This is a genomic window from Corynebacterium sp. LK2510 (assembly GCF_040946405.1).
Lineage (GTDB): Bacteria > Actinomycetota > Actinomycetes > Mycobacteriales > Mycobacteriaceae > Corynebacterium.
The window spans coordinates 1-57,671 of sequence record NZ_JAYWLR010000013.1 but is presented as its reverse complement, the minus strand read 5'-3'; the positions used below and the strand labels follow the sequence as shown (position 1 = coordinate 57,671).

General features: G+C 65.2%; 52 protein-coding genes and 1 tRNA gene. 40 read left to right on the top strand and 13 right to left on the bottom strand.

Going from position 1 to position 57,671, the window contains the following annotated elements; translation table 11 throughout:
• Positions 1–19: 19 nt before the first annotated feature.
• Genes VVR41_RS07980 through VVR41_RS07970 form a run of 3 tightly spaced genes read left to right on the top strand, consistent with a single transcriptional unit; the run spans position 20 to position 4,658 of the window.
• Positions 20–883: a PhzF family phenazine biosynthesis protein gene (locus tag VVR41_RS07980; RefSeq protein ID WP_368524303.1), complete on the top strand. Its 864-nt coding sequence runs from the start codon at positions 20–22 to the stop codon at positions 881–883.
• A gap of 43 nt (positions 884–926) precedes the next feature.
• Entirely contained in the window at positions 927–1,880 is a 954-nt protein-coding gene (locus VVR41_RS07975; protein ID WP_368524302.1) for a pyridoxal-phosphate dependent enzyme, read from the top strand.
• Positions 1,881–4,658 carry an FAD/NAD(P)-binding protein gene (locus VVR41_RS07970; protein ID WP_368524301.1) on the top strand — a complete coding sequence of 926 codons (2,778 nt, stop codon included), beginning with the start codon at positions 1,881–1,883 and terminating at the stop codon, positions 4,656–4,658.
• 40 nt (positions 4,659–4,698) lie between these two features.
• Here the strand turns inward: VVR41_RS07970 and VVR41_RS07965 are convergent, their stop codons facing one another.
• Positions 4,699–5,412 (bottom strand): IclR family transcriptional regulator, encoded by a 714-nt coding sequence (locus VVR41_RS07965; protein WP_368524300.1) that lies wholly within the window; start codon positions 5,410–5,412, stop codon positions 4,699–4,701.
• A 28-nt stretch (positions 5,413–5,440) separates the two neighbouring features.
• Here VVR41_RS07965 and leuC point away from each other — a divergent pair, with 28 nt between their 5' ends.
• Positions 5,441–6,862, top strand: coding sequence for a 3-isopropylmalate dehydratase large subunit (gene leuC, locus VVR41_RS07960; protein WP_368524299.1), 1,422 nt, complete (start codon positions 5,441–5,443; stop codon positions 6,860–6,862).
• Positions 6,863–6,902: 40 nt separating this feature from the next.
• Positions 6,903–7,490, top strand: coding sequence for a 3-isopropylmalate dehydratase small subunit (gene leuD / locus VVR41_RS07955; protein WP_368524298.1), 588 nt, complete (start codon positions 6,903–6,905; stop codon positions 7,488–7,490).
• 55 nt (positions 7,491–7,545) lie between these two features.
• On the opposite strand, the gene VVR41_RS07950 is transcribed toward leuD, so the two are convergent.
• Complete coding sequence (locus VVR41_RS07950; protein ID WP_368524318.1) at positions 7,546–8,511, bottom strand: NUDIX domain-containing protein; 966 nt, start codon at positions 8,509–8,511, stop codon at positions 7,546–7,548.
• Positions 8,512–8,722: 211 nt separating this feature from the next.
• Here VVR41_RS07950 and VVR41_RS07945 point away from each other — a divergent pair, with 211 nt between their 5' ends.
• Entirely contained in the window at positions 8,723–9,721 is a 999-nt protein-coding gene (locus VVR41_RS07945; RefSeq protein ID WP_321101375.1) for an NAD(P)H-dependent glycerol-3-phosphate dehydrogenase, read from the top strand.
• A gap of 18 nt (positions 9,722–9,739) precedes the next feature.
• Entirely contained in the window at positions 9,740–10,804 is a 1,065-nt protein-coding gene (locus VVR41_RS07940; protein WP_409338296.1) for a D-alanine--D-alanine ligase family protein, read from the top strand.
• Here VVR41_RS07940 and VVR41_RS07935 read toward each other — a convergent pair.
• Entirely contained in the window at positions 10,773–11,732 is a 960-nt protein-coding gene (locus VVR41_RS07935) for a DUF3515 domain-containing protein (RefSeq protein WP_409338295.1), read from the bottom strand. The genes VVR41_RS07940 and VVR41_RS07935 overlap by 32 nt on opposite strands.
• A 34-nt stretch (positions 11,733–11,766) precedes the next feature.
• Here VVR41_RS07935 and VVR41_RS07930 point away from each other — a divergent pair, with 34 nt between their 5' ends.
• Genes VVR41_RS07930 through VVR41_RS07900 form a run of 7 tightly spaced genes read left to right on the top strand, consistent with a single transcriptional unit; the run spans position 11,767 to position 18,860 of the window.
• Positions 11,767–12,729: a thiamine-phosphate kinase gene (locus tag VVR41_RS07930; RefSeq protein WP_368524296.1), complete on the top strand. Its 963-nt coding sequence runs from the start codon at positions 11,767–11,769 to the stop codon at positions 12,727–12,729.
• Positions 12,729–13,373, top strand: a complete 645-nt coding sequence (locus VVR41_RS07925) for a uracil-DNA glycosylase (RefSeq protein WP_368524295.1) — start codon at positions 12,729–12,731, stop codon at positions 13,371–13,373. Before VVR41_RS07930 ends, VVR41_RS07925 begins: the two co-directional genes overlap by 1 nt.
• 11 nt (positions 13,374–13,384) lie before the next feature.
• On the top strand, positions 13,385–14,950 hold the full coding sequence (locus VVR41_RS07920; protein ID WP_368524294.1) for a DAK2 domain-containing protein: 1,566 nt from the start codon (positions 13,385–13,387) through the stop codon (positions 14,948–14,950).
• Between the two features lie 4 nt (positions 14,951–14,954).
• A complete protein-coding gene (locus tag VVR41_RS07915) occupies positions 14,955–17,048 on the top strand; it encodes an ATP-dependent DNA helicase RecG (RefSeq protein ID WP_368524293.1) in 2,094 nt (697 codons plus the stop codon).
• Between the two features lie 10 nt (positions 17,049–17,058).
• A complete protein-coding gene (locus VVR41_RS07910; RefSeq protein ID WP_368524292.1) occupies positions 17,059–17,634 on the top strand; it encodes an RsmD family RNA methyltransferase in 576 nt (191 codons plus the stop codon).
• Positions 17,635–17,637: 3 nt separating this feature from the next.
• Positions 17,638–18,114, top strand: a complete 477-nt coding sequence (coaD, locus tag VVR41_RS07905; protein ID WP_321101362.1) for a pantetheine-phosphate adenylyltransferase — start codon at positions 17,638–17,640, stop codon at positions 18,112–18,114.
• The gene (locus tag VVR41_RS07900) at positions 18,111–18,860 is read left to right on the top strand and encodes a TSUP family transporter (RefSeq protein WP_368524291.1); all 750 of its coding nucleotides are present in this window, start codon (positions 18,111–18,113) and stop codon (positions 18,858–18,860) included. Before coaD ends, VVR41_RS07900 begins: the two co-directional genes overlap by 4 nt.
• 8 nt (positions 18,861–18,868) lie before the next feature.
• Here VVR41_RS07900 and VVR41_RS07895 read toward each other — a convergent pair whose 3' ends face one another.
• From VVR41_RS07895 to VVR41_RS07880, 4 genes are read right to left on the bottom strand one after another with little or no spacing between them, the layout of a single operon-like run.
• Positions 18,869–19,633: an amino acid ABC transporter ATP-binding protein gene (locus VVR41_RS07895; RefSeq protein ID WP_368524290.1), complete on the bottom strand. Its 765-nt coding sequence runs from the start codon at positions 19,631–19,633 to the stop codon at positions 18,869–18,871.
• Positions 19,634–19,636: 3 nt separating this feature from the next.
• Positions 19,637–20,590 (bottom strand): amino acid ABC transporter permease, encoded by a 954-nt coding sequence (locus VVR41_RS07890; RefSeq protein ID WP_368524289.1) that lies wholly within the window; start codon positions 20,588–20,590, stop codon positions 19,637–19,639.
• Positions 20,591–20,595: 5 nt separating this feature from the next.
• On the bottom strand, positions 20,596–21,510 hold the full coding sequence (locus tag VVR41_RS07885; RefSeq protein ID WP_368524288.1) for an ABC transporter substrate-binding protein: 915 nt from the start codon (positions 21,508–21,510) through the stop codon (positions 20,596–20,598).
• Between the two features lies 1 nt (position 21,511).
• Positions 21,512–21,829, bottom strand: coding sequence for a hypothetical protein (locus tag VVR41_RS07880; RefSeq protein ID WP_368524287.1), 318 nt, complete (start codon positions 21,827–21,829; stop codon positions 21,512–21,514).
• Between the two features lie 107 nt (positions 21,830–21,936).
• On the opposite strand from VVR41_RS07880, the gene VVR41_RS07875 reads away from it, so the two are divergent.
• Positions 21,937–22,010: transfer RNA gene (locus VVR41_RS07875), tRNA-Leu, on the top strand.
• A 364-nt stretch (positions 22,011–22,374) separates the two neighbouring features.
• Here VVR41_RS07875 and VVR41_RS07870 read toward each other — a convergent pair.
• The gene (locus VVR41_RS07870; protein ID WP_368524286.1) at positions 22,375–23,217 is read right to left on the bottom strand and encodes an SGNH/GDSL hydrolase family protein; all 843 of its coding nucleotides are present in this window, start codon (positions 23,215–23,217) and stop codon (positions 22,375–22,377) included.
• A 171-nt stretch (positions 23,218–23,388) separates the two neighbouring features.
• Positions 23,389–24,048 carry a PAQR family membrane homeostasis protein TrhA gene (gene trhA, locus VVR41_RS07865; protein WP_368524316.1) on the bottom strand — a complete coding sequence of 220 codons (660 nt, stop codon included), beginning with the start codon at positions 24,046–24,048 and terminating at the stop codon, positions 23,389–23,391.
• Between the two features lie 182 nt (positions 24,049–24,230).
• Between trhA and polA the strand changes: the two genes are divergently transcribed.
• Positions 24,231–26,870, top strand: a complete 2,640-nt coding sequence (polA, locus tag VVR41_RS07860) for a DNA polymerase I (RefSeq protein WP_368524285.1) — start codon at positions 24,231–24,233, stop codon at positions 26,868–26,870.
• 49 nt (positions 26,871–26,919) lie between these two features.
• Positions 26,920–27,465, top strand: coding sequence for a hypothetical protein (locus tag VVR41_RS07855; RefSeq protein WP_368524284.1), 546 nt, complete (start codon positions 26,920–26,922; stop codon positions 27,463–27,465).
• Here the strand turns inward: VVR41_RS07855 and VVR41_RS07850 are convergent.
• Positions 27,462–28,214, bottom strand: a complete 753-nt coding sequence (locus VVR41_RS07850; protein WP_368524283.1) for a class I SAM-dependent methyltransferase — start codon at positions 28,212–28,214, stop codon at positions 27,462–27,464. The genes VVR41_RS07855 and VVR41_RS07850 overlap by 4 nt on opposite strands.
• Before the next feature lie 226 nt (positions 28,215–28,440).
• Here VVR41_RS07850 and rpsA point away from each other — a divergent pair, with 226 nt between their 5' ends.
• The 6 genes from rpsA (at position 28,441) to VVR41_RS07820 (ending at position 34,135) form a co-directional block, all read left to right on the top strand.
• Positions 28,441–29,901 carry a 30S ribosomal protein S1 gene (gene rpsA, locus VVR41_RS07845; RefSeq protein WP_368524282.1) on the top strand — a complete coding sequence of 487 codons (1,461 nt, stop codon included), beginning with the start codon at positions 28,441–28,443 and terminating at the stop codon, positions 29,899–29,901.
• 94 nt (positions 29,902–29,995) lie between these two features.
• Entirely contained in the window at positions 29,996–30,604 is a 609-nt protein-coding gene (coaE, locus tag VVR41_RS07840; RefSeq protein WP_368524281.1) for a dephospho-CoA kinase, read from the top strand.
• Positions 30,605–30,650: 46 nt separating this feature from the next.
• The gene (locus tag VVR41_RS07835; protein ID WP_368524280.1) at positions 30,651–31,004 is read left to right on the top strand and encodes a DUF4259 domain-containing protein; all 354 of its coding nucleotides are present in this window, start codon (positions 30,651–30,653) and stop codon (positions 31,002–31,004) included.
• Positions 31,005–31,027: 23 nt separating this feature from the next.
• Positions 31,028–33,127 (top strand): excinuclease ABC subunit UvrB, encoded by a 2,100-nt coding sequence (gene uvrB, locus VVR41_RS07830; RefSeq protein WP_368524279.1) that lies wholly within the window; start codon positions 31,028–31,030, stop codon positions 33,125–33,127.
• Between the two features lie 19 nt (positions 33,128–33,146).
• Entirely contained in the window at positions 33,147–33,608 is a 462-nt protein-coding gene (locus tag VVR41_RS07825) for a universal stress protein (protein WP_321102048.1), read from the top strand.
• Positions 33,609–33,691: 83 nt separating this feature from the next.
• A complete protein-coding gene (locus VVR41_RS07820) occupies positions 33,692–34,135 on the top strand; it encodes a universal stress protein (RefSeq protein WP_321102050.1) in 444 nt (147 codons plus the stop codon).
• 5 nt (positions 34,136–34,140) lie between these two features.
• On the opposite strand, the gene VVR41_RS07815 is transcribed toward VVR41_RS07820, so the two are convergent.
• From VVR41_RS07815 to VVR41_RS07805, 3 genes are all read right to left on the bottom strand, one after another.
• Entirely contained in the window at positions 34,141–36,381 is a 2,241-nt protein-coding gene (locus VVR41_RS07815) for a HelD family protein (protein ID WP_409338294.1), read from the bottom strand.
• A 141-nt stretch (positions 36,382–36,522) separates the two neighbouring features.
• The gene (locus VVR41_RS07810; RefSeq protein WP_368524278.1) at positions 36,523–37,464 is read right to left on the bottom strand and encodes a DoxX family protein; all 942 of its coding nucleotides are present in this window, start codon (positions 37,462–37,464) and stop codon (positions 36,523–36,525) included.
• A 97-nt stretch (positions 37,465–37,561) separates the two neighbouring features.
• Positions 37,562–38,164 carry an MBL fold metallo-hydrolase gene (locus tag VVR41_RS07805; protein ID WP_368524277.1) on the bottom strand — a complete coding sequence of 201 codons (603 nt, stop codon included), beginning with the start codon at positions 38,162–38,164 and terminating at the stop codon, positions 37,562–37,564.
• A gap of 103 nt (positions 38,165–38,267) precedes the next feature.
• On the opposite strand from VVR41_RS07805, the gene uvrA reads away from it, so the two are divergent.
• From uvrA to tyrS, 17 genes are all read left to right on the top strand, one after another.
• Entirely contained in the window at positions 38,268–41,123 is a 2,856-nt protein-coding gene (uvrA, locus tag VVR41_RS07800) for an excinuclease ABC subunit UvrA (protein WP_368524276.1), read from the top strand.
• A gap of 315 nt (positions 41,124–41,438) precedes the next feature.
• Positions 41,439–41,960: a translation initiation factor IF-3 gene (infC, locus tag VVR41_RS07795; protein ID WP_321101886.1), complete on the top strand. Its 522-nt coding sequence runs from the start codon at positions 41,439–41,441 to the stop codon at positions 41,958–41,960.
• Between the two features lie 54 nt (positions 41,961–42,014).
• Positions 42,015–42,209: a 50S ribosomal protein L35 gene (rpmI, locus tag VVR41_RS07790; protein WP_321101883.1), complete on the top strand. Its 195-nt coding sequence runs from the start codon at positions 42,015–42,017 to the stop codon at positions 42,207–42,209.
• Positions 42,210–42,259: 50 nt separating this feature from the next.
• Positions 42,260–42,646 carry a 50S ribosomal protein L20 gene (rplT, locus tag VVR41_RS07785; protein ID WP_321101881.1) on the top strand — a complete coding sequence of 129 codons (387 nt, stop codon included), beginning with the start codon at positions 42,260–42,262 and terminating at the stop codon, positions 42,644–42,646.
• A 119-nt stretch (positions 42,647–42,765) separates the two neighbouring features.
• Positions 42,766–43,575: a TrmH family RNA methyltransferase gene (locus tag VVR41_RS07780; RefSeq protein ID WP_368524275.1), complete on the top strand. Its 810-nt coding sequence runs from the start codon at positions 42,766–42,768 to the stop codon at positions 43,573–43,575.
• 65 nt (positions 43,576–43,640) lie between these two features.
• Complete coding sequence (pheS, locus tag VVR41_RS07775; protein WP_368524274.1) at positions 43,641–44,687, top strand: phenylalanine--tRNA ligase subunit alpha; 1,047 nt, start codon at positions 43,641–43,643, stop codon at positions 44,685–44,687.
• 13 nt (positions 44,688–44,700) lie between these two features.
• Positions 44,701–47,208, top strand: a complete 2,508-nt coding sequence (pheT, locus tag VVR41_RS07770; RefSeq protein ID WP_368524273.1) for a phenylalanine--tRNA ligase subunit beta — start codon at positions 44,701–44,703, stop codon at positions 47,206–47,208.
• Between the two features lie 36 nt (positions 47,209–47,244).
• Positions 47,245–48,288: an N-acetyl-gamma-glutamyl-phosphate reductase gene (gene argC, locus VVR41_RS07765; RefSeq protein WP_368524272.1), complete on the top strand. Its 1,044-nt coding sequence runs from the start codon at positions 47,245–47,247 to the stop codon at positions 48,286–48,288.
• A gap of 94 nt (positions 48,289–48,382) precedes the next feature.
• On the top strand, positions 48,383–49,546 hold the full coding sequence (argJ, locus tag VVR41_RS07760) for a bifunctional glutamate N-acetyltransferase/amino-acid acetyltransferase ArgJ (RefSeq protein ID WP_368524271.1): 1,164 nt from the start codon (positions 48,383–48,385) through the stop codon (positions 49,544–49,546).
• A 78-nt stretch (positions 49,547–49,624) separates the two neighbouring features.
• Positions 49,625–50,572: an acetylglutamate kinase gene (gene argB / locus VVR41_RS07755; RefSeq protein ID WP_368524270.1), complete on the top strand. Its 948-nt coding sequence runs from the start codon at positions 49,625–49,627 to the stop codon at positions 50,570–50,572.
• Positions 50,569–51,771, top strand: a complete 1,203-nt coding sequence (locus VVR41_RS07750; RefSeq protein WP_368524269.1) for an acetylornithine transaminase — start codon at positions 50,569–50,571, stop codon at positions 51,769–51,771. The genes argB and VVR41_RS07750 overlap by 4 nt, the downstream gene beginning before the upstream one ends.
• Positions 51,768–52,718, top strand: coding sequence for an ornithine carbamoyltransferase (gene argF / locus VVR41_RS07745; protein WP_368524268.1), 951 nt, complete (start codon positions 51,768–51,770; stop codon positions 52,716–52,718). The genes VVR41_RS07750 and argF overlap by 4 nt, the downstream gene beginning before the upstream one ends.
• Positions 52,715–53,242, top strand: a complete 528-nt coding sequence (locus tag VVR41_RS07740; RefSeq protein WP_368524267.1) for an arginine repressor — start codon at positions 52,715–52,717, stop codon at positions 53,240–53,242. Before argF ends, VVR41_RS07740 begins: the two co-directional genes overlap by 4 nt.
• A 97-nt stretch (positions 53,243–53,339) precedes the next feature.
• Entirely contained in the window at positions 53,340–54,542 is a 1,203-nt protein-coding gene (locus VVR41_RS07735) for an argininosuccinate synthase (protein WP_368524266.1), read from the top strand.
• Positions 54,543–55,973, top strand: a complete 1,431-nt coding sequence (argH, locus tag VVR41_RS07730; protein WP_368524265.1) for an argininosuccinate lyase — start codon at positions 54,543–54,545, stop codon at positions 55,971–55,973. It begins immediately after the preceding gene.
• Between the two features lie 66 nt (positions 55,974–56,039).
• Positions 56,040–56,219 (top strand): Trm112 family protein, encoded by a 180-nt coding sequence (locus VVR41_RS07725; RefSeq protein WP_321102290.1) that lies wholly within the window; start codon positions 56,040–56,042, stop codon positions 56,217–56,219.
• A 9-nt stretch (positions 56,220–56,228) separates the two neighbouring features.
• A complete protein-coding gene (tyrS, locus tag VVR41_RS07720) occupies positions 56,229–57,506 on the top strand; it encodes a tyrosine--tRNA ligase (RefSeq protein ID WP_368524264.1) in 1,278 nt (425 codons plus the stop codon).
• The last annotated feature ends 165 nt before the right edge of the window (positions 57,507–57,671 follow it).

Below are 57,671 nucleotides of genomic sequence, written 5' to 3'. Positions count from 1 at the left end.
CCGGCGCGTCTGCTGCGGCATGATCCGTAGGCTGGACACCGTGCAGTGCGACATCCTCGAAATCGACGTGTTTTCCTCCGGTGCGTTTACCGGCAACCCGGTCGCTGTTATCGCGGGAGGGGAAGAGCTGGCAGAAATCGGCGGCGAGGCCATGCAGCGCATCGCGGCGTGGCTGAACTACTCCGAGACCACGTTTCTGCTTCCGCCGCGAGAGCCAGGAGCCGATTACCGCGTGCGTATTTTCAGCACCAGCCAGGAGTTCCCCTTCGCCGGCCACCCCACCCTCGGTACGGCGAAGGCGTGGCTAGAGCTCTCCGAAACGGAAAGCGCGGACCAGACCATCAAGCAAGAGTGCGGTGCCGGATTGGTCCCGGTGCGGCTCAGCGGGCAGACGCTGTCTTTCGCCACTCCACCGCGGGTACGTACAGGTGAGCTCAGTGAGGACGAGATCGCCTCCATCTGCGCCGCTTTCGATCTCGAGCGCGGTGAGGTGGTCCACGCAGTGTGGGCTGACAACGGTCCGGGGTGGACCGCGGTCGAGCTTGGCAGCGTCGAAACTTTGCACGCGCTCGAGCTGCCGCGCGAGACGGTCAAAGTCGGGTTTGCGGCCTTTACCGGAAAGACGGATACCCTCTATGAGGTGCGCGCGTTCTCCAACGGGCGGGAAGACCCCGTCACCGGAAGCCTCAACGGCGCTGTCGCGCAGTGGATGCGCGAGACCGGCCGCGCGCCGCGCACTTACTCAGTTGCGCAGGGGTTGCAGCTCGGCCGCGCTGGGCGAATCGAGGTGTGCGACGACAGCGACGACATCTGGATCGGCGGGGGAGTCGACGTGCGCGTGCGCGGCACCATCGCGCTCGGTGACGTAGCCAACGGTGCCTAGCATCGGCAGCGGACAGATGTGTTGAACAGATAGAATTGCCCTTATGCTTTCTCCACGCAATAACGGCCTCCTGTCCGTCATCGGGAGAACCCCCCTCGTTTTTCTCCCCGACCTCGCGGATGACCCCGAAGCCCGCGCGTGGGCGAAACTCGAGTCCTTTAATCCGGGCGGCAGCGCAAAGGATCGTACGGCGCGCGCGCTGGTAGCGGACGCGGTAGACAAAGGCGTGTTGAAGCCAGGTTCCGTGATCGTCGAGTCCAGCTCCGGGAACCTGGGCGTGGCGTTGGCGCGCGAGGCAATCATCGGTGGCTGGGAGTTCCACTGTGTAGTTGACCCACGCACCAACCAGTCCACGCTTGCCCACATTCGCGCCCTGGGCGGGCACATCCACCCCGTTGAGGCACCGGATCCGGAGACAGGGGACTGGCTCACAGCCCGCCGCGCTCTCGTCGCCGAGCTTGTGGACGAGCTCGGTGCGGTCAACCTGGACCAATACTCCAACCGCGCGGCGTTTGACGCCCACAGCGAGGGCATGATGCCGGAGATAGTCGAGCAGCTCGGACACGCCCCCGACTACCTCCTGGTCGCGGTGAGTACCACCGGCACCGTCGGCGGCTGCGCCCGCTACATCAACGTCAACTCCCTGCCCACCAAGGTGATCGCGGTCGATGCGCATGGCTCGGTTCTATTCGGCGGGGCCCGCGGCGAGCGGATCCTGCCGGGGTACGGCGCAGGTATCGTCACCGCCCTGTCGGAGGAAACAACGCCCGACCAGATCATTCGCGTCACCGCAGGTGATGCGGTGGCGGCCGCGCGCCGGGTGGCGCGCACTACCGGGTTCATGCCCGGCGCGTCGGGCGGTGCGGTGTGCGCCGCCGCAGCCCAGGTCGTGCGCGATGACCCGGGTGCCGAGATTGTCGCGGTGTTCCACGATGACGGCCGCGCCTACCTGGACACGGTGTACAACGACGAATGGGTCGAAAGGAACGTGAAGTAAATGAAGGTGGCCATTATCGGTGCCGGCCCACGCGGGCTGTGGGCGGCGGAGGAAGTGCTCGGACGGGCACGCGAGCGCGGCGCGCGCATCGAGCTGTCGGTCTACAACGACGGTCCGCTGCGCACCGCCAGCGGACCCGGGGCCTACCAGCACGACGTGCCTGAGAAATGGCTGCTCAACGTTCCCTCCGACATCGTCGAGACGCAGCTGGGTTCCTTCAACGAATGGCGCGGTAGCGACGACACCTTCCCGCCGCGCCGCGAGGTCGGGCGGTTTCTGACCGCGTCGTGGGCAGCGCTCGCCGAGCACGTGCCGGCGGGGTGCTCACTGGAGATCGTCGAGAAGCGTGTGGAGCATCTCGCACCCCGCGGCGATGCGGTGGAGGTCGAGGACACCCTCTACAGCGAGGTGCTCGTCACCACTGGCCACGCCGACAGCTGGCCCGGCGCTCTCGCGGGTACGGACATCGACGGCGTGGACAGAGTGATTCCCGCCTTCGCAGCACACGAGTTGGCCACGCTGGGCGAGGACGACACCGCAATCGTTCGCGGCGCAGCCCTGACGTTCATCGACGTCGTGCGCTATGCGCAGGCGAAGGTGTTCTATCCCGTCACCCGCGGCGGGCGGCTCATGGACGTCAAGACTTACCTCGACGACGAGCAGGAGCGCAGGCTTCGCCCGGCGTTATGGCGCGCTAATGAAGCGATCCGTGCGGCGGCGGGGTTCGACGATCTCGTCGGCGCCGTGGAAACGCTTGCGCAGGAGGTTCTCGCGGTCACAGGAGGCCAGGGTGATGCGGAATCGATCCGCGCCGTGCTCGACGGCAGCGACGCCACAGACCCGGTCGAGGACCTGCGCCGCTCCTACCAGGTGGCAGTGGGCGAGCACCCGTGGACGCCCGCGGCTGCGGTGGGCTACGCCTTCCGCACCGCCTACGACGCGATCATCGCTCGTGCATCCTTCGGCGGGCGCGACACCCTGGGCGGCGAGCGCTTCGGCAATCTCACTAGCACTCTCGAGCGCGTCGCCTTCGGCCCGCCGCCGGTGACGGCAGCTGAGGTCCTCGAACTCATCGACGCAGGCCGTATCCGCGTCGACCTTCTCGCACGCGGCACGGAGGACCTCGGGGAGCTTGCGCGCGAGGTCGGCGCCAACGTCGTCATCGACGCCGTAAACGCCCCGCCCGGGGCGACACCCGGCTCGCTCGCCGGAGCGCTGGCGGAAGAGGGTATCGCACAGGTTCACGAGGAAACAGATTCGATCAAGGTCGAGCGCGACGGCCGGCTCGTCGGCCAGGAGCACCTCAGCGCCGCCGGTCGGATGAGCGAGGGCTGGATCCTGGGCCACGATACGCTGCGCCGCTGCGACCACGAGGTCATCCCGGCGTGGGCGCGCCGGGTGACCCGTGCCGCAATGGAAGACCCGGACCGCGTCCACGGCATGCCGCCGTTGGAGGCGCGCCTGGAGCCGTGGGCCGAGCAGCTCGTGGAGAATGCGGACACCTGCCAGGGGCTGATCAACGACTTCGCCAGCCCTGTCAACGTCCTCAATCCCGCCCCGATGCTGCGCAACGTCGAGGAACTCGTCGACGCGGCCGCACAGAGCGGCGTTGAGCTGAAAGTGTTCTACGCACGAAAGGCAAACAAGGCCCTCGCCTTCGTCGACGCGGTGCGCGATGCCGGCCATGGCGTCGACGTGGCCAGCGAGAACGAGCTGCGCCAGGTTCTCGAGCGCGGCGTGGCGGGCGAGCGCATCATCTTGTCGGCCGCGATCAAGACCGATGCGCTGCTGCGCCTGGCCATCGACAACGGCGTGGTCATCTCTGCGGACAACCTTGACGAGTACGACCGCATCCACTCGCTCGCCGGCGACACGGTTGCACTGGTGGCACCACGGCTCGCCCCGGATCCGGAATCGATGATGCCTACCCGCTTCGGCGAGCTCGCGCCGAACTGGGTGCGCCACCTCGAACGCCCACTGGACAACGTCCGCGTCGTCGGTGTCCACGTCCACCTGCACGGCTACGCGGCGGCGGAGCGCAGTGCCGCACTTCGCGAGTGCTTCGGGCTTATCGACGCACTGCGCGAGCACGGCCACGCCCCGGAGTTCATCGACCTCGGCGGGGGAGTGCCCATGAGCTACCTTGCCCACGAGGAGCAGTGGCACGCCTACCAGGAGGCGATCGAGGCGCAGCGCGACGGTTACGCCGACGCGTTCACCTGGAAGGCGGACCCGCTGCGCACCACGTACCCCTACTGGCAGGACCCGACGCGCGGGCCGTGGCTGACGCAGGTGCTTGTCGACGGCATCGCCGAAGGCCTCACCAGCCGCGGTCTTCGCCTCCACCTCGAGCCGGGGCGCTCGCTTCTCGACGGCTGCGGGCTCATCCTCGCCCAGGTCGCCTTCGTCAAAACCCGCAGCGACGGCCTGCCTCTGGTAGGGCTGCACATGAACCGGACCCAGTGCCGCACCACCTCCGACGACTACCTTGTCGACCCACTTGTGGTGCAGCACGCTGGGGCAGGCGGCGAAGGCGAGGAGGTCGAAGCGTTCCTCGTCGGTGCCTACTGCATCGAGGACGAGCTCATTTTGCGTCGCAAGGTGCGCTTCCCCCGCGGGGTGCGCGCGGGCGACATCGTCGCGATTCCGAACACTGCCGGGTACTTCATGCACATTCTGGAGTCGGCGTCGCACCAGATCCCGCTGGCGGCCAACGTGGTGTGGCCAAAGCGTCAGCGCGACGCCATCGACACCTGGCAGTCCACACCTAGGCAGTGATTCCCGGCGGCGGTGATTCGGGGAGAAGCGAGATACCCAGCTACAGTGCGGCGTCGAGCGCGGCTGCGGCGGCGGTGAGTTCGCTGCCCCATTTCGCGATGGGGCTGGGGCTGAGCCGCTCCACGGGTCCGGAAATGGACAGCACCGCCACCACCGTGTCCGTCGAATCTCGGATCGGAGTGGATACGCTGGCCAAGCCCACCTCGCGCTCTGCCACCGACTCCGCCAGTCCGCTCGCGCGCACGGACTCGAGTTCCTGGGGCGGGAAGGGGTGGGCGTCGATAAGCCCGAAGGCGGCGTACACGCGGGCCGCGGACCCGGCGCTGAGGGAGAGCTGCGAGCCGACGGGGACCGTATAGGTCAGGCCGCTGGAGGGTTCCTCCGCGGCGATGCACGTGCGCGTGGTGCCGGTGAGCTGGTAGAGCTGCACCGACTCGCCGGTGGTGGAGACCAGGTCACGCATGATGGGGGCGGCGGCGGAAAGCAGCCGCGGCGACGTCCCCGTGCCGTAGCTGGCGAGTGCGGGCCCGATGATCCAGGAACCGCCGGGCGTGCGGGCGAGGATGTGGTGCACCTCGAGTGCCGTGGCGATCCGGTGGGTTGTCGCACGGGGAAGACCGGTGTCGGCGCTGAGTGCGGCGAGGCTCTTTTCGCCTGTGGACACCGAACGCATAATAGCGACTGCGCGATCGAGAACTTTGATCCCGGAATCTTCTGTATACTGTCTCACACTACGGATAGTAGCATCTCGCATAATGAGAATGTGCAGTAAGGAGGAGAACATGAGCGACACCCCCATGACACTCGCGGAGAAGGTGTGGCGCGATCACGTAGTCACCAAAGGTAAAAACGGTGACCCGGACCTCATCTACATCGATTTCCAGCTCCTCCACGAGGTTACCTCACCCCAGGCATTCGACGGCCTGCGTCTAAGCGGGCGCACGGTGCGCCACCCGGAGCTGCACCTGGCCACCGAGGACCACAACGTGCCCACCCTCGGAATCTCCTCCGGCAACCTGCTCGAGATCGCTGAGCCGACCTCGCGGGTGCAGGTGGAGACGCTGCGCACAAACTGCGCCGAGTTCGGCATCACTCTCCACCCGATGGGCGACGTCAAGCAGGGCATCGTGCACACGGTCGGCCCCCAGCTGGGCATCACCCAGCCCGGAATGACCATCGTGTGCGGCGACTCGCACACCTCCACCCACGGTGCGTTCGGTTCCATCGCGATGGGCATCGGCACCTCTGAGGTCGAGCACGTCATGGCCACGCAAACCCTGTCGCTGGCCCCGTTCAAGACGATGGCGGTCAACGTTAGCGGGGAACTTGCCGAGGGCGTCAGCGCAAAGGACCTGATCCTGGCGATCATCGCCAAGATCGGCACCAACGGCGGTCAAGGCCACATTATTGAATACCGTGGCGAGGCCATAGAGAAGCTGTCGATGGAGGCGCGGATGACCATCTGCAACATGTCCATCGAAGCGGGCGCCCGTGCGGGTATGGTCGCCCCCGACGAGACCACCTTCGACTACGTCAAGGGCCGCGAGTACGCGCCCACCGGTGAGGACTGGGACGCGGCCGTGGAGTACTGGAAGACCCTGCCGACGGATGAGGGCGCGAGGTTCGACACCGTCGTCGACATCGACGGCAGCGCGCTGACGCCCTTCGTCACTTGGGGCACCAACCCCGGCCAGGGTGCACCGCTGTCCGCTAGCGTTCCCGACCCGGAGGAGTTCGGCGACGACACCGCCAAGCACGCCGCCGAGAAGGCGCTGCGCTACATGGACCTGACCCCGGGCACCCCGCTGCGCGATATCGCCATCGACACCGTTTTCCTGGGTTCGTGCACCAACGCGCGCATCGAGGACCTGCGCGCGGCAGCCGAGGTTGTCAAGGGCCGCCGAATTGCTGAGGGCACCCGGATGCTCGTGGTCCCGTCGTCGACGATGGTCAAGCAGCAGGCCGAGTCCGAGGGGCTGCACCAGATTTTCACTGACTTCGGAGCACAGTGGCGCACCGCGGGCTGCTCGATGTGTCTGGGCATGAACCCCGACCAGCTCAGCCCCGGGGAGCGCTGCGCATCGACCTCGAACCGCAACTTCGAGGGCCGGCAGGGCCCGGGCGGGCGCACCCACCTCGTCTCCCCGCTCGTCGCCGCAGCTACCGCTGTCGTCGGCCGCCTGGCTAGCCCGGCAGACCTGTAACCGCGCTCCGCAACGCTGAAGGAAACAACCGGAGGAAACCATGGAGAAGTTCACCACCCACACCGGGGTCGCCGTTCCGCTGAACCGCTCGAACGTGGATACCGACCAAATCATCCCCGCGCGCTACCTCAAGCGCGTCACGCGCACCGGCTTCGAGGACGGACTGTTTTCCAACTGGAGGGAGAACGAGCCGAACTTCGTGCTCAACCGGGAGGAGTACGCCAACGGTTCCGTCCTCTTCGCCGGCCCTGATTTCGGCACCGGCTCCTCGCGCGAACACGCCGTGTGGGCGCTGGGTGACTACGGCTTCCGTGCCGTGTTCAGCCCCCGCTTCGCCGACATTTTCCGCGGCAACGCGGGCAAGGCCGGCCTGCTCGCAGGCGTCATGACCGAGTCCGACATCAACCTGATCCTCAAGCAGCTCGAGGCCAACCCGGGGTGCGAGGTCACGGTGTCTTTGGAGGACCGCACGGTCACCGTCGGCGAAAGCACCTACACATTCGAGGTGGACGACTACACGCGGTGGCGGCTCATGGAAGGCCTCGACGATGTCGGGCTGACGCTTCGCGACGTCTCCGCGATCGAAAGCTTCGAGGCCTCCCGCCCAGCATTCAAACCGAGCGTGTAGGCGCACTCCGCAACGCGGTGCTGCCAGCCGCAAGGGGACTGCCGATCTGACGGAGCTAGCGCACGGGCAGCGGCGACGGCATGTAGTCGGCGCCGTTGAGCTCGCCGTTGCGGAAGGACAGCACCCACACGCCGCCCTTCTTTACGGAAATGTCGGTGTCGATGGGCAACCTGCCCCACGAGGAAAGCCACGCGATCATCTGGGGCATGACGGTGCCTTGCGCGCAGATGACGCTCGTGCCGCCCTGTGCGACGACCTCCATGAACGCCTTTTGCGCCTCGACCTGGCTTTCTTCCCATCCGGCGTCGCCAAAGCGAACGTCGACCTCGACGTCGATCCCAAGCTCGTCCGCGAGCGGGGCGACCGTGGCCTGGCACCGGTCGGGGAGAGCCGAGTAAATGCGGGTCGGCTCGAAGGGCGCGAGGAGCGGCACCAGCATCTCCGACTGCCGCCGGCCCTTCTTGTCCAGCGGGCGCAGGTTGTCATCGCCCGCCCATTTTTCGCGGTCGTGGGCTCGGGCGTGGCGCACGTACAAAAGGCGGGTATCCGAGGGGAGACCGAAGCGCTTGCGAGCCTTCTCCAGCACTTGGCGGTCAAGGTCATAGGAGACGAGCTCGCAGGCGTCCTCCACAGACAACCAGCGGATCTCGTCGACCTCGTTGTTGGGCACGAACTCTCCGCCGATCACCTCACCTGTCCAGTAGTAGACGACCTTCGTGGTGTTCTTCACCGGATAGACCGTCTTGCCCAGGTGCTTGCCCAGTCGGATCCGGTATCCTGTCTCCTCCTCGATTTCGCGCACAGCGGTGGCGACAAGAGATTCGCCCGGGTCGACCTTGCCCTTGGCCAGGGACCAGTCGTCGTAATGCGGGCGGTGAATGCAGGCGACCTCGATGGCCGAGGTGTCGCCGTCCTCTCTCAGCTCACCGCGCCACAGGACAGCGCCGGCAGCCAGCGTCGTCCTTTTGAACTCCTTGTCCGGCCGTCGCGGAATCTCCTGGTGGCGCCCGGTGAGAAACATCTCGCCATGGGCGTCCTTGTCCTGCTCATGCGGTGTGGAACCGGTTGGCGGCGACGACGTCGCGTTGCGGTGTGACTGGGATGCCCGTGAGTCAGAAGCCATGCAAACATTGTTACCTACTTCGGGCACACGTGCGAGCTGTTCTAAGCTGGTTGTGTTCAGACTGCGGCGCGTTCGGCGCATGTTCAGCCCCGGGGAAAGGAGCCGAAGGATGGTCAACGTTGCGGTCATGGGAGCCGGATCGTGGGGGACGACCCTGGCCAAGGTGTTCGCCGACGGCGGCAACTCGGTCGCGCTGTGGGCGCGCCGCGAGGAGCTGGCCCGTACGATTACTGAGACTCGGGTAAACCCCGACTACCTGCCAGGCATTGCTCTGCCCGAGGCCATCTGGGCCACCTCGGACGATGCTGCGGCGCTAAACGGGGCCGACATCGTGGTCTTCGCGGTGCCCAGCCAAACGATGCGCGACAACGTCGCGGCGTGGACGCCCCTGCTGCCGCCGGATGCGACCCTGCTGTCGATTTCGAAGGGCATCGAGACCGGCACGTACATGCGCATGACCGAAATCATCGCCGAAGTCACCGGCGCGGCGACGGACCGGATCGCGGTGCTGTCGGGGCCGAACCTCGCGCGTGAGATCGCACTCGAGCAGCCCGCCGCCACCGTCATCGCGTGCACCGACCTCAACCGCGCAAAGCTCGTCCAGGCCGCCTGCGCGACAACCTACCTGCGCCCGTACACCAACACCGATGTCATCGGCTGCGAGATCGGCGGCGCCTGCAAGAACGTCATCGCCCTAGCCTGCGGCATGGCCGCCGGACAGGGGCTCGGAGAAAACACCCTGGCCACGCTCATCACGCGAGGCCTGGCGGAGATCACCCGACTCGGCACGGAACTCGGGGCGGACCCGCGGACCTTCTCGGGGCTCGCCGGGATGGGCGACCTCGTGGCAACGTGTGCCTCGCCGCTGTCGCGCAACCGCACGTTCGGAGCTGCCCTTGGCGCGGGAGCAAGCGTCGAGGAGGCGAAGTGGGCGACCAAGGGGCAGGTTGCCGAGGGCGTGATTTCCTCTCAGAGCATCCACCAGCTGGCCCACATCCACGGCGTCGACATGCCGATTACCCAGTCGGTGTTCTCGGTCTGCCACGAGGGCCAGTCCGTCGCCGAGACCACCCGCGCTCTGATGGGGCGATCCCGGAAGTCGGAGTAGGAACGCCTCAACGGTAGGATCGTCCGCGTGATTCGCATAGCTGTCATCTACGGAGGCCAATCCACCGAGCACTCCATCTCCTGCATCTCCGCGGGCTCGATCATGGCGGAGCTCGACCGGGAGCGTTACGAGATCTTCCCCGTCGGCATCACCCGCGAGGGTGCCTGGGTAGTCGGGGAGATCGACCCGATCGCCAGCGCCACCTTGCCCGAGGTGCGCGAGGGCCGCGAGATTGCGCTGAGCCTCAATCCCGCCCGCCGCGGCGAGTTTGTCGACGCATTTACGGGTGAGTCCATCGCCACCGTCGACGTCGTCTTCCCCGTGCTCCACGGCAAGTACGGCGAGGACGGCACGATCCAGGGCATGTTTGAACTCTCCGGCATCCCGTACGTCGGCCCTGGCGTGATGGCGTCGGCGTGCTCGATCGACAAGGAGTACACCAAAAAGCTCGCCGTGCAGGCGGGCCTTAACGTGACCCGCGAGGTCGTGCTCGAGAACAACTCCGGACTGAGCGCAGAGCAGCGTGAGTACCTCGGTCTGCCCGTCTTTGTGAAGCCCGCTAGCGGTGGGTCGTCGATTGGCGTGTCCAAGGTCACCACCTGGGACGAGATCGATGCTGCGCTCGCGACGGCGTTCGAGACGGACAACAAGGTTGTCGTCGAGGCCGAAGTCATCGGCGACGAGGTCGAGGTCGGCGTGCTCGAGTACCCAGACGGCAGCGTCGTCGCGTCGGTCCCGGCAAAGCTCAACGGCACTGACGACGGTGCTGAGGGCTTCTACGGCTTCGAAACGAAGTACCTCGAAGACGGCGTTACCGCGACGATCCCGGCACCCTACGATGAGGCGACGATCGATGAGCTGCGCAGCCTTGCCGTGCGCACGTTCCGCGGCCTGAACTGCAAGGGCCTGGCACGCGTGGACTTCTTCGTCACCGAAAACGGTCCCGTGCTCAACGAGATCAACACGATGCCCGGGTTCACCCCGATCTCGATGTACCCGCAGATGTGGCAGGCATCCGGGCTGACCTACGGCCAGCTTCTCGACGCCCTCATTACGACCTCTCTGGGACACTCCGAGCGATAGCCTCGGACAGCGCGGTCACGGCCTCGTTGCCTTCGGCCTGCGGCAGGCTCGCCGCGACCACCGCGTCGCGGCCGAGCGCGAACCACGTCGACGACGTCGTCCCGTTGGCCAGCGTGGTGTCCTCGAACCAGGTCACCTCGTTGATCTGGTAGAGCTGGATGCCCGCCTCGTAGTTCTCCGGATCGGCGACCCCGCAGCGCACCACGATCGGCTCTTTGCCTTCTTTGACCCAAACCGCCGTGAGCGGCTCGGCGGCGTCGATAGGCGAAAAGCCTTCCGCGATGTTGACCGGCAGCTCAGACATGAGCGCGTCGCAGCCGGCGCGCGGCCCGGCGGCAAGCTCGCTCAAAGGTGCCGGTGCGGGCGGAACCTCCTCCTGTGGCAGGTCCCCGACGGGCAGGCTGCCCAGGTCGTGGGCGAACTCGCGCCCGCCCACCGCGGCGTCGTCTGAGGTAACGGCCACGACCGGTGCGCGGTCGATCGTGTACCAGGTCGACATCGTGGATCCGGGCGTGGAGTCGTCGATGCGCATCCACCGCGCTCCGGCTGCCTCGAAGGTGGGGGTGTACTCGTTGTACTGCAACGGTGCGTCGACCCCGCAGCGCAGGGTGATGCGCTCGGTGGAGGAGGACTGCCACGCCGCCGCGCCCGCCGGTGCCGGATCGGCGAGCTCGGCGCGCGCGTGCCCGGCCAGACGCTCGGGCAGCGCGCCGAGCAGCGCGGCGCACTCGGCGGAGTCTGCCATCGGCGACGGCAGTGTGGCCAGCGGCACCGGCTGGCGGGCGACGCGGTCGAAAAAGACCTTCGCGCCCCCGAGCACCGCCGCGACCAGCGCGAGCGCCAGCGCAAGGCTCACCCACATCGCGGTGCGATTAAATTGAACCACGTGGGGTTCGTTTCCGGCAGGGACCTCAGAGACCTCAGTCATGTCGCAAAAGCCTACTGAAAGGGCGTGTATCCACGTGATTCGCACCGGATTCCCCACCGATGGGCCCACCCTCGGCGAGGTCGGCGAGCAGCAGGTGATCCGCGCGATCGTCAACGCGGCGCCGTCCTCCCTCAACGGCGACGATGCCGCAGTGCTGCGCCCGGCCGCCCCCAACTCGCGGATGGTGGCCGCCACGGACATGCTCGTCCACGGGCGCCACTTCCTGCCCGAGTACACCACGCCCGAGCAGCTCGGACGCAAGGCGGTGTTGCAGAACTTCGCCGATATCGAGGCCATGGGGGCGCGGCCGGTGGCGGTGCTGCTCGCGCTGTCGGCGCCGCCGACGCTGCCGCTGGCGGTCGTCGAGAAGCTCGCCGAGGGGATCAACTCGATGGTCGAGGAGTACGCCGCCGAACTTGTTGGTGGCGACGTCACCTCCGGCTCCGAGCTCGTGATCTCGATTTCCGCGGTCGGCTGGCTCGGGGGAAACCTCCAGCCGCTCACACTCGACCGCGCACGCGCGGGGCAAAACCTTGTCGCCCACGGCCGCATCGGCTACTCGGCCGCTGGGCTTGACCTGCTGCGCTCTGGACGGCAGATTCCGGGCGAGTTCGCCGAGCTTGTCGACGCCCACCAGGCACCGCGCTTGACCCCGGGCCGCGGTGTTGTCGCGCGCGCGGCCGGGGCCACCGCGATGACCGACAACTCCGACGGGCTCGTCCGCGACGCCGGGCTGATCGCGAAACGCTCCGGAGTGCAAATCGTCCTCGACCGCGAGGCGCTGGCGCCGGACGACAACCTCACCGCCGCCGGGGAATTCCTCGGCGTCGACCCTTGGGACTGGGTACTTGGCGGGGGAGAGGACCACGCGCTGCTGGCCACCATCGACTGTGACGCCCCGGCCGGGTTCCGCACGATCGGGCAGGTCAAAAAGGGCGCCGGCGTCACGCTTGGCGGCGAGGAGCCCGTGCACGCGGGAGGGTGGGACTCCTTCTGATGAATCTGCCCGTGCACGAATCGTGGAAACGCCCGCTCGCACCCGTCGAAGATCACATCCACGCGATGGGTGACTTCCTCAGGTCGGAGGAGTCCTACCTGCCGCGCGGAGGCGACATTCTGCGGGCGTTCTCAGACCCCTTCGACTCGGTTAAGGTCCTCATCCTCGGCCAGGACCCGTACCCCACTCAGGGCCACCCCATGGGCCTGGCGTTTTCCACCCAGCCCGGTGTCGCGCCGCCGCGCTCGCTGGTCAACATCTACACAGAGCTGCGCGACGACCTCGGCATCGCACCGCGCAGCGACGGCGACCTCAGCGCCTGGTCGCGCCACGGCGTGTTGTTGCTCAACAGAGTGCTCACGGTCCGGCCCGGTCAGGCGGGATCCCACCGCGGTAAAGGGTGGGAGGCCGTCACGGAGCAGGCGGTCCGCGCGCTCGTGGAACGGGACGCTCCACTGGTTGCCATCCTGTGGGGCAGGGACGCGCAGACCGCAGCCCGCTTCCTGGGCGAGACCCCGCGCATCGAGTCCCCGCACCCCTCGCCGCTGTCGGCCCACCGCGGCTTTTTCGGCTCGCGCCCGTTTTCCAAGGCGAACCAGGCGTTGATAGACCAAGGCGCGGAGCCTGTCGACTGGTCGTTGTAGACTCCTTAGCCATGGCCCATGACGCTGAGCACGCTGTCCTGAACGGCGCCCGACTCCTTTCCTGGGCGCGGCGTTCCGCAGCGGAACTCGAGCGCCGCCGCGCGGAGATCAACGAGCTCAACGTCTTCCCCGTGCGCGACGCCGACACGGGCTCGAACATGGCGCACACCATGACCTCGGCAGTTGCCGAGGCGGAAAAGTGCCCCGAAGGTGCCGACGTCACTGAGGTGGCCCAAGCGCTCGCCGTAGGCAGCATGCGCGGTGCCCGCGGCAACTCAGGCGTTGTTCTTTCCCAGGTCATCCGCGCGGTGGCGCAGACGGTCGAAGCCGAGGTCACAAACGGTCTCGTCGTGGCCGACGCCTTGTCCTCCGCAGTCCAGTTCGTCGACCGCGCCATCTCCGAGCCGGTCGAGGGAACGGTGGTGACCGTCCTGCGGTCGGCCGCCGTCGCAGCGCGTGAACAGCTCGAGCACGACTCCTCGCTGCCCGCCGTCTCCGGCGCCGCCTTGGACGCGGCGCGTGCCGCGCTCGCGGCGACGCCCTCGCAGCTGGAGGTGCTGCGCGAAGCCGGTGTCGTCGATGCCGGCGGCACAGGACTGGTTATTCTCCTCGAGGCACTCGTGCATGAAATCGATGGCGCTCGCCGCCCGGGCACAGTGCCGTCGCAGGGGCAGCGTTCCACCACGGCGGTCGCCTCGCACGCGCAGCCGGCTGAGCTCGAGGTCATGTTCTGGTTCGAGGGCGATCTCGACGCCCTGGAAAAAGAACTGTCCGCACTCGGCGACTGCCTCGTCATCGCCCGCGCCGGCGAGACCTCCGGCAAGGTGCACATTCACTCGTTCGAGGCGGGCACGGTCATTGAGACAGCGTTTGCCGCGGGTGCGGTGACCGACCTGCGCCTCGAGGTGCTGCCAGCTTCCCCGCAGGCGACCAACCCCGAGCGCCTCATCGTCGCGGTGACCCCGCCGGGCTCGCTCGCCTCACTCTATTCCGAGGCTGGCGCTGTCACCGTCACCCCGGGCGACGACGTGGTCGCTGACGTGCTCGCCACTATCCGCCGGTCGTCGGCCCGCGAGGTTATCCTCCTGCCCAATGGGTTGTTGACCAGCCGCCGGATCAGCTCGATTGAGAAGTCGGCGCGCGCATTTGGTCAGACGGTGACCGTTCTTCCGACAGTCCGGTTGGTCTCGGGCATCGCGGCACTCGCGGTGCACGACGCGAACCAGCCGCTATCCACGGTTGCGTACACGATGTCCGAGGCAGCAGGTGAGATGCGCACCGCTGCGCTGCAGCGCGCGGAGATCGCCGGCCTCGTTCAAGGCGGCGCGGTGTCGAAGGGCGACCTCATCGTCGTCGCGCACGGCGAGATCTCCCTGGCTCCCACCGACCCGCTGGCAGGGGTTGAGTTCGCCTGCCGGCGCATGCTCGAGCACGGCGGGGAACAGGTGTCGATCCTGTACGCGCCCGAGGAGTTCGCGCGTTTCGACGCAGACCCGCTGGCCGCAGCGCTCGACGTCGATGTGTTGGCGTATCCGGCAGACGGCCTCGGAGCCGTGGCGGAGATTGGGGTGGAGTAGCGCCATGCTCGGGTTTCAGGACACGCGCCCGCTCAACTTGGTTATCCCGGTGAAGCAGGCCCGTGCGCTGGAGAAGCACCTCGGCATATCCACGTGCGGGGAGCTGCTGAGCCACTACCCGCGCCGCTACTTGCACTACGGATCCGGCAACACCTTCGAGGGCGCCATCGAAGGTGACACCGTCACCATCGTGGGTTGCGTCACCGCCGTCAAAAAGATCGAAAAGCCCGACCGGATTATCTACCAGGTGACCATCTCCGATGGCACGCACGGCATCGGCGCGTCATTTTTCAACTCGACGTACGCCATGGGAGCGCTGAAGAAGGGCGTGCGGGTCATGGCCACCGGAAAGCTCACCTCGTTTCGGGGCTCGCCTCAACTCCAGCACCCATCATTTGTGCTTCTCGACGGCCCCACGAAAGCAACCGGTGCCCTGCGCCAACTGGGCCACTTCGGCGAACTCGAAGAGATCCTCTCCGGACGCGAATGGTTGCCGTTGTACCCAGCGACAGCGAAGCTGAGCACCTGGACGATCATGGGTGCGATCCACGCCGTTCTGCGCTCCCTGCCGCATGTCGACGAGCCGCTCGGCGCCACCCCCGACGGCATGGTCGAGCTTGACCGCGCCATCAGAGAGATCCACGAGCCAGGGAAAGAAGGACCGGCCGCTGCGCTCCAGCGGTTGAAGTACGACGAGGCGATGGGAATCGCGCTGATCATGGCGGTGCGACGCGCGGACGCCGCCAAAGACACCGCCCGGCCGCTGCCGCGGGTGGAGGGGCGCGACCAGGACGGGTTGCTTGCCCGACTTCCCTTTCCCCTGACGAAGGGACAGGGAGCGGTGCTGACCGAGATCTCGGACGATCTCGCCCAGGCGCGTCCGATGAGCAGGCTACTGCAGGGCGAGGTCGGCTCGGGCAAGACCATCGTGGCGCTTCTCGCCATGCTGCAAGCGGTAGATAACGGGGCGCAGTGCGCTTTACTGGCGCCGACGGAAGTGCTGGCCATGCAGCACGCGCGCTCCCTGACAGAGACGCTCATGCGCGCCGGCGTGCCCGTGCGCGTGGTCGCGCTGACGGGTTCGATGAGTACGGCGCAGCGCCAGGACACGCTGCTCAAGATCGTCTCCGGGGAGGCCGACATCGTCGTCGGCACCCACGCGTTGATCCAGGAGGGCGTGGAGTTTTTCCGTTTGGGCTTCGTCGTCGTTGACGAGCAGCACCGCTTCGGTGTGGAGCAGCGCGATTCGCTCCGGGCCAAGGCTGGCGATACTGTTCCCCACCTGCTCGTGATGACGGCCACGCCGATTCCCCGCACCATTGCGATCACCGTTTTCGGCGACCTCGAGGTCTCAACGCTCAAGGAGCTGCCGGGCGGGCGCAAGCCGATTCAGTCCTCGGTGGTGCCGGAGTTCCGCCGCTCCTGGGTGGCGCGGGCTTGGGAGAAGATCCGTGAGGAGGTCGCCGAGGGACGCCAAGCGTACGTTGTGTGCCCGCGCATCGAGGGTGACGGCGGGGTCATCGAGGTCGGGGAAGTACTGGCGGAGACGGAGTTTCAGGGGCTATCGGTCGGCATCCTCCACGGCAGGATGAAGGCGGAGGAAAAGGACGCCGTCATGTCGGACTTCGCCGCGGGAGACATCGACGTGCTCGTCTCCACCACGGTTATCGAAGTCGGCGTCGATGTGCCCAACGCGACGGTGATGCTGGTGCGCGAATCCGAGAGCTTCGGTGTCTCCCAGCTGCACCAGCTCCGTGGACGGGTCGGGCGCGGCGGAAACGCCTCCTTGTGCCTGTTCCACACACTGGCGCAGCCCGAATCAGACGCCTACGCCCGCGTTTCCGCAGTGGCAGAGACCTCCGATGGTTTCAAACTCGCGCAGCTCGATCTTCTCAACCGCCAGGAGGGCGACGTGCTCGGCGCCATGCAGTCGGGGGCCAAGCGCACGCTCAGACTGATCAACCTCATCGACGATTACGACCTGGTGGTGAAGGCCTACGCGGACGCTGGGGGGTTCGTCGATAAGCACCTCGCGCGAGCCCGCGAGGTGACGCGCGCGTTGGAACCAGAAAAATTCGAGTACTTGGACAAGAGTTAGAGTTATGGGAATGAACCGTATTATTTCGGGCGAGGCCCGGGGCCGAAAGATTAAGGTGCCGCCGGAGGGAACCCGGCCCACGTCCGACCGCGCGCGCGAGGGACTGTTCTCCTCGCTGCAGGTGCGCTTCGGCATCGCCGACCAGGTTGTGCTCGACCTCTTCGCCGGTTCGGGCGCGCTCGGCCTCGAGGCCGCGTCCCGCGGGGCGGCGGAGGTCGTGCTCGTGGAGAACGACCCCAAAGCAGTGGAGGTCATCGAGTTCAACGCCGGGGTGGTGGGTCACCCGAACGTCCGCGTCGAGCCCGTGAAGGCCTCGACCTACCTGGCCAGGGCCCCGCGTGAGCACTTCTCGATGGTCTTTGCCGACCCGCCTTATGCACTGACCGACGAGGCAGTCGCCGAGATGCTGGCTGCGCTCGAGCCCGCGCTTGTCGACGGCGCCGTGGTCGTCGTCGAGCGCCACCGCGAAAGCCCGGAGACAGCCTGGCCCGCCTCGTTCACGCCGACGACGCAGAAGCTGAAGAAGCGCCTGTACGGCATCGCGCGCATGGACATGGCCGTCTACGCCACACCAGAGGAGCATTAACCCATGACCGTCGCCGTATGCCCCGGATCCTTTGACCCCGTCACCAACGGGCACCTCGATATTTTCGAGCGCGCCGCGCGCCACTTCGACGAGGTGATCGTGCTCGTTACCGGAAACCCGACGAAGACCTCGGGCCTGTTCACCGTCGCGGAGCGCGTCGACCTGATCCGCAAAGTTACCCGCCGCGTGGGCAACATCCGCGTCGATTCGTGGGGCGGGCTGCTCGTCGACTACACCTCCGCCCACCACGTCACCGCTTTGGTCAAGGGGCTGCGTTCCTCTCTCGACTACGAGTACGAGCTGCCCATGGCGCAGATGAACCGCCGGCTGACGGGGGTGGACACGTACTTCCTGCTCACCGACGAGCGCTACGGGTACACCTCGTCGTCGTTGTGCAAAGAGGTAGTGAAGTTCGGTGGCGACGTCACGGGCCTCGTTCCCGACCACGTGGCAGAGGCAATGAGGGAGAAGCTGCGGTGACGCTCGCCGCGATCGGTGTCTTTATCACCGTTCTCATCGGGTCGTGCCTGCAGCGGATTTCCGGCATGGGGGTCGGGCTGATAGCAGGACCAGTGATTTCGCTGTTTATCGGTCCCGTCCAGGGCATTTTGCTTGTCAACGTGCTGGCCACCTTGAACGCGGCGCTGACCACGCTGACCGTGCGCCGCGACGTGTGCTGGCGCAAGTTCGTCTCCATCGCGCCGTATCTGGTCCTCGGGGCCGTTCCGGGGGCGTTGCTCATCCGTGCCGTGTCCTCGTCGCTGCTCATGGTGATCGTGGGCGTGCTGTTGCTAATCGCACTGGGTGTTGTGACTCTGGGCAAGCGCCACCTGCCGCGCGTGGAGGGGCCAGTCCCGGCCGCCGCCTCCGGTGTCGTCGGGGGTTTCATGAACACTTTGGCGGGGATCGCCGGGCCCGCCATCACCGTCTACGCCCAAGCGGCGCGCTGGGACCAGCGCACGTACGCCGCGACGCTCCAGCCGATTTTCATGGTCGGTGGGGCGACCTCTTTTGCCATCAAAGAGTTCACGGGGGCAGCCGAGGTTGGTGCCCTCGGCGTCGAGCTGTGGGTTGCCGGGGGACTCGCCATGGTGCTGGGTCTTACTGCGGGCACGCGCCTGGCGCCAAGCGTGCCCAGCGACAAGGCCCGCAACATCGCGCTGGGCCTCGCCTTCCTCGGTGGCGGGACCGCTGTAGTGCGCGGTGCCGCGGGCCTGTTGATGTAGCCAGCGTTCTAGAACAGAGTGGACAAAAACGCCCGGGTGCGGTCCTCGCGTGGGTTGTCGAGGACCTCGCTCGGCGCGCCGTATTCCACGACGCGCCCGTCCGCCATGAAGGCCACCTTGTCGGCGACTTCGCGGGCGAAGTTCATCTCGTGGGTGACCACGAGCATGGTCATGCCATCGCGGGCCAAGTCCTGCATGACGCGCAGGACATCGCCGACGAGTTCGGGATCGAGCGCGGAAGTGGGCTCGTCGAAAAGCATGAGCTTGGGGTCCATGGCCACAGCGCGAGCGATCGCCACACGCTGCTGCTGGCCACCGGAGAGCTGGATCGGGTAGGCATCAGCTTTCGACACCAACCCGACCATGTCGAGCAACTCCATCGCGCGCTTGGTGGCCTGAGCGACCTTCTCGCCCTTGACCTGGACCGGCGCCTCGATGATGTTTTCCAGCACCGTGCGGTGGCCGAACAGATTGAACTGTTGGAACACCATACCGATGTTGCGGCGCTGCTTCGCCGCGTCCTTCTCGCTCATCTCTCGCAGAATGCCGTCGCGCTCGTGGTAGCCGATGAGCTCGCCGTCGACGTAGAGTCGCCCGGCGTTGACCTTCTCGAGGTGGTTGACGCAGCGCAGGAAGGTCGACTTGCCGGAGCCGGACGGGCCGATGAGGCAGGTCACCTCACCGGGCTGAACCTCGAGGTTGATGCCTTCGAGAACGTTGAGGTTGCCGAAGGACTTCCAGACGTCAACAGCCTTAATCATTGGAGTGGTCATGGTTTAGCGTCCCTTCCGCTCGGGGCTGTCGATGAGGTTGACCTTGGACGGGATCGTGCCTTCCGCGTCAGCGAGGCTGGCCAGCTGGCGTGCGGTGAGCTGCCGGGTCGCGCCGCGGTCGAAGTGCTTCTCCACGAAGTGCTGGCCGATCATCAGCACCGACGTAATGGCCAGGTACCAGGTGGCGGCGACCAAAAGCAGCGGCACCGGCTCGAACAGCGCGGCCGCGATGTCCTGGGAGCGGCCGTACAGCTCGAGCGAGTAGGGCACCGCGACGACGAGGGAGGAGGTCTTGAGCAGGGAGATAAACTCATTGCCGGTCGGCGGAATGATGATGCGCATCGCCTGGGGCAGCACCGTTCGGCGCATGGTCTGGGACCAGCTCATGCCGAGCGCCTTCGATGCCTCAATCTGGCCCTCGGGAACCGACGAGACACCCGAGCGGACGATCTCTGCCATGTAAGCAGCCTCGTTGAGCCCCAGGCCCACCACGGCAAGCAAGAACGCCGAGGAGGTAAACGGCGCCAGGGAGATGTTGGCCACGCCGAGGTTAATCGTGTCGTAGATTGCGCCCAGAAGGCCCCAGAACATCAGCTGGACGTAGACCGGGGTACCGCGGAAGATCCACAGGAACAGCCAGCTCACGGACGTGAAAACGGGGTTCGGGCTCATCCTCATCACGCCGAGCAGCACGCCACCGACCACGCCGATGATCATCGCGAGAACTGTGATGGCGAGCGTGTGTAACGCCGCAATGGCAATGCGCGTGTCGAAGAGGTAGGCGAAGTACGTGGACCAGCCGTAGGCCGGGTTGCGTGCCGCACCGATGACAAACCACACCAACAAAGCGATGAGTACGGCGGCAAGGGCCCAGCGGCCCGGGTGGCGAAGAGGCTTCGCGTGAATGCGCTCCGGCGGTCCGGGGCGCGTCGCGTGGGTCTGGAGAGTGGAGCTCATGTGCGCTACACCTTTCCGTTCAGGGGTTGTTCATTGATCAACGCTTCGTTGAGGTAGCCCGTGGAGACGTTCCACTGCTCCAGGATCCTCTGGTACTCGCCTGTTTCGATGAGGTGCTGCATGGCAGCGGCCATCGCAGGTGCGAGCGGAGAGTCCTTAGGGACGGCGAAGCCGTACGGAGCGGCATCGAACATTTCACCGATGAGCTCGAGCTGTCCATCGGAGCGCTCGACTGCCCAAGCGGTGACGGGGGAGTCCGCGCTGAATGCGTCGGCGCGCTCCACCAGCGCAGCGAGCGCTGCGTTGTCGGAGCTGTCGAAGGACAGGATGTTGATGGGGTCGTCGCCGTTGGCGATGCACTCGTCGTTCTTCGGGCGGACGTCGTCAGTCTCAGAAACCGTCGTGCGCTGAACCGCAATGGTCAAGCCGCAGGGATTGTCCGGGTCGACGTCGCTGCCGGGCACCGCCGCCCATTGAATGCCGGCGTAGAGGAAGTTGACAAAGTCGAAGGACTGGCGGCGTTCCTCGTTGTCGGTGAACCCGGACATCCCGGCGTCGAGAGTGCCAGCCTGAACCGCAGGAAGGATCATGGAGAAATCCATTTCCTGCGGGTCGAACTCGAGGCCCATCACGGCCGCGACGGCCCGTCCGAGGTCGAGCTCCAAGCCGATGAGGTTGCCAGCGGAGTCTTTGAACTCGAACGGCGCGAACGGCGGGTTCGTCCCCACGGACAGCTTTCCGTCTGCGGCGACGCCGTCTGGCACCATAGCGGCGATCTCGGGCCGCTCGGCGGGGACAATCGGCTCCCATCCGTCAGGGTTTCCGCCCTCGGTATTAGTCACGCAGGCGCTCAGCGCGCCGAGCGATACCGCAGCCAGGGCTGCGGCCGCGGCGCGGGCGCACAAGTTGGTCGGGCGCATCCTAGCGCGGGATAAAGCGGGAGGCGATCTGGATGATCTGGCCGATCACGGTGATAGCGGCGAAGACGAGCAGCCAGGTCGAAGACGTCTCACCAAAGCCCTGGGAGCTGGTCTCCGGGTCGCCGGACGACATCTTCTCCCAGCCCTTGAGCTCGCGCTCGACCAGGTCGGCGGGGTTGTAAGAATCGGGGAGCGTGGAACCGGAAACATAGGCCTCGCCAACACCCTCCAGGGAGGTGTCCTGAGCGTGGGCGGGGGCGGTGGCTGCACCAGTCGCGACGATGAGGGCGAGGGTGCCTGCAATGAGAGATTTACGCATAGGCGAATAGTACACAGGCGTTCCCGACCTGCGCGAATCTCCGCTGAGTAGATTGTTGGACCCTGAATTATTCGGTCTGGGCGCACTGCGCTAAACTGATTCGGCAAGCCCCAGTAGCCCAATTGGCAGAGGCAACGGATTCAAAACCCGTCCAGTGTGAGTTCGAGTCTCACCTGGGGCACAAAAAACGCAGGCCACAGATTTTCTGCGGTGAGTGGCGCGGGTGAAAGTAGCCAATAAAGTGGCGCGTGAGATCTGGTCGTTCATCTCCGCCACCTCCACGCTCTCATTGAGTAGGGCGTACGCGTGGAGTGGGCACCGTGTTCGTGTGCCCCACAGGCCGCCGGCACGTTCCCTCTGACGTGGGCCCGTTGTGCCGCGAATGTCGCTTCGGGCGGCGAGGCAGAGGCCAGGAGGGCAATAGTGAGGATCGTTGTGTCCCTCGCAGCCCACCAACTGCCCGTACTCGTAGAAATGCTCTCTACTCGCCGGCCTGAAAATCAGTATCGGCGAATAGAGAGCAGTGTGTCCGCAGCAGCGGTGGGTTAGCGCACGGCGGCGACGACCTGGTTGGCCAGGCGGATGTGTCCCTGATTGGTCGGGTGGAGCGGAAATGCGTTGTCGAAAGAAGAGAAGCCCAGCGGGGAAAAATCACGGTGACCCGGTTGTGCGCACCAGCCGGAGGCCTCAGCGGGAGGGGCGACGTAGGTGACTCCCTCGCGGGCGGCGACCTCACTCATCACGGAGTTCACCGACCCGATGTACGCCTGGAGACCCCGCTTGTCCTCCGGAGACATGAACCCAGTGAAGAAACATGATGCGTCAGGATTGCCGAGGGGGTCAAGGTAGCCGAGCAACACGATTGCGGCTCCCGGAGCTGCGCGGAAGCGGGCGTCACGCACGATCTCGGTCAGCTGTTCGGCGAGGGCTCCGCGATTGACTACTGCACCCATCGGTGCGCAGTTGCCAGACGAGCCCAGCACTGCCTGGGAACATAGTGGCGCGACATGGCTCACGAATTTGGGGTTGGCGCCCATTTGAATGGTGACCAGCCCGGTATCCGGGCCGATGGCGTCGCGCTGCGCTGGAACAATCTGCCCGGCTTTGGAGCGGGCGTTCCAGTAGTGTCCAACTACCGCGCCAGCGCAGGACACGTCGGCAAGCGGCATGCCCAGCTGCCAGGCAATCTGGTTCGGGTAGTTGTCCTTGCTGCGTCCGCAGGAAACGGACTCGAAGTTCGAGAAATTGATTTCGGTCGGCGAACCAACTGCAGTCGAGCTGTCGCCGATGGCGACATATTTACCGACGGGTGCGGCATGGGCAGGTGCAATAGAGGAAAGTGCGGCGAGCGCGGTAACGGCTCCCACTAGAAAACGGCGAATAGTCACAGTCGAATTCTATCCCTTGTTGAGCTCGAATCCAGCTGCGTTTATCCAAGACAGCGGAATCGGAGCGTGGGCGTAAAGCTGGGTAAAGCACTTCTCAGCCGAGTTCATGGCACGCGCTCGATCGTGCGGGATTAGGCGCCGAGTAGGTCTCGGTGGCCGCAGCGTAAGGTATTAGCCTGCCTGAACCACGACGATCCACACCGCCACGAGGTGGAGTACGGCCGCGACGATGGTGAGGGTGTGAAAGTGCTCGTGATACCCGTAGATCCGTGCCTCGCGGCCCGGCCACTTGAAACCGTAGAGTGCTGCGCCGACGGAGTAGGCTACGCCGCCCAGAAATAGCAGCCAGACCACAGCGGGATCGGCAGCACGGAGCAGCACCGGCAGCAGCGGGACGATCAACCACCCCAGCGCCAAGTAAACAACGACGTCGAGCCAGCGCGGATGGTCGATCCACACCATGTTCAAAATGACTCCGAGCAGCGCCCCCGCCCAGGCGACAGCAAGCATCCAGGTCGAATGAGGCGGATCCAGCAAGATGGCGCACATCGGCGTGTAGGTCGCCGCGATAAAGACCGCGATGGTGGAATGGTCGGCTCGGCGCCACCACTTTACGGTGTCGGCGGATTTCCACGGCCAACGGTGGTACAGCCCGGATACCGCGAACAGCAGCGTGAGCCCGGCGCAGTAGATGCTGACGCTCATCGCCTCTTTCCACGGCAGCGTCATCCACGCGTAGGTGATGAGCACCGCGGACGCGATCGCGGATGCGAAGGCGGCGACCAGGTGCGCCCAACCGCGGGTGACAGGCCGCGGGCCACGGTCGGCCATGGTGAATGTCCGCTCGATGTAGCTCACGCCGCCAAGGCTACAAACGCAGGTGATCTAGCGCCAATAGGCAGTGCGCGACCTCAAGCGCATCTGTGCCGCATAGCCCCAGGATCACAGTTGCTGAGGACGTGCAGAGTGCTCAGTGCGTGACGTGTCCGGGTCGCTGTCTAGACTCGGGAACCGTGACTAAGCGCCTATTGCTCATTGACGGACACTCCATGGCTTTCCGCGCTTTCTACGCGCTGCCGGCGGAGAACTTCTCCACGTCCGGGGGCCAGCACACGAACGCGGTCTACGGGTTCCTCTCGATGTTTGCGAACATCGTCGCCGAGGAGAAGCCGACCCACGTCGCGGTGGCCTTCGACGTCGGCCGCACGACCTTCCGTACGGAGAAGTTCCCAGAGTACAAGGCGCAGCGCGAGGCGGCTCCCCCCGAGTTCAAAGGCCAGGTCCCGCTTATCGACGACGTCCTCAACGACCTCAGCATCGTTACCCTGTCGAAGGAGAACTTCGAAGCCGACGACATCGTGGCGACACTCGTGACCCAAGCCCGCGCCGAGGGGGGCTACGAGATCGTCATTGTCACGGGTGATCGTGACTACCTGCAGCTTGTCGACGACACCACGACCGTCCTCTACCCCACGAAGGGCGTCTCCGTGCTGACCCGCTTCACACCGGATGAGGTAGAGAAGAAGTACGGATTGACCCCTGCTCAATACCCGGACTTCGCGGCGCTGCGCGGCGACCCCTCGGACAACCTGCCGAGCGTGCCCAAGGTGGGGGAGAAGACCGCCACGAAGTGGATCTTGCAGTACGGCACCCTTGACGGTCTGGTCGAGCACGCCGATGAGATCAAGGGTGTGGCCGGAAACAACTTCCGCGAGCGGATCGACCAGGTTCTGCTTAACCGCGAGCTGACCCGGATGGTCACCGACGTCGAGCTGCCGGTCGTGCCCGACGATCTCGAGCTCAAGCCGGCGGACGTGTCCCGTGTGGCGGCGTCCTTCGATTCCCTGGAGTTCGGCGTCAACCTGCGCGAGCGTGTGCTCGCCGCGGTCCCCACGGAAGGGAATGCGCCTGAGGTCGAGACCGTCGAGCTCGACGAGATCGAGGTCTCGGATGCGCCGCTGGATCAGTGGCTGGCCGAGCGCGAAGGCGAGGGTCTGGCGTTCTTCCTCACCGGCAATGGTGCGCCGAACCGCGGGGACGCGTCGGCGCTTGCGATCGTCGATAAGCAGCGCCGCGGCATCCAGAAGGACCTGGCGGATCTCTCTCCGGCCGAGGACGCCGCGCTGAAAGCATGGGCCGAGTCGGACGCACCGAAGTACCTCCACGAGGCCAAGCGCGCGTTTCATATGCTGCGCGGCCGCGGGATCACCTTGCGCGGCATCGCGCACGACACCGCAATCGCGGCGTACCTGCTGCGGCCCGGTCAGCGCACCTACGAGCTTGTCGACGTCTACCAGCGCCACCTGCAAGGCCAGCTCGGCCAGGCCTCGGACCAGCTCAGCCTGATGGGCGATACCACGCTCATCGATTCCGCCGCCGCAATCCTCGAACTCGCGCAGGAGCTGTCCACCCAGCTCGGCGACATCGACTCCTTCGAGCTGTACTCCGACCTGGAGCTTCCCCTGGTGAGCATCCTCGCGGAGATGGAGGACGCCGGTATCGCCGTCGACGCCTCAGTCCTCGAGGGCGAGCTGAAGCGATTCACGGCGCAGGTTGCAGAGGTTGAGGAACAGGCGCGCCGGCTTGTCGGCGAAGACTCGCTGAACCTGTCCAGCCCGAAGCAGCTCTCCGCGGTACTGTTTGACAAACTCGAGCTGCCGAAGACGAAGAAGACCAAGACGGGGTACTCGACTGCGGCGAAGGAGATTGAGGCGCTGGCCGCCAAGAACCCGCACCCGTTCCTCGACGCGCTTCTGGCGCACCGCGAGTACCAGAAGATGAAGTCCACCATCGAGGGATTGATCAAGACGATCCAGGACGACGGGCGCATCCACACGACGTTCAACCAGACCGTCGCTTCCACGGGCCGGTTGTCCTCGACCGAGCCGAACCTGCAGAACATTCCGGTGCGCACTGAAGCGGGCCGCGTCATTCGCTCGGCGTTTGTCTCTGGCAGCGACTACGAGTGCCTGCTGACCGCCGACTACTCGCAGATTGAGATGCGCGTGATGGCGCACCTGTCCCACGATGAGGGGCTGATCGAGGCGTACCGCGAGGGCGAGGACCTCCACAACTTCGTCGGCTCCCGTGTGTTTGACGTACCCATCGACGAGGTCACGCCAGAATTGCGCCGCCGCGTGAAGGCGATGAGCTACGGCCTCGTGTACGGCTTGTCCGCATTCGGGCTGTCCCAGCAGCTCAACATCTCACCCGCTGAGGCCAAGCAGATCATGGAGAACTACTTCGAGCGCTTTGGCGGGGTGAAGAACTACCTCGGCGAAGTGGTGGAGCAGGCACGCCGTGTCGGCTACACCGAGACTGTCTTCGGGCGGCGCCGCTACCTGCCCGAGCTGACCTCAGACAACCGCCTGGCCCGCGAGAACGCCGAGCGCGCCGCGCTCAACGCGCCGATCCAGGGAACTGCGGCCGACATCATCAAGGTCGCCATGATCCGGGTCGACCGTGCACTGGACAAGCACCGCTCCCGGGTGCTTCTGCAGGTGCACGACGAACTCGTGGTTGAGGTTGCTCATGGTGAACTCGACGAGGTCCGCGCGATCGTGGAGCGAGAGATGGACGAGGCGATTACCCTCCTCGTGCCCCTCGAGGTCTCCGCCGGAACGGGTGCGAACTGGGACGAGGCAGCGCACTAGGCGGAACGCGATCCCAGGACCGATTCGCGCACAGCCTAGAGTTGTTCTCATGGTGAAACGACTCTCCGCCACCCTTGCCGCCGCTGGCCTGGTACTTGCAGGTTGCTCAGTGGGAGAAGGCTCTGGCCCTGGAACGGTGACCATCACCGCGACCACGTACGTCGACGCGGGGGCACCCGCCGACGATGCGGGCGGGGTACCAGCTTCTGAGCCCGGAGCCGGCGCGGTCGCGCAACCTGACGCCGGCACGGTGCCGGCCAGCCAGGTGGGAGGGGAGTGCGGCACCGTCGGCGACGGTATCCGGGTGAGGGCCTACAGTGCTACGTCCTGCGAATTCGCCATGGCCATCTATCCGGTGGCCATCTCCGCGACGTACACGCTGCACCGCTCGAGCCCTTCGGCACCCGGCGCAGATGCGGCGAGCGGACTCTCGGTGGTCAGCCCGGTAACCGGTCAGACCTATCCAATCACCTGCTTCAAGACGTCGTCGGGAAGCACGCTGAGCTGTTACAAGCCCGACGAGGAGAAGACCGTCGGAGCCGACTTCAGTGGCCCGACCGAGGCCTACTGGCATTCCAACCAGTCGCCGATCTAGTTCGGCGCTGCCGCTGGATCAGCCGCGCAGACGAAGATTGCCGTGCCGGGGAAGATGCGCCCGCGCTCCGGGGACCACTGGCCCCAGGTCTCGGTGAGCTCTGTGGGCCACTCGGGCTCGATGACGTCGTGAAGCTCGAAGCCCGTGGCACGCAGGGCCCGAACGTAATCGCCGAAGGTGCGGTGGTACTCCGCGTAGGTGAGGGTGCCGTCGACCGCGCGTTCCTCGTATTCGCGCTCGAAGTAGGGGATGCAGGCAGTGAACGCCTGCGGGTCGTCCGGGAAGACCCACCGCATCGGGTGGTTGACGGAGAACACGAACCTCCCGCCGGGGACCAGGACGCGGCGGATCTCAGCGAGTGCGGCCTCAATGTCGCGCACAAAGGGCAGCGCGCCGAAGGCGGAGAAGGCGACGTCGAATGCTGCGTTGCGAAAGGGCAGTGCGAGCACGTCGGCCTGGGCTAAGGCGAGGCGGTCTACACGCGGTGCGCGGGCGAGCATGCCGCGCGAAATGTCGACGCCAGCGACCAACCCGACGCCGTCGGCGGCTAGCCACGCCGCACACGGGGCAGAGCCGCAACCGATCTCGAGGACGCGGGCGCGGGAGACGTCGCCAAGCAAGCGCACGTCCTTCTCCGCGAGCATCTCCGGCGACCAGTGGAACCCGTCCAAGTAGGCGGCGTGGTCCGCGTGGTATCGGGCCGCGTCCGCGTCCCAGTGGGCGCGGTTAGCGGCAGACGGCGAAACCATGGACGACTCCTTTAATCCGATTGGTAAAACATTTGCCCTAGCTGGGAAAAGGGACTACTATTCCAGGGGCGTATCTGCGCCGAGGGGTGTTCCACGCTGTGTAGGAGGGCTGGGACAGACCTGAAGTGAGATCGGGATGCGGCTAACCTGCAGGTCGGCGCGTATTTCCGAGAGATGCGCTCATGTCCATTTTCGATCTCCTATCCATTTCGGAGCACTTTAACTTATGCCCACTTCCAACGCACCCCAGGTTGCCATCAACGACATCGGCAGCGCTGAGGACTTTCTCGCCGCAGTAGACGCGACCATCAAGTACTTCAATGATGGCGACATCGTCACCGGCACCGTCGTCAAGGTCGACCACGACGAGGTTCTCCTCGACATCGGATATAAGACCGAGGGCGTCATCCCCACCCGCGAGCTCTCCATCAAGCACGACGTCGACCCGGACGAGGTCGTCGAGGTCGGCGATGAGATCGACGCACTTGTCCTGACCAAGGAGGACAAGGAAGGCCGCCTCATCCTGTCCAAGAAGCGCGCACAGTACGAGCGCGCCTGGGGCACCATCGAGGAGCTGCAGAACAATGACCAGCCGGTTACCGGTACGGTCATCGAGGTCGTCAAGGGCGGCCTTATCCTCGACATCGGCCTGCGCGGCTTCCTGCCGGCATCGCTCGTCGAGATGCGCCGCGTGCGCGACCTGGAGCCGTACATCGGCCAGGAGCTCGAGGCGAAGATCATCGAGCTGGACAAGCACCGCAACAACGTGGTTCTGTCCCGCCGTGCATACCTGGAGGAGACCCAGTCTGCGGTCCGCTCCGACTTCCTGCACCAGCTGCAGAAGGGCCAGGTCCGCAAGGGTGCTGTGTCCTCCATCGTCAACTTCGGTGCCTTCGTCGACCTCGGCGGCGTAGACGGTCTCGTCCACGTTTCCGAGCTGTCCTGGAAGCACATCGACCACCCGTCTGAGGTCGTCACCGTCGGCGACGAGGTCACCGTCGAGGTTCTCGACGTCGATCTCGACCGCGAGCGCGTTTCCCTGTCGCTGAAGGCGACCCAGGAGGATCCGTGGCGCGTCTTCGCCCGCACCCACGCTGTGGGCCAGATCGTCCCGGGCAAGGTCACCAAGCTCGTCCCGTTCGGCGCCTTCGTCCGCGTCGAAGAGGGCATCGAGGGCCTCGTCCACATCTCCGAGCTGGCTCAGCGCCACGTGGAGGTTCCGGACCAGGTTGTCACCGTCGGCCAGGAGGTCATGGTCAAGGTCATCGACATCGACCTCGACCGTCGCCGCATCTCCCTGTCGCTCAAGCAGGCTGACGAGGACTACACCGAAGAGTTCGATCCGTCCCGCTACGGCATGGCCGACTCCTACGACGAGCAGGGCAACTACATCTTCCCGGAGGGCTTCGACGCGGAGACCAACGAGTGGATGGAGGGCTTCGACGAGGCTCGCCAGGCATGGGAGGCCCGCTACGCAGAGGCCGAGCGCCGTTTCCAGGCCCACACGGCCCAGATCGAGCGCCACCGTGCAGCCGCAGCCGAGGCTGCGGAGCAGGGCACCGACTCCAACTACTCCTCCGAGTCTGACGCTGCAGCTCCGGCAGCGGACCAGGCTGAGGAGTCCATCGGTTCCCTCGCGTCCGACGAGCAGCTCGCTGCTCTGCGCGACAAGCTGGCTGGCAACTAAGCCGCCACAGGTTGTAGCTGGCGCTAGCTAGCTTTTCGACGGCCCACCCTCCCGCATCGGCGGGGCGGTGGGCCGTTCGCCTATCATGGGCCGCATGCTCAGGATCGGACTCACAGGCGGTATCGGCAGCGGCAAATCGACCGTGGCGCGGCTGCTCGCCGAGGCGGGTTTCCCCGTCGTGGACGCAGACCAGGTTGCACGCGACAACATGTCGCCGGGCTCGAAGGTTCTGCGCGAGGTCGCAGCCGAATTCGGCGCCGACATCCTCGGCCCCGACGGCTCGTTGGACCGTGCCGAGCTGGCGCGCAGGGCCTTCGCCACCCCCGAAGCAACCGCGCGGCTGAACGCGATAACGCACCCGGCGATCCGGGAAGAATCCGAGCGTCGCCTTGCAGCGCACGAGCGCGATGGTGCCAAGGCTGCGGTATACGACATGCCGCTTCTTCTCGAGCTCGGGCTCGACGCGTCGATGGACCTCACTGTCGTGGTGCACACGGCGCAGGAGGAGCGGGTGCGGCGGCTCGTCGAAAAGCGGGGGCTCGATGAGGCTGATGTGCGCAACCGCATGGCGCGCCAGATGGGGGATGAGGAGCGGCGCGCGCGTGCCGATGTCGTCCTCGATAACAATGGCTCGGAGAAGGACCTTGCGCGGCAGGTCGACGGCCTGATCGCGCGCATTACGGAAATGTCCCCAGACATTTAGCATTTAGTTAGTTCGAATTAGCTTTCCGTGGTTAGTGTTGCTCTGCATGGGAACCTGGAACTTTGGGCCGTTTGATAACGACCGCGCCCGTGACGCGGTGCGGCAGCTGGCCGACGGCACGTTCCACATGAACCAGTTCCGCTTCGAATGCGGAGACGCACCGTTGGACTCGGGTTGTGCCGAGGTGATCATCGCGCTCAACGCCGTGATGAACGGCCACATTCCGTGCAAGGAGTTCACCCGTGCACTGGACTACGAGTTCACGTTCGGGGACCGCCGGTGGCTGCGGACGAAGCTGCGCGAGGCCCTCGACCCGCACCGCTCAGAGTTGTACGAAATGTGGAGTGACGCCGGCGAGCTCGAGCAGTGGCTGGAGGCGACAGCCGCCGCCGCCAAGTAGCGCGGGCCGATTAGGATGGGCGCATGGCTTTCGCTGCTGAACACCCCGTCATCGCCCATTCCGAGTTTCGCCCGGTAGGCGAGATTCAACGGAGGGAAAAGCCCTTCGAGGTCGTCTCAGAGTTCCAGCCCTCGGGCGACCAGCCGGAAGCGATCCGCCAGCTCGACGAGCGTCTGCGCAAGGGCGAGCGCGACATCGTGCTGATGGGTGCAACGGGTACCGGTAAGTCCGCGACGGCAGCCTGGTTGATCGAGAAGCAGCAGCGCCCCACGCTGGTCATGGCGCCGAACAAAACGCTGGCGGCGCAGCTGGCCAACGAGCTGCGTCAGCTGCTGCCGAACAATGCCGTTGAGTACTTCGTGTCCTACTACGACTACTACCAACCCGAGGCGTACATCGCGCAGACTGACACCTACATCGAGAAGGATTCCTCGATCAACGACGACGTGGAGCGCCTGCGCCACTCGGCGACGTCGGCGCTGTTGAGCCGGCGCGACGTGGTGGTTGTCGCGTCTGTCTCGTGCATCTACGGCCTCGGCACCCCGCAGTCGTACCTCGACCGGTCTGTGGTGCTGCGCCAGGGGGAGGAGGTCGACCGCGATCAGTTCCTCCGCCTGCTTGTCGACGTCCAATATGAGCGCAACGACATCGATTTCAAGCGCGGCACCTTCCGCGTCAAGGGCGACACCGTCGACATCATCCCGGCCTACGAGGAAGTCGCCGTGCGCGTCGAGTTCTTCGGCGACGAGGTCGACGAGCTCTACTACATCCACCCGCTCACCGGGGACATCCTGAGCAAGGAAGAAGAGGTCCGCATCTTCCCGGCAACCCACTACGTCGCCACCGAAGAACGGATGGACAAGGCTATCGAGGCAATCAAGGAGGAGCTCGCCGGCAGGCTGGAAGACCTGGAGAACCGCGGTAAGCTGCTCGAGGCGCAGCGGCTGCGCATGCGCACCGAGTACGACCTCGAAATGATCCAGCAGGTCGGTTTCTGCTCGGGAATCGAGAACTATTCGCGGCACATGGATGGACGCCCGGCGGGCTCGGCTCCCGCGACGCTGATCGATTACTTCCCGGAGGACTTCCTCACCATCATCGACGAGTCCCACGTCACCGTTCCCCAGATTGGCGGCATGTTTGAAGGCGACATGTCGCGCAAGCGCAACCTGGTGGAGTTCGGTTTCCGCCTGCCGAGTGCGGTGGACAACCGTCCGCTGACGTTCGACGAGTTCGAGGCGCGCGTCGGCCAGACCGTCTACATGTCGGCCACCCCCGGCGACTACGAGCTCGAGGCGTCGGGCGGCGAGTTCGTCGAGCAGGTGATCCGCCCCACGGGCTTGCTCGACCCGAAGGTTACGGTCAAGCCGACGAAGGGGCAGATTGACGACCTGATCGAGGAAATCCGGCAGCGTGTAGAGAAAGATGAGCGCATCCTCGTGACCACGCTGACCAAGCGCATGGCGGAGGACCTGACGGACTACCTGCTCGACAACGGCATCAAGGTCCGCTACCTGCACTCTGACATCGACACTCTGCAGCGCGTCGAGCTGCTGCGTCAGCTGCGCCTGGGCGAGTACGACGTGCTCGTGGGTATCAACCTGTTGCGCGAGGGCCTCGACCTGCCGGAGGTGTCACTCGTTGCGATTCTCGACGCCGACAAGGAAGGCTTCCTACGTTCGACGAAGTCGCTGATTCAGACGATCGGCCGCGCAGCGCGAAACGTCTCCGGCGAGGTCATCATGTACGCCGACCAGGTCACCGAGTCGATGGCCGCTGCTATCGACGAGACCGAGCGGCGCCGCGAAAAGCAAATCGCCTACAACACTGAGCACGGCATCGACCCGCAGCCGCTGCGCAAGAAGATCGCCGACATCCTGGACCAGGTCTACGAGAACGCGGACGAGGACGGTGCAGGGCGGCCGGGCGGCGAGGCCGCGGTTGTGGATCGGCCGGACGTATCCACCATGGCGTCGGACGAGGTGCAAAAGCTTATCGACGACCTCACGGCCCAAATGGGTGCCGCCGCCCGCGAGTTGAAGTTCGAGCTCGCCGGTCGCCTGCGCGATGAGATCGCGGATCTGCGCAAGGAAATGCGTGGTATGAAAGAAACAGGAAACTAGGAAGGATCGGGGTATTCTTATGCACTCTTACACGTCGATTGCGGTGGGCACGGATGGCTCCGCAACGTCTCTTATGGCCGTGCGATCGGCGGCAAGCCTGGCGCGTGTCTACGACGCTGATCTCACCGTAATCTGCGCGCACTATTCCGCCAGCGGCTCGATGCTCAACTCCACGAACGCCGAGCTGTCAAAGGTCGAAATCGTCAGCGACAGCGACGCCGAACACATTCTCAACACCGCGAAGGGCATTGCCGAGGAGGAGCAGGCTCCGCGTGTGAACCTCGTTGCTACCCCGGGATCTCCCGCGAACGTCCTGGTGGAGGCTGTGCGTGATTACGGGGTCGATCTGCTCGTGGTGGGCAACAAGGGGATGCGGACCCTTGCGGGGCGTATCTTCGGCAACATCCCGGGCAACGTGGCGAAAAAGGCTCCGGTCGACGTGATGCTCGTTGACACCCGTGCGGAGGGCCACGACCAATAGGTCGACCAGGAAGCTGGGGGGTTGACCGGGGAGTAGACTCAGGGACTGAATCTGCTCTCCCCACGAAAGGTATGCGTACTGAGATGGGCAGCACTTATGGCACTATCGTCGTCGGCAGTGACGGTTCGAAGTCGTCGTTCCTCGCCATCGAACGGGCTGCGACAATCGCGGCCGCGTTCGACTCCGCGCTGATTATTGGCACCGCCTACTACGAGACGGAGGAGGAGGCGTCGAAGGCCATGCGCCAGGATTCTGTGACCATCCTCGGTGATGAGCAGGCCCGCGTGAACCTCGAGAGGGCGGCGGACCACGCCCGCGCGGTGGGAGCAGCCAACGTCGACACAGCGATCCGGCCGGGCACGCCGGTCGAGGCGCTGATGGCGATTGTGAACGAGAACAATGCGGACCTCCTCGTCGTTGGCAACCGCGGCATCAACTCCCTGACCGGCCGCCTCCTCGGGTCCGTTCCGGCGGACGTCGCGCGTCAGTCTGACTGTGACGTCATGATCGTCCACACCGTCAACTAGACCGCCTACTCTAGTTCGAGCTCGCCGACGATGGTGAGCGTTTGGGTGGCGCGCGTGACCGCGACGTAGAGGTCGTGGAGGCCCTGCGGGGACGCCGCCGCAATCGCTTGTGGGTCCACCACGACAACGTGGTCGAATTCGAGGCCTTTGAAGTGCGCGACGTTGTCAGCTGTGATTACTGCGTGTGTGCGTCCGGGATCCTGCCCGGCGTCGTCCGGCACGAGCGCGCCCGTTTCGCTCCCCGCTGGAGCAAAGGACACGGGAACTCCCGTCGAACGAATCGCAGTCGCAGGTTCCGCATCCGGATCGATCCGGCGCAGGATCTCATTTGCCACCTCCATGATCTCCGCAGGAGTGCGGTAGTTCACGGTCAAGGCATGGGTGCGGAATCGCTTGCCGACGAACGGCTCAAGCGCGGCACTCCACTCGTCTGTGCCGGCGGGAGACGAGGTCTGGGCGGTATCCCCGACGAGTGTCATCCACCGCGATGGACAGCGGCGAAACACCATGCGCCACTCCATGGGGGACAGCTCCTGGGCCTCGTCGACGATGACGTGGCCGAAGGCCCATGTGGAGTCCTCCCGGGCACGCTCGGCAGTGCTGCGGATGTCGGTCACACGCTGGCGCTTAGCGAGGGTTTCGGCGTCGATGACGTCGTGAGCGGAGAGGATTTCCGCCTCGAACTGGTCGTCGTCGTTGTCCGTAGCCTCGGACGAGGAGAGGATATCCAAGGCGTCCTCGGCCTCGGCAACTTGTTGCTGCCACTCTTCGCGCTCCTTGCGGGCGCGCTCTTCCGCGTCGTCGCGGCCGATGAGCTCGGCCAGTTCGTCGACAAGCGCGGTGTCCGAGTGCGCACTCGGTGTCCCCGGCGCGCGGTAGAGGGCATCACGGGTGTAATCGTCGTAGTCGCCGGCGACGGCATCGATCGCCTCGCGCGAGGTGAGGACCTCGTTGAGCACCTCGACGGGATCGAGAGTGGGGAAGTGTTCGTCAATGAAGGCCTGCACGTGGGGCTCGTCTAGGAGGTCGTCGTGAAGCTGGTCGACATCGGCTGCGCTCAGGAGGTTCTCCCCGCCGAGGGGGTCGGCGCCGATGCGGGTCGCAAGCGCGCCGGCCAGGGAGCTCACGAGTGCTTCGGTGAAGACTGCCCGGGCCTTGTTGTGCGGCTGGCGGGAGCGCCTAGCCTTCGTGCGCGCGGCCTTGACCATGGCGGGTGTGGCGTGAATGGTCACCGAGCCGATGGTGAGCGCGACCTCGGTGGTGGGCACTGTCTGATACATCTGCACGGCGCGTTTGAGGATGGTCACCATCTCCTCGGATCCCTTGACTTCGCGCGCCGCAAGAGATTCCTCGGTGGCGTCTGGGCTAAACCCCGGCACGAGGTCGGCGACGGTGCTCAGCACCACGCCCGTTTCTCCGAGCTCGGGCAGAACCCGGGAAATGTAGTCCAAGAAGGTGCCGTTCGGTCCGATGATGAGCACGCCCGTGCGCGAGAGCTGCTCGCGCCATGTGTAGAGCAGATAAGCGACGCGGTGCAGCGCCACTGCGGTCTTGCCGGTGCCCGGCCCGCCCTGGACAACGAGCACGCCCCGGGTGGCGTCCCGAATGATCTCGTCCTGCTCGCGTTGGATGGTCTCGACAATGGACTGCATCCGGCCGGTGCGGGCCCTGTTCATCGCCTCGCGCAGGGCTGCTTCATTTCCGACGTGGGACTGCTCCGCCGCCGATCCCTGGCCCGACAGTACTTCGTCGTCGATTCCGGTGACGTGGCGCCCGCGCATGCGGATATTGCGGCGGACGTGGACGCCTTCGGGGTTCGCCGTTGTGGCCAGGTAATAGGGGCGTGCCATCGGGGCGCGCCAGTCGAGCAGCAGCGTCCGGTAATGGTCCGAGCGGTCGTCGATGCCCATGCGGCCGATGTAACGTTGGTCGAGTGCTGGGTTGTAGCCGGCGGGGTTCTCCGGCTGTGGGTCTTCGACGTCAATGCGGCCGAAAACGAGACCCACCTCAGCTATGCCGAGCATATCGAGCTTGGAGTTCAGGGCGTGGTACTCCGTCTCGCGGCGCACGAGGGCATCCGGGTCCGGATTGTCAGGGTCAACGTCAGCCTGCACCTCGGCGAGCTTGGCGCGGGCCGCGCGGACTTCGGCATCGAGGTGCGCAAACAAGGTGTCGACGTAACGCTGTTCCTTCTCCACATCCTGTGCACCATCGTCGTGCACGCTCGAATCTGCGGGGTGGGTCACCCACGCACCTCCTTCAACTCTCCTGCGACGGACTTTTCTTGTGTGCTGCTGCGCTCACTCAAAGGGGATGCAACTTTAGCAGCGCAAAGCCCCGCCCCCCAACACATTCGGGGAAACGGGGCAGGGACCTAAGCCAGCGGACTAGGCGTACTTCTTGATGGCCTTGTTCACTGCCTTGGAGGCGCGCTTCTGAGCCTTATTGGCCTTGCGCTTCCACTTGCGCTGCTCGCGCTTGGACGGCGCGGCATCGAGGTTGTCGAAGGCGGACTGCAGAACATCCACGGCCGACTGGGCGCGGTCCTGCAGCTTCGAGGCTGCCTTGTTCACCTTGCGCTTTGCCAGGAACTTGTCGGTGGCAGACGGCTGCAAGTCGTTCAGGGAGGACTGCAGGTCGCTCACGAAGCCGTTGACCTTGCGCTTGGCCGCAGCCTGCTGAAGCTTGGACGGCTTAACGTCGTTGTACGTGCTCTGCGCCTGGTCTGCGGCGGTGGAGAGGAAATCAGAGGCGCTGTCAGCAACGTTGGCAGCAGTCTTCTTCCAGTCATCCTTGTTGTCGTCGACGTAGGAGGTGACCTGGTCGGTAGCGTCGGAAATCCAGTTGCCGGCCTTGCTCATGGCCTTCTCGGTCTCGGACTGTGTCGGCAGCGCCTTCTGCACGCGCCATGCCAGGCCCGGCTTGCCAGCGGTGTCGACGGATGCGAGCAACACGCCACCGAGCAGGGACAGGTCGGTCAGCGCACCGTTGCGGCGGCGGGCCTTCTCCTGGTCGTCGTTCGACTCCCAGAAAGCGTGGCGGCCCAGCAGCGACGGAACGGTCGCCGCGGCGAGCAGCGTGGCGGACAGACGCGGCATCTTGCCCAGAGCGAAAAGGCTGCCGGCGCCGACCTTGACACCGCCAACGGCGAGCGCCGCCGTCTCGGGGGAATCAGGGATGAACCCGCGGTACTGCGGCGGCACGAAGGTGCGCGCCTTCTTCAGGACAGACTCAGCATCCTCGCGGCGTGCGGACGGGTTAACAAGGGTGTCAATGCCGTCGGCAACGTAGGCGGACGCCAGCATGGGGCGTGCAAACTTGCGGATCATAAGGTGTTCATTCCTTTTCCATGCGGTTTCGAAAAGTTACACCATCCACTCTAGACATTTCTCACCGAGGCGTGCCACGGCCTCGGATGGCTAAGGGCTACCAGCGGCGCTCCCACCACTCGCCCAAGCTGGGGCGTTCTGCCCCGAGGGTGGTGGCGTCACCGTGGCCCGGGTGGACCACCGCGGAGTCGGGGTAGGTATCGAAAAGCTTCTCCTTGACGTCGCGGAAGAGACGGACGAAGTCACCCTCCGAATCGGTCTTGCCCAGCCCGCCCGGGAAGAGGGAATCGCCGACGAACAAGTGGGTCTCCCCGTCGATCGGTGCAACGAGACAGGCTCCCCCGGGGGTGTGGCCGCGCAGGATGTGGACCGGAAACGAGTGTCCGGCGAACTCTAGGGTGTCGCCGTCGCGAAGCTCGCGATCGACCGCGACCGGCATAGCGGGGGAGTCGAGGTAGGCCGCCCAGTGGGTCGCGCCAGTGCGCGCGATCACCTCGGGAAGCGCACCAACGTGGTCGTGGTGGCGGTGGGTTGTCAGGACGTGAGTGATCTCCACGCCGGCGTCGGCCGCGAGTTGAAGGAGGGCGTCGGCGTTAGCGGCGGCGTCGATAAGCAAGCCCTCTCGGCCTGAGGCGATGAGGTAGCAGTTGTTGTCCATGTCGGAGACGGACACCTGGTGTAAGGAGAGTTTGTCGGTCATGGCTGCCAGGGTAGCCGGTGAGACCCGTCGAGACTCGTAATGCGTGCGTTCGCTGGTAAGTTCGATACGGAAAAATTTCCTGCACAGCGAAGGGCGATATGTAGTGGCGGATCGGCTAACCGTGCGCGGCGCGCGCGAACACAACCTCAAGGGCGTCGACGTTGAACTGCCCCGCGACAAACTGGTGGTCTTCACGGGGTTGTCCGGCTCCGGAAAGTCCTCGCTCGCCTTCGACACGATCTTCGCGGAAGGGCAGCGGCGCTACGTTGAATCCCTCTCTTCCTACGCGCGCATGTTCCTCGGCCAGATGGACAAGCCGGATGTCGACTACATCGACGGCCTGTCGCCGGCGGTGTCCATTGATCAGAAGTCGACGAACCGTAACCCGCGCTCGACGGTCGGCACCATCACGGAAATCTACGACTACCTGCGTCTTCTCTACTCGCGCGCGGGCACCGCGCACTGCCCGGTGTGCGACGCAGTGATCGAGCGCCAAACCCCACAGCAGATTGTTGACCAGGTGCTGGAGCGCGAGGAGCGCACGAAGTTCCAGGTGCTTGCGCCGATCGTGCGCAAGCGCAAGGGCGAGTTCGTCGATGTGTTCGCGGACCTCGCCGCCCAGGGGTACTCGCGTGTCACCGTTGACGGCGAGACCTACCAGCTTTCGGACCCCCCGAAGCTGGAGAAGCAGGTCAAGCACACGATCGACGTGGTTGTCGATCGCCTCCAAGTTACGGAGAGCCAGAAGCAGCGTCTCACGGATTCCGTAGAGACGGCGCTCAAGCTTGCCGACGGCCTCGTCGCCTTCGAATTCGTCGACCTCGACGAGGACGACCCCGAGCGCTACCGAATCTTCTCAGAGAAAATGGCCTGTCCCAACGGCCACGCCCTCAGCGTCGAGGAGTACGAGCCCCGCGCGTTTTCGTTTAACTCGCCGTTTGGCGCCTGCCCGGCCTGCGACGGACTCGGCGTCCGCAAGGAAATCGACACCGAGCTGGTGATCCCGGACCCGGATGCTCCGGCTGTCGACGCCTTCCAGCCCTGGAACTCGAGCCCCAACAAGGGGTACTTTGTCAAACTCATCGAGGCGCTGGCGGCGGAAGAAGGCTTCGACCCGAACGCGCCGTTTTCCTCCCTGTCGAAGACGCAGCAGAAGCACCTCATTTCGGGTTCAAAGACGAAAGTGACGGTGCGCTACAAGAACCGCTACGGCAGGCAGCGCACGTTCTCCGCCGCCTACGAGGGAGTCATCGGCTACCTTGAGCGCAAGCTGGAGCAGGCCGAGTCCGATGCCCAGAAGGACCGCTTGCTCGCCTACACCCGTGAGGTGCCGTGCCCGGCGTGCAAGGGGACGCGCCTGAAGCCGGAGATTCTTGCGGTGCGCCTGGATTCGACCACCCACGGCGAGAAGTCCATCGCGGGATTGACTGAGCTGTCGGTAGAGGACGCGTCCGAATACCTGGACAACCTGGTCCTCGGCTACCGGGAGGAGATGATCGCGGGCGCCGTTCTGCGTGAGATTCAGGCACGACTGCGTTTCCTGCTGGACGTCGGATTGAACTACCTCACTCTCGCGCGCTCGGCGGGAACGCTCTCGGGCGGCGAGGCCCAGCGCATCCGCCTAGCCACCCAGATCGGCTCCGGGCTGGCGGGAGTGCTCTACGTGTTGGATGAGCCGTCGATCGGTCTCCACCAGCGAGACAACCAGCGCCTCATCGCCACACTGCAGCGCCTCAGGGACCTCGGCAACACCCTCGTCGTTGTCGAACACGATGAGGATACGATCCACGCGGCCGACTGGATGGTCGATGTCGGGCCGCTGGCGGGCGAGTACGGCGGCGAGATTGTCTACCAAGGCGAGCCGGCGGGCGTTGTCAACGCCGAGAACTCGCTGACAGGTGACTACCTCGCGGGGCGCAAGGAAACTGCGGTGCCGGAGAAGCGCCGTCCGATTGACCCCGAGCGCAAGATCCACATCACCGGTGCGCGGGAGAACAACCTGGCCAACGTCAGTGTGACGATCCCGCTCGGCGTGCTCACCGCCGTCACGGGAGTGTCGGGGTCGGGCAAGTCGACGCTGGTCAACGAGATTCTGGCGAAGACGCTGCAGAACAGGCTCAACGGCGCGCGCCAGGTGCCGGGCCGGGTGAAGACGATCGACGGGTTGGACAACCTGGACAAGCTGGTGCAGGTCGATCAGTCGCCGATTGGTCGGACCCCGCGGTCGAACCCGGCAACGTACACGGGTGTGTTTGACAAGGTTCGCAACCTGTTCGCTGAGACGCAGGAGGCGAAGGTTCGCGGCTACAAGGCGGGACGCTTCTCTTTCAACGTCAAGGGCGGGCGCTGCGAGGCGTGCCGCGGCGATGGCACCATCAAGATCGAGATGAACTTCCTGCCCGACGTGTACGTGCCGTGCGAGGTGTGCGGCGGGGCGCGCTACAACCGCGAGACACTCGAGGTGCGCTACAAGGGCAAGAACATCGCCGAGGTCTTGAACATGCCCATTTCCGAGGCGGCCGAGTTCTTTGAGCCCATCACCTCGATTCACCGCTATCTCAACACGCTTGTCGACGTCGGACTGGGCTACGTCCGACTCGGCCAGGCCGCCACGACACTCTCAGGCGGTGAAGCACAGCGCGTCAAGCTCGCCGCCGAGCTGCAGAAGCGCTCCAACGGCCGCACCATCTACATCCTCGATGAACCGACTACCGGCCTGCACTTCGAAGACATTCGGAAGCTGATGATGGTGCTCAACGGGTTGGTGGATAAGGGCAACACGGTCCTTGTCATCGAGCACAACCTCGACGTGATTAAGTCGGCCGACTGGATTGTGGACATGGGGCCTGAAGGCGGCTCGGGCGGCGGAACAGTGGTCGCGGAGGGTACTCCCGAGGATGTTGCGGCGGTTGAGGGATCTTTCACTGGCCAGTTCCTCGCAGATATCCTCGCGCGATAGACCGCAGCGGATCGTTCGGTTTTGCTGCCTGCGGGTGGGTGTGCTACATTTGCGTCTACTACCGCCTGTGCCGGGGTTTCGGAAGTTTCTTCCGGATCCGGCGCAGGCCACAAGTGGAGTTTCTCCCACCCCACGCCGGCCGCTTAGCGGTCAGGATACGGGTTACAAGGTACGGCTTCCGCCGATGGCGGTCACGCACCTGGAAGGACTCCCGCGATGCTTATGGCTCGCGGGATTTTTCGTGTGGGATGGACTCGACAAGAGTGGTTCGGTAGCGAACGACATTGCCAGCATTCTCTAGTCTTAGGAGTTCTCATCAGCGCTGAAGCTCGGATTAATGAACGCATTCGCGTTCCCGAAGTTCGTCTCGTCGGTCCGTCCGGCGAGCAGGTAGGTATCGTCCGCACGGACGACGCCCGCAAACTCGCATACGAAGCCGACCTGGACCTCGTTGAGGTTGCAGCCTCGGCGAAGCCGCCCGTGGCAAAGATCATGGACTACGGCAAGTTTAAGTACGAGCAGGACCAGAAGGCCCGCGAGGCGCGTAAGAACCAGCAGCAGACCGTGGTCAAGGAGCAGAAGTTCCGCCCCAAGATCGATGAGCACGACTACCAGACGAAGAAGAGCAACGTCGAGCGCTTCCTGGAAAAGGGTAACAAGGTCAAGGTCACGATCATGTTCCGCGGTCGCGAGCAGTCGCGTCCGGAGCTCGGCTACCGCCTGCTCGAGCGTCTCGCAGAAGACGTCAAGGAGCTCGGCGTAGTCGAGTCCCGTCCGAAGCAGGACGGCCGCAACATGACCATGGTCTTCGGCCCGTCCCGCAAGGGCAAGAAGTAACGCGCGTTTTCTTTGGGAAAACGTCTCTCAACTCAACTCTGAAGGGCTTTCAACATGAAGCAGAAGACCCACAAGGGCACCGCCAAGCGCATCAAGGTCAACGGCAAGGGAAAGCTGTTCCGTGAGCAGGCCGGCAAGCGCCACCTGAATGAAAAGCTGTCTTCGAAGCGTCGCCGCAAGCTGTCCGGCACCACTGAGGTAGCTCGCGCTGACGTCAAGCGCATGAAGCGCCTCCTCGGCATGTCCTAAGCACTGCCCAAGTTAAACAACCGCACAATCTAGACAAGGAAGTATGACTCATGGCACGTGTTAAGCGTTCAGTCAACGCCAAGAAGAAGCGCCGCGCGATCCTCAAGGCCGCCAAGGGTTACCGTGGCCAGCGCTCCCGCCTGTACCGCAAGGCGAAGGAGCAGTGGCTGCACTCCCAGACCTACGCGTACCGCGACCGTCGTCAGCGCAAGAACGAGTTCCGCAAGCTGTGGATCCAGCGCATCAACGCCGCTGCGCGCATGAACGACATCACCTACAACCGCCTCATCCACGGCCTCAAGCTGGCCGAGGTTGAGGTCGACCGCAAGATCCTTGCTGAGCTCGCCGTGAACGACTTCGCCGCGTTCTCCGCGATCTGCGAGATTGCCAAGAACGCTCTGCCGGAGGACGTCAACGCTCCGGTCAACGCCGCCTAATAGCGCGCTGAGCTTTTCCAAACCCGCTGGGACTGTGTCCCGGCGGGTTTTTTCATGCCGCGGTGTCCTCACGGCCCGCGGTGGGGGATCGATTGCGGTTTCTGACTACAGTGTTTCCCATGGCTCTCGATTTCACTGCCGCGTTCACCGAACGCACGCCCCGCATCGTCAACGCTGCCAAGCTCCACCGCGCCGCCGCGCGGCGTAAAGCCGGCCGCTTCATCGTTGAGGGCAGGAACTCCGTAGAGGCGGCCGTGGCGACAGGCGCCGCGACCGACATCTTCGTCACGGAACAGACTGCTCGGGAGTTTGCGGATATCGTTGTCGCCGCCGGGCACATGAGCGTCTACGCGCATCCGATTACTGATCAGGCGGCGCGCCACCTCGCCGATACCGTGACACCCACGGGTATTTTTGCGGTGTGCCGTCCCGTGCTGTGGACGCTCGGCGCCGCGTTGCGCGGGACACCGCGCTTCGCCGCAGTCGGGGTGGGCACCTCCGATCCTGGCAACGCCGGCACCCTTATTCGCATTGCCGACGTGTGCGGTGCGGACGCTGTCGTCTTCGCGGGTGACACCGTCGACCCGGAGTCCAGCAAGGCCGTGCGCGCATCCGCGGGTTCGCTGTTCCACATCCCCGTCGCGCGCGAGCGCGAGGTGCGTGGTGCGATCGGCCAGCTGCGCGCGGCTGGATTGTCCATTGTCGCCACCGCGATGGACGGGGAAGTGCCGCTCGACCAAGCGGGTGAGATCCTCAACCGTCCGACGGCGTGGTTGTTCGGCAATGAGGCCCACGGCCTGCCCACAGAGATCATTGAGGCGGCCGATGCGCGGGTGTCTATTCCGATCCGGGGCAGCGCAGAGTCGCTGAACCTCGCGACTGCCGCCGCGATGTGCATGTGGGAGTCATCTAAAACGCTCCATGGGTAATGCCGCTCGTAGGCGCCAGGTAAGATCGAGTCCGTTTTCAACCACCATCCGCAGAAGGGACGAGCGTGTCTGACACCTCCGAGATTCAACTCACTGAACAGGCGTTGAGCGATGCGGCTGACGCCGCCATCGCTGCCTTCGACCAGGCCGCGGATCTGCCCGCGCTCGAGGATGCGCACCGCGCCCACCTTGGTGAGTCCGCGTTTATCCCGCAGGCCCGTCGTGCGCTGGGAACCCTGCCCAAGGACCAGCGCAAGGACGCTGGCCGGATGGTCAATGTGGCCCGGGGGCGCGTCGAGAAGCGCTATGCCGAGGTGCGTGAGGTCCGCGAGGCCGAGTTCCGCGAGCGACAGCTGCAGGCAGAGCGCGTCGACGTCACACTGCCGACGAGGCGCTCGCAGGTCGGCGCCATGCACCCGATCACCACCCTGAGCGAGCAGATCGCAGACATCTTCGTCGCGATGGGTTGGGAGATCGCCGAGGGCCCCGAGGTGGAAGCCGAGTACTTCAACTTCGATGCGCTCAACTTCATCCCGGACCACCCCGCCCGCACACTGCAGGACACCTTCTACGTGGGGGAGGAGGGCTCGAAGCAGGTCATGCGCACCCACACTTCACCGGTGCAGGTCCGCACGATGCTCGAGCGCGACGTGCCCGTGTACATTGCGTGCCCCGGACGTGTGTTCCGCACCGACGAGTTGGACGCGACCCACACACCGGTGTTCCACCAGATCGAGGGCCTCGCGGTGGACAAGGGCCTGACCATGGCGCACCTGCGCGGCACGCTCGACCACTTGGCCAAAGTTCTGTTCGGCCCCGAGACCAAGACCCGCATGCGTACCAACTACTTCCCGTTCACCGAGCCCTCTGCGGAGGTCGACGTCTGGTTCCCGAACAAGAAGGGCGGTGCAGGCTGGATCGAGTGGGGTGGCTGCGGCATGGTCAACCCGAACGTGTTGCGAGCCGTCGGTGTCGACACCGAGGAGTACACCGGTTTCGCATTCGGCATGGGACTCGAGCGCACGCTGCAGTTCCGTAATGGCCTGACTGACATGCGCGACATGGTCGAGGGCGATGTCCGCTTCACTATTCCGTTCGGCGTGCAGGCGTAGGAGGAGAACATACATGTTGATTTCCCAGAATTGGATCACCCGCCTGCTCGCAAACGCGGGTAATGAGGGTTGGAGTGTGTCTGCCCACGACCTCGACACCGGTTTCGTCCGCGTCGGATTTGAGACCGAGGGCTACGAAGCCATCCCCGAGACGACTGGCCCGCTCGTAGTTGGTCGCGTCGTCGAGATCGAGGAGCTGACCGGGTTCAAGAAGCCGATTCGCTTCTGCCAGGTCGACGTGGGCGACGCCAACGGTACCGGCGAGCTGCAGGGGATCATCTGTGGCGCCCGAAACTTCGCGGAAGGCGACCTTGTGGTCGTCTCCCTGCCGGGTGCGGTGCTGCCCGGCGGATTCGAGATCGCCGCCCGCGAGACCTACGGGCGCATCTCCAACGGCATGCTGGCTTCGGCCGCGGAGCTCGGCTTGGCCAAGCGCAGTGACGGTATCATCACCCTGCCCGAGGGATTCGGCGAGCCCGGGCAGGACGCTCGCGAGGGCCTCGGCCTGAACGACACCATCTTTGACGTCAACGTCACCCCGGACCGCGGCTACGCGCTGTCTGCCCGCGGTCTGACTCGCGAGATTGCCTCGGCGTTTGACCTGTCCTACCGGGATGTTGCCGAGGATCCGACTGTGGCGGGCATCGACACGACACAGGTCCCGGCCGCTAGCGGCGAGCTGCTGGAGATCACCCTCGAGCCGTCGACAAGCGCCAAGCGCTTCGGCCTGCGCAAGGTCGAGGGCATCGATCCGACCGCTCCGGCGCCGTTCTGGATGCAGCGCGAGTTGCTCGTCTCTGGCATCCGCTCGGTCAACGCAGCAACTGACGTGACCAACTACGTCATGTTGCTGCTTGGTCAGCCGATGCACGCCTTCGACGCGGACACGATTTCGGGCGGGCTGCGCGTCCACAACGCGGCGGGGGGAGAGCAGTTCGAGACCCTCGACCACGAGAAGCGCACGCTTACCCCGAACGACGTCGTCATCTCGGACGCCAACGGCATCCAGTCGCTCGCCGGCATCATGGGCGGTACCACCTCAGAGATCTCCGAGGAGACCACCAACGTTTACTTTGAGGCCGCCACGTGGGACGAGCTCACTGTCGCGCGCACCGCACGCCACCACAAACTCAGCTCCGAGGCTTCTCGACGCTTCGAGCGCGGCGTCGACCCCGCCCTCGTCGAGGTTGCCCTCGATCTGGCGTGCGCGTTGCTCGTCGACTGTGCCGGCGGAACCGTCTCTTCGGCTCGCACCATCGTCGGTGACGTCGCGCCTCGCGAGGAGATCGAGATGCGCACGACGTTCCCGTCCGAGCTGATCGGGGTGGATTACGCTCGCGAGACCGTCGTCAAGCGGCTCGAAGAGGTTGGCTGCACCGTCGCCGGTGAGGGAGACACCCTGCGTGTCACCCCGCCGTCGTGGAGAGGCGACCTGACGGTTCCCGTCGAGCTGGTCGAGGAGATTGTCCGTCTGGAGGGGCTCGACGCAGTGCCGACGATTCTCCCGACGCCGCGCGGTGGCCGCGGGCTCTCCCCGGCGCAGAAGCGTCGTCGGGCCGCAACCCATGCGCTCGCGTACTCGGGTTACGTCGAGATCATCCCGACGCCGTTCATCGCCAACGACGTGTTCGACACATGGGGCCTGGCGGCGGATGATCCGCGCCGCAACACCGTGACTGTGCAGAACCCGCTCGATCGTGACTACGGAATTCTCGGGACGACGCTTTTGCCGTCGATGCTTGAGGCACTCGGTCGCAACGTTGCGCGCGGGCGTCGTGACCTCTCGCTGTTCTCCGTGGCACAGGTGTCCTTCAAGCGCAAGGATTCCTCCCCGTTGCCCAGCGTGGCGGCCCGGCCGGACGATGCAATTATTGCGGAGCTGAAGGAATCGCTGCCGCGCCAGGACTTGCATGCCGCGACTGTCGCCACCGGGGGCCAGGAACTCGTGGGGCCGTGGGGAGAGGGCCGCGAATACACGTGGGCCGATGCGATCGAGTCCGCTCAGGTCGTTGCCCGCGCCGCAGGCGTTGAGCTCGAGATTGCCGCAGCCGAAGAGTTGCCGTGGCACCCTGGCCGCTGCGCCGCATTGAAGGTCAACGGCACCGTGGTTGGTCACGCGGGAGAGCTGCACCCCCAGGTCCTCGAAGCGCTCAACCTCCCGGCACGCACCTGCGCCATGGAGGTCGATCTCAGCGCGCTGCCGTTCGCGGAGGTTCTGCCGGCACCTGTGCTCTCGTCCTACCCGGCGGTCAACCAGGACATCGCCCTCGTCGTTGATGAGTCGGTTCCTGCCGAGGCTGTGCGCCGTGTGGTCGAGGAGGGCGCCGGTGAGCTTCTGGAAAGCGTCACGCTTTTCGACGTCTACCGCTCCGAGCACCTTGGTGAGGGCAAGAAGTCCCTGGCATTCGGCCTCGTGTTCCGTGCTAGCGACCGTACTCTGACCGAGGACGAGGCGTCTGCCGGGCGAGTTGCCGCTGCCGAAGCGGCGCAGCGTGAATTCGGCGCCGAGATGCGTGCATAACTTGCAATTAACCGCATAACAACGTATCGTGAACCCATGACACTACGCGTAGCAGTAGCTGGAGCGACCGGGTACGCCGGCAGCGAGATTCTCAGGCTTCTCCTCGGCCACCCGCGCTTTAAGGATGGCACGTTCGAGATCGGCGCCCTGACTGGCAACAGTAACTCAGGGCAGAGCCTTGCGGCGCTCATGCCGCATGTGCCGTTGCTCGCTGACCGCGTCATCGAGCAGACGAAGCCGGAGGTCCTCGCCGGCCACGACATCGTCTTCTTGGGCTTGCCTCACGGCTACTCTGCGGAGATCGCAGCGGAACTGCCGGAATCGACTGTGGTGCTTGACTGCGCCGCTGACTTCCGGTTGCGCGACGCCGCGGCCTGGAACCGCTACTACGGACCTAACCACGCCGGCTCTTGGCCGTACGGCATCCCCGAGATGCCGGGCCACCGCGACCAGATCCGCGCCGCCACGCGCGTAGCCATTCCGGGTTGCTTCCCCACGGGAGCGACTCTCGCCGCCTATCCTGCTGCGCAGGCAGGGCTGGTGCACCCGGACCTCACCATCGTGTCTGTTACGGGTGTGTCCGGTGCAGGCAAGAAGGCGAGCGTCGGCATGCTTGGCGCAGAGACCATGGGTTCGCTGCGCGCGTACAACACAGCCGGGCGGCACCGCCACAACCCGGAGATTGCGCAGAACATCGCGGAGGCGACCGATGCCGACATCAACGTCAGCTTCACCCCTGTGCTCGCCCCGTTGCCGCGCGGCATCCTCACGACGGTGTCGGCCCCGTTGGCGGGAGAGGTAACCACTGAGCAGGCGCGAGAGGTCTACGAGAGCTTCTATGCCGACGAGCCGTTCATGTGGGTCCTGCCTGACGGTGTGCAGCCTCAGACGCAGAATGTTGTGGGCACAAACATGTGCCACATCCAGGTGGAGGTCGATGAGCAGGCCGGCAAATTGTTGGTGACCTCGGCTATCGACAATCTGACCAAGGGCACAGCCGGCGCTGCGGTGCAATGCATGAATCTCGCGCTCGGTTGGAACGAGACAGACGGTCTGCCGACCGTCGGTGTCGCGCCCTAAAAGGCATTTCAACGCCCGTAACGGCGCACCCATCCGCACCAATTGGCCCGAGCCCTCACCGGCGCGGGCCGCACTCGAGAAAGAGAGTCATCCCATGACAGGTGTCACGCACCCGCAGGGCTTCAGCGCCGCGGCGACGACTGCTGGAATCAAGGCTTCCGGAAAGCCGGACATGGCCTTGGTGGTAAACGAAGGTCCGGAGTTTGCTGCTGCGGCTGTGTTTACCCGCAACCGCGTCGTCGCGTCACCGGTGAAGCTCTCGCGTCGTGCAGTGGCCGACGGCGTCCTGCGTGCGGTGGTGTTCAACTCCGGCAACGCGAATGCCTGCAACGGTGCCCAGGGTGACGCCGACGCGGTAGAGGTGCAGCAGCTCGTGGCGCAGGAACTAAGTTTCTCCGCCGAGGATGTCGCGGTGTGTTCCACCGGCTTGATCGGCGATGTTCTCCCGATGGACAAGTTGCGCGCGGCCATCCCGCAGCTCGCAGGCGCACGTGGCAGCTCGGCGGACAACGGCACTGACGCCGCGCGCGCGATAATGACTACTGACACCGTTCTCAAGGAAGCCCTCGCGCAGCGCGAGGGATGGTCCGTGGGTGCGATGGGCAAGGGCGTGGGCATGATGGCTCCGTCACTGGCCACCATGCTGGTGTGCATCACCACGGACGCGGCCGTGAGCCAGGAGGCGCTGGACCGAGCGCTGCGCGCGGCCACTGCGACCACCTTCGACACTCTCGACATCGACGGCTCGACCTCGACCAACGACACCGTGATCGTCATGGCCAGCGGCGCCAGCGCGGTGACCCCCTCCCAAGAGGAGCTCAACGCGGCGATCTACGAGGTCTGCTCGAGCCTCGCCGCACAGATGCAGTCCGACGCCGAGGGCGTGACCAAGCGCGTCTCCATCACCGTCGAGGGCACGGCAAACGACGCACAGGCGCTCAACGCGGCGCGGACGATCGGACGCGACAACCTGTTCAAGTGCGCGATGTTCGGCTCAGATCCGAACTGGGGCCGGACGCTCGCCGCTGTCGGTATGGCGGACGCGGACATGGACCCGGAGCGTATCTCGGTGAGTTTCAACGGCCAGCCGGTGTGCGTCAATTCCACCGGCGCGCCCGGTGCTCGCGACGTCGACCTGAGCGGAGTCGACATCGACGTCGTCGTCAACTTGGGCACCGATGGCCCCGGCCGCGCCACGGTTCGGACGACGGATCTGTCGCACGCTTACGTTGAGATCAACTCGGCCTACAGCACCTAAGGCCCCGGAGGCGCTCGTAGTTGAGCGCCTTTAAATCAGCCTTTATGCAGTTCCAACGACACTGGGAGATGTCCGCTTATGACCCAAAACCTGAGCTTCTTGGACAATGAAGCCCGCGCCACCGTGCTCGCGGAAGCGTTGCCGTGGCTACAGCACTTCCACGACAAGATCGTCGTGGTCAAATACGGCGGCAACGCCATGATCGACGAGTCGCTCAAAGCCGCCTTCGCAGAGGACATGGTCTTTCTGCGCGCTATCGGCGCCAAGCCGGTTGTCGTCCACGGCGGAGGGCCCCAGATCTCCGCGATGCTGAAGCGTCTTGGCCTCGACGGCGGTGAGTTCGTCGGCGGGTTCCGCGTCACCACACCCGAGATTCTCGAGGTTGTTCGCATGGTGCTCTTCGGCCAGGTCGGACGCGACCTTCTGGGCAAGATCAACTCGCACGGTCCGTATGCGGTGGGCACCTCCGGCGAGGATGCCGGCCTGTTTACAGCGCAACAGCGTTTCATCGAGCACGACGGCGAGCGCCTCGACATCGGGCTCGTCGGAACAATCGTGGATGTCAATCCGTCTGCCGTGATGGACATCATCGAGGCCGGGCGCATCCCCGTCGTCTCCGGCATCGCGCCTGGAAAAGACGGCCACGTCTACAACATTAACGCCGACGAGGCCGCGGGCGCGCTCGCCGCGGCAATCGGTGCGGAGCGTCTCGTCGTTCTCACCAACGTCGAGGGTTTGTATACCGACTGGCCCAACAAGGACTCGCTGCTGTCAAAGATCGAGGTCGGCCAGCTCGCGCGCATGATGCCCGAGCTCGACTCAGGAATGATCCCGAAGATGGAGGCCTGCCTCACCGCCGTGCGCGGCGGAGTCAAGGCAGCCCACGTCATCGACGGACGTATCGGGCACTCGGTGCTGCTCGAGCTGCTCACGATGGGCGGGATCGGCACAATGGTGCTTCCCGACGCCTACGATGCCGCGAACTACCCGGCAGGAGCCGTATTTAGGAAGGATGATCAAGCGTGAACGACAGCGTAGCGCAGTCCCGCTGGGGCTCAGTGCTCATGAACAATTACGGCACCCCACCGTTTGAGCTCGTCTCCGGATCTGGGGCACGTGTCGTGGACGCCGAGGGGCGCGAATACATCGACATGCTCGCGGGAATCGCCGTCAACGCCCTCGGTCACGGACACCCGGCGGTCGTCGCGGCCGTCACGGATCAGGTGGCAACGCTCGGCCACGTCTCCAATCTGTTCGCTAGCGCGCCGGCCGTCACTCTCGCAGCCAGGCTCACGGAGCGCATCGGTGACGATTCCGCGCGCGTTTTCTTCTGCAACTCGGGTGCGGAGGCCAACGAGGCCGCGTTCAAGCTTGCGCGTTTGACTGGTCGTCGCCGGGTCCTCGCCGCGCACCACGGTTTCCACGGCCGGACCATGGGCTCTCTCGCTCTGACCGGCCAGCCGTCGAAGCGCAACCCGTTCGAGCCGCTCGCCGGGGGAGTCGAATACTACCCATACGGCGATATCGACTACCTGCGCACGTTGGTGGAGATGGACGCGGCCAACGTCGCGGCTATTTTCCTCGAGCCGATCCAAGGCGAGACCGGCGTTATTCCGGCACCGAACGGATTCCTCCGCGCGGTCCGCGACCTGTGCGACGCTCACGGCATTCTCATGGTTGTCGACGAGGTGCAGACCGGTGTGGGACGCACGGGTAAGTTCTTTGCCCACGAGGTAGAGGGCGTCGCCCCGGACATCATTACGATGGCCAAGGGCCTCGGGGGCGGGCTGCCGATCGGGGCTGTTATCGCCCGCGGGGATGCCGCGCAGGCGTTCGGGCCTGGCTCGCACGGGACGACGTTCGGCGGAAACCCCGTCGTCTGCGCAGCTGCCAACGCGGTTCTCGACGTGGTGGACGACGCCTTCATCGCGGAGGTCGCCGCCAAGGGTGAGCGTTTCGCGGACCGGCTGCGCGCCATCGACGGTGTTACTGAGGTGCGGGGCCGGGGGCTCATGCTCGGCGTCGTGCTCGACGAGCCAGTGGCCAAAGAAATGGTCACGGCGGGCTACGGGCGGGGCGTGATTGTCAATGCGCCGTCGGAAAGCGTTGTGCGTCTCACACCGCCGCTGGTGATCACCGATTCCGAGCTTGACGCCGCGGCCGAGCGTATCGCGCAGGCGTACGCGGACTGCACGTCTACTACTGACCAGGAGGACCACTCATGACGACCACGATCCGGCACTTTCTCGCCGATGACGACCTGACTCCCGCGGAGCAGGCCGAGGTACTCGAGCTTGCGGCGGAGCTGAAGAAGGCTCCGCTGTCACGCCGTCCGCTGGAAGGGCCGCTGTCAGTGGCCGTGCTTTTTGACAAGACCTCCACCCGCACCCGCTTCTCCTTCGACGCCGGCATCGCCCACCTGGGCGGGCACGCCATCGTCACGGAGACCGGCAACTCCCAGATGGGAAAGGGCGAGACCTACCAGGACACAGGCGCAGTTTTATCGCGGTTTGTTGAGGCGATCGTGTGGCGCACCTACGCCCACCAGAATCTCCTCGACATGGCAGAGACGGCGACTGTGCCGATCGTCAACGCACTGTCCGATGACCTGCACCCCTGTCAGATTCTCGCGGACTTGCAAACTTGCGTGGAGAATCTCTGCCCCGAGGAAGGCCCGGCCGGCCTGAAGGGCAGGAAGGCCGTTTACCTTGGCGACGGCGACAACAACATGGCGAACTCGTACATGATTGGCTTCGCCACCGCTGGGATGGACATCTCCATCATCGGCCCGGAGGGCTTCCTGCCGCAGCAGGAGTTCATTGACCGCGCGCGGGCCCGTGCCGAAGAGACCGGTGCGCGCGTCACCGTCACCACGGACCTTTCCGAGGTTGAGGGTGCGGACGTGGTCATCACCGACACGTGGGTGTCCATGGGTATGGAGAACGACGGTAAGGATCGCCGTACCCCGTTCATGCCGTACCAGGTCACGCAGGACGTGATGGACCAGGCAGGAAGCGACGCGATTTTCCTGCACTGTCTTCCGGCGTACCGGGGCAGCGAGGTCACCGCTGAGGTTATCGACGGCCCCGCCTCCCGCGTGTTCGACGAAGCGGAGAACCGCCTCCACGCGCAGAAGGCACTGCTCGTCTGGCTGCTGGAGCAGCGCGGATGACGCATGGCACGACTCCGCACGTCTCGCGCACCGCGCGCCAGGCGCGCATCCTCGAGGTGCTGCGGGCGACCAGGGTGTCCTCGCAAGTCCAGCTCTCGGAGATCCTTTTTGCCGAGGGCATCGACATCACCCAGGCCACCCTGTCGCGTGACTTGGATGAACTCGGCGCCCGTAAGGTTCGGCCCGCCGGAGGCGGACGCGCTTTCTACACGGTTGACGCCGATGCCCATGCATTGGCGCAGGGCAACACCGGCCCGCGGGAGAAGTTGCGGCGCATGCTCGACGAGCTTGTCGTGTCTGCCGACCACTCCGGGTCCATCGCGGTGCTGCGTACCCCTCCGGGTGCCGCGCAGTACCTAGCCAGCTACATCGACCGAGTCGGGCTCGAACAGGTCGTGGGCTGCATTGCCGGCGACGACACGATCTTCGTCCTCGCGCGCGATCCGCTGACGGGCAAGGAACTCGGTGCTTTGCTGCAGGGCGGAATCCCCGCTGTAGACACCACCCCGGGCGCACCGGAGTAAACCGGCCACGCGCTCGAAGCGTCGGGGATGCCGGCCGGTATCCTCTCACTAGATTTCTTTTCACCGAACGACCAACTTTCATCAGGAGAAGCAAAACATGTCTAACCGCGTTGTTCTCGCATATTCGGGAGGCCTTGACACCTCCGTGGCCATTCCGTACCTCGGCGAGATGATCGATGGTGACGTCGTTGCCGTCGCGCTCGACCTCGGCCAGGGTGGCGAGGACATGGAGTCCGTGCGCCAGCGTGCCCTCGACTGCGGCGCTGCCGAGTCGATCGTCATCGACGCCAAGGACGAGTTCGCCGAGAACTACTGCCTGCCCACCATCAAGGCCAACGGCATGTACATGGGGGAGTACCCGCTGGTTTCAGCGATCTCCCGCCCGCTGATTGTCAAGCACCTCGTCGAGGCCGCGCAGCAGCACGGCGGCACCCACGTCGCCCACGGTTGCACCGGTAAGGGCAACGACCAGGTGCGTTTCGAGGTCGGCTTCCTCAACATGGACCCGGACCTCGAGATCGTGGCGCCGGCCCGCGACTACGCATGGACCCGTGACAAGGCCATTGCGTACGCGGAGAAGAAGAACCTGCCGATCGAGCAGTCCGCCGCCTCTCCGTTCTCCATCGACCAGAACGTGTGGGGCCGCGCGGTCGAGACCGGCTTCCTTGAGGAGCTGTGGAACCCGCCGACCAAGGACCTCTACGCCTACACCGAGGATCCGGGCATCGGCAACGCACCCGACGAGGTCATCATCACCTTCGAGGCCGGTAAGCCAGTCGCCATCGACGGCCGCCAGGTCACCGTTCTCCAGGCCATCGAGGAGCTCAACCGCCGCGCCGGCGCCCAGGGCATCGGCCGCCTCGACATGGTCGAGGACCGCCTGGTTGGCATCAAATCCCGCGAGGTCTACGAGGCTCCGGGTGCGATCGCACTCATCACCGCCCACAAGGCGCTCGAGGACGTCACGGTCGAGCGCGAGCTCGCGCGCTACAAGAGGCTTATCGACGCCCGCTGGTCCGAGGAGGTCTACGACGGCCTCTGGTTCGGCCCGCTGAAGCGCTCCCTCGACGCGTTCATCGAGTCCACCCAGGAGCACGTCACCGGCGATATCCGCATGGTGCTCCACGCTGGCAAGGCTGTGGTCAACGGCCGCCGCTCCAGCCACTCGCTTTACGACTTCAACCTTGCCACCTACGACACCGGTGACACCTTCGACCAGACCCTGGCCAAGGGGTTTGTGCGCCTGCACGGTCTGTCGGCCCAGATTGCCAACAAGCGCGATCGCGAGGCGGGCAAGTAAATGGAGCAGCACGGGACGAATGAAGGCGCCCTGTGGGGCGGACGCTTCTCCGGCGGACCGTCTGAGGCGATGTTCGCGTTGTCGGTGTCGACCCACTTCGACTGGGTGTTGGCGCCGTACGACGTTCTCGCCTCGACGGCTCACGCGAAGGTGCTCAACCGGGCTGGCCTGCTGTCGGACGCCGACCTGGCGACGATGCTCGACGGCCTCGAGCGCCTCGGCCGCGATGTCGCCGACGGTTCCTTCGTCCCGCTGCCGACCGACGAGGACGTCCACGGCGCGATGGAGCGTGGCCTAATCGACCGCGTCGGCCCCGAGGTTGGCGGCCGCCTGCGGGCAGGTCGCTCGCGCAACGACCAGGTCGCAACCATGTTCCGGATGTGGTGCCGCGACGCGCTGCGCGATGTCGCGCTCGACGTGGCTGACCTGATCGACGCACTGGTTGAGCAGGCTCAGGCGCACCCGGACGCGATCATGCCGGGCAAGACCCACTTCCAGGCGGCGCAGCCGATTCTGCTGGCGCATTCGCTGCTGGCACATGCCCAGCCGCTTTTGCGCGACCTTGACCGCATCCGCGACGCGGACAAGCGTCTCGCGGTCTCTCCGTACGGTTCCGGTGCGCTTGCCGGGTCTTCGCTGCACCTGGACCCGGAGGCAATTGCCGCGGAGCTGGGTTTCGACTCGGCAACCGACAACTCCCTCGACGGGACCTCGTCGCGTGACTTCGCATCCGAGACCGCGTTCATCCTCGCGCAGATCGCCGTGGACATGTCGCGCCTCGCGGAGGAGATCATCGCGTGGTCGACCCCGGAATTCGGCTACGTCACGCTTCACGACGCCTGGTCGACCGGCTCCTCAATCATGCCGCAGAAGAAGAACCCGGATGTGCCCGAACTCGCCCGCGGCAAGACCGGCCGCCTGATCGGCAACCTCGCCGGTCTGCTGGCCACGCTCAAGGCGATGCCGCTGGCGTACAACCGCGACCTGCAGGAGGACAAGGAGCCTGTCATCGATTCGGTGCAGCAGCTGCGTATCCTCTTGCCGGCGATGACCGGGCTCGTTTCCACGCTGGTCTTCCACGAAGACCGCATGCGCGAGCTCGCGCCTGCCGGCTTCACACTCGCGACGGACCTCGCCGAGTGGATGGTGCGCCAGGGCGTTCCGTTCCGTGAGGCGCACGAGGCGTCCGGCGCCTGCGTGCGACTAGCCGAGTCCCGCGGTGTCGACCTTGTGGACTTGACTGATGCGGAGCTCGCGGGCGTCGATAAGCGACTGCTTCCTGCGGTTCGCGAGGTGTTGACCATCGATGGCGCGGTTGCGTCGCGCGACACTCGTGGGGGTACGGCCCGTCCGCGCGTCGACGAGCAGCGCGAGCGCGTGCGTGAGGCGAACCAGTCCTTCCGTTCGTGGGCGCAGGAGCCCCTGCGCTAGAGCTTTGGGTGGCCCGCTCTGCGGGTCACGCCGAGGCAGGGTGACCGGGGACGTAGGATATATCGCATGAGTCTTGATCCGCAGCTTCTTGACATCTTGGCTTGTCCGCAGGACAAGGGCCCGTTGGAGTATCGCGAGGACGAGCAACTGCTTGTCAACCCGCGCCTGGGTATCGCCTATCGCATCGATGACGACATCCCGGTACTGCTCACCGACGAAGCCCAGCCCTACACCAGCGAGAAGTAAGAGGAACCCATGACTACCACCCCTAACACAGATGCGACCATCATCGATGAGCTCGAATGGCGCGGCCTGATCAACCAGTCGACAGATCTCGAGTCCCTCCGCGAGGCAACCGCAGCGCCGATTACTCTGTACTGCGGCTTTGACCCGACCGGTCCGTCTCTGCACGCTGGCCACCTCGTCCCGCTGCTGATGCTGCGCCGTTTCCAGCTCGCCGGCCACCGCCCAATCGTCCTCGCTGGTGGCGCAACCGGCATGATCGGCGACCCGCGTGAGGTAGGGGAGCGCTCCATGCACTCCAGCGACACCGTCGCGGATTGGGCAGAGCGCATCTCCGGCCAACTGTCGCGCTTCGTCGACTTCGAGGGCGACCGCGCGGCGATGTTGGTGAACAACAACGACTGGACGAAGGACCTCACTGCGATCGCGTTCCTGCGTGACGTGGGCAAGCACTTCTCTCTGTCCACGATGCTCGGCCGTGAGACCGTCAAGCGCCGGCTCGACAACGACGGCATTTCGTACACCGAGTTTTCCTACATGCTGCTGCAGGCCAACGACTTTGTTCAGCTGCGCCGTGCCCACGACTGCATCCTGCAGATCGGCGGCGGCGATCAGTGGGGCAACCTGATCGCGGGTGTGGACCTCAACCGCAGGATGGATGGCGCGTCCGTCCACGCCCTGACGGTTCCACTCGTGACGGATTCCGAGGGGAAGAAGTTTGGCAAGTCCACCGGTGGCGGCTCCCTGTGGCTCGACCCCGAGATGACCAGCCCGTACACCTGGTACCAGTACTTCGTGAACACCGCGGATGCGGATGTGATCCGCTACCTGCGTTGGTTCACGTTCCTGAGCAAGGAAGAGCTGGATGCGCTCGCGATCGAGGTGGAGGAGCGTCCGTTTAAGCGTGAGGCGCAGAAGCGGCTCGCGCAGGAGATGACCACCTTGGTGCACGGGGCGGAAGCCACAGCGGCCGTGGAACTCGCGTCCCAGGCGCTGTTCGGCCGCGCGGAACTCGCTGATCTGGACAAGGCGACGCTCGAGTCCGCGGTCTCTGAAACCACGGTTTACGAGGCGTCCGCGGGGGAGACCATTGTGGACTTCCTAGTTGGCACCGGGCTGAGCGATTCGCGTGGTGCGGCCCGACGCTCCATCAAGGAAGGTGGCGTGTATGCGAACAACGTCCGCGTCGAGTCCGAGGAGTGGATCCCGGCCGCCGAGGACTTGCTTCACGACGAATGGATCGTCCTGCGCCGAGGCAAGAAAAACTTCGCCGGAGTTAGACGCGTTTAAGCGTCTATAAACACCCGCAAACCCGCACCTGACGTGCGGGTTTGCTTTGTTGTTGGGTTGTGGTTAATGTTTCATCTCGCTGCTTCGGCGGGTGGGAGTTACTTCCTTAAGCCGGGTGGTGTGAAGAACTGACAAGTTGATAGTGGTGCAGAGTGCTGGTTTTTG

Coding starts and splice junctions, on each gene's coding strand:
- VVR41_RS07980 (WP_368524303.1), top strand. CDS start 20: ATGATCCGTAGGCTGGACACCGTGCAGTGCGACATCCTCGAAATCGAC.
- VVR41_RS07975 (WP_368524302.1), top strand. CDS start 927: ATGCTTTCTCCACGCAATAACGGCCTCCTGTCCGTCATCGGGAGAACC.
- VVR41_RS07970 (WP_368524301.1), top strand. CDS start 1,881: ATGAAGGTGGCCATTATCGGTGCCGGCCCACGCGGGCTGTGGGCGGCG.
- VVR41_RS07965 (WP_368524300.1), bottom strand. CDS start 5,412: ATGCGAGATGCTACTATCCGTAGTGTGAGACAGTATACAGAAGATTCC.
- leuC (WP_368524299.1), top strand. CDS start 5,441: ATGAGCGACACCCCCATGACACTCGCGGAGAAGGTGTGGCGCGATCAC.
- leuD (WP_368524298.1), top strand. CDS start 6,903: ATGGAGAAGTTCACCACCCACACCGGGGTCGCCGTTCCGCTGAACCGC.
- VVR41_RS07950 (WP_368524318.1), bottom strand. CDS start 8,511: ATGTTTCTCACCGGGCGCCACCAGGAGATTCCGCGACGGCCGGACAAG.
- VVR41_RS07945 (WP_321101375.1), top strand. CDS start 8,723: ATGGTCAACGTTGCGGTCATGGGAGCCGGATCGTGGGGGACGACCCTG.
- VVR41_RS07935 (WP_409338295.1), bottom strand. CDS start 11,732: ATGACTGAGGTCTCTGAGGTCCCTGCCGGAAACGAACCCCACGTGGTT.
- VVR41_RS07925 (WP_368524295.1), top strand. CDS start 12,729: ATGAATCTGCCCGTGCACGAATCGTGGAAACGCCCGCTCGCACCCGTC.
- VVR41_RS07920 (WP_368524294.1), top strand. CDS start 13,385: ATGGCCCATGACGCTGAGCACGCTGTCCTGAACGGCGCCCGACTCCTT.
- VVR41_RS07915 (WP_368524293.1), top strand. CDS start 14,955: ATGCTCGGGTTTCAGGACACGCGCCCGCTCAACTTGGTTATCCCGGTG.
- VVR41_RS07910 (WP_368524292.1), top strand. CDS start 17,059: ATGAACCGTATTATTTCGGGCGAGGCCCGGGGCCGAAAGATTAAGGTG.
- coaD (WP_321101362.1), top strand. CDS start 17,638: ATGACCGTCGCCGTATGCCCCGGATCCTTTGACCCCGTCACCAACGGG.
- VVR41_RS07895 (WP_368524290.1), bottom strand. CDS start 19,633: ATGACCACTCCAATGATTAAGGCTGTTGACGTCTGGAAGTCCTTCGGC.
- VVR41_RS07890 (WP_368524289.1), bottom strand. CDS start 20,590: ATGAGCTCCACTCTCCAGACCCACGCGACGCGCCCCGGACCGCCGGAG.
- VVR41_RS07885 (WP_368524288.1), bottom strand. CDS start 21,510: ATGCGCCCGACCAACTTGTGCGCCCGCGCCGCGGCCGCAGCCCTGGCT.
- VVR41_RS07880 (WP_368524287.1), bottom strand. CDS start 21,829: ATGCGTAAATCTCTCATTGCAGGCACCCTCGCCCTCATCGTCGCGACT.
- trhA (WP_368524316.1), bottom strand. CDS start 24,048: ATGGCCGACCGTGGCCCGCGGCCTGTCACCCGCGGTTGGGCGCACCTG.
- VVR41_RS07855 (WP_368524284.1), top strand. CDS start 26,920: ATGGTGAAACGACTCTCCGCCACCCTTGCCGCCGCTGGCCTGGTACTT.
- VVR41_RS07850 (WP_368524283.1), bottom strand. CDS start 28,214: ATGGTTTCGCCGTCTGCCGCTAACCGCGCCCACTGGGACGCGGACGCG.
- rpsA (WP_368524282.1), top strand. CDS start 28,441: ATGCCCACTTCCAACGCACCCCAGGTTGCCATCAACGACATCGGCAGC.
- coaE (WP_368524281.1), top strand. CDS start 29,996: ATGCTCAGGATCGGACTCACAGGCGGTATCGGCAGCGGCAAATCGACC.
- VVR41_RS07835 (WP_368524280.1), top strand. CDS start 30,651: ATGGGAACCTGGAACTTTGGGCCGTTTGATAACGACCGCGCCCGTGAC.
- uvrB (WP_368524279.1), top strand. CDS start 31,028: ATGGCTTTCGCTGCTGAACACCCCGTCATCGCCCATTCCGAGTTTCGC.
- VVR41_RS07825 (WP_321102048.1), top strand. CDS start 33,147: ATGCACTCTTACACGTCGATTGCGGTGGGCACGGATGGCTCCGCAACG.
- VVR41_RS07820 (WP_321102050.1), top strand. CDS start 33,692: ATGGGCAGCACTTATGGCACTATCGTCGTCGGCAGTGACGGTTCGAAG.
- VVR41_RS07810 (WP_368524278.1), bottom strand. CDS start 37,464: ATGATCCGCAAGTTTGCACGCCCCATGCTGGCGTCCGCCTACGTTGCC.
- VVR41_RS07805 (WP_368524277.1), bottom strand. CDS start 38,164: ATGACCGACAAACTCTCCTTACACCAGGTGTCCGTCTCCGACATGGAC.
- rpmI (WP_321101883.1), top strand. CDS start 42,015: ATGAAGCAGAAGACCCACAAGGGCACCGCCAAGCGCATCAAGGTCAAC.
- rplT (WP_321101881.1), top strand. CDS start 42,260: ATGGCACGTGTTAAGCGTTCAGTCAACGCCAAGAAGAAGCGCCGCGCG.
- VVR41_RS07780 (WP_368524275.1), top strand. CDS start 42,766: ATGGCTCTCGATTTCACTGCCGCGTTCACCGAACGCACGCCCCGCATC.
- pheT (WP_368524273.1), top strand. CDS start 44,701: ATGTTGATTTCCCAGAATTGGATCACCCGCCTGCTCGCAAACGCGGGT.
- argC (WP_368524272.1), top strand. CDS start 47,245: ATGACACTACGCGTAGCAGTAGCTGGAGCGACCGGGTACGCCGGCAGC.
- argJ (WP_368524271.1), top strand. CDS start 48,383: ATGACAGGTGTCACGCACCCGCAGGGCTTCAGCGCCGCGGCGACGACT.
- argB (WP_368524270.1), top strand. CDS start 49,625: ATGACCCAAAACCTGAGCTTCTTGGACAATGAAGCCCGCGCCACCGTG.
- argF (WP_368524268.1), top strand. CDS start 51,768: ATGACGACCACGATCCGGCACTTTCTCGCCGATGACGACCTGACTCCC.
- VVR41_RS07740 (WP_368524267.1), top strand. CDS start 52,715: ATGACGCATGGCACGACTCCGCACGTCTCGCGCACCGCGCGCCAGGCG.
- VVR41_RS07735 (WP_368524266.1), top strand. CDS start 53,340: ATGTCTAACCGCGTTGTTCTCGCATATTCGGGAGGCCTTGACACCTCC.
- argH (WP_368524265.1), top strand. CDS start 54,543: ATGGAGCAGCACGGGACGAATGAAGGCGCCCTGTGGGGCGGACGCTTC.
- VVR41_RS07725 (WP_321102290.1), top strand. CDS start 56,040: ATGAGTCTTGATCCGCAGCTTCTTGACATCTTGGCTTGTCCGCAGGAC.
- tyrS (WP_368524264.1), top strand. CDS start 56,229: ATGACTACCACCCCTAACACAGATGCGACCATCATCGATGAGCTCGAA.